Genomic DNA, 55219 nt, shown 5'->3' on the forward strand with positions numbered 1-55219 from the left:
GCGACATAGGTCTTGTCGAAGAGGTTGGTGATGTTGAGGTCGACACCCCAGTTCTCCTTCTCGTAGCCGAGCTTCAGATCGGCCAGGGTGACGGCCGGGACCTTGTACTTGTTCAGGTTGTCGGCCCATGAGGAGCCGAGATGGCGCACGCCGGCGCCGACCGAGATGCCGTCATACCAGCCGCCGCGCAAGGTGTAGTCGACAGACGCCGAGGCCATGACTTCGGGCACGATGAAAGGCGTCTTGCCGATCAGCGAGGGGTCGTCGCTCTTGGTGAAGTCGATATCGTAGGCGGTCAGCGCCGCGGTCACCCTGAGATCCTCGGTGACGTTGACCTTGCCTTCGAGCTCGACACCGCGCGAGCGGATCTCGTCGGCCTGGACCTGGGCAAAAGGATCGGTGTCGCTTGCTATGGCCACGTTCTGGCGGGTCAAGTCGAAGAGCGACAGGGTGAACAGGCCGTCGATGAAGGTCGGCTCATATTTGACGCCAACCTCGTATTGCACGCCTTCTTCCGGCTTGAACAGGTCGCCGTTCGCGTCGGTTCCGATGATCGGGTTGAAGAAGGTGGCGATGCTGGCATAGGGGGTGACACCGTTGTCGAATTCATAGGCGAGACCGGCGCGGCCGGAGAAATCGCCGCCGGTCCTGCTCTGGGTGCTGGAGGTCGGACTATAGAAGGTCGGACCGTTGTCGGCTTCGAGCCAGGCCCAATCATAGCGGCCGTTCAGCGTCACCAGCCAGCCGTCGCCAAACCGAAGCTGATCCTGCGCATAGAGGCCGAGCTGCTTTTGCGTCAGGTCCTGGTTGAGATAGCTGACGCGCGGCGTCAGTGGCGAGCCGTAGACAGGGTAGAAGGCATCGATGGGATTGTCATAGTTTGGATCGTAGAGACCGGACGACTGCACCTGGTCGATGTTGTAATATTTGAAGTCCAAGCCGGCGAGGATCGTATGTTCGATCGGGCCGGTCACCACCTTGCCCTCGATCTGGTTGTCCAGGAGGAAGGTTTGCGCCTGAGTGTCATGGTCGAAATTAATGCGGGCCAGATCTGTGGGCCCTCCGATCGTTGACCAGCCGTTCGGGTAGACGCTGACCTCCTTGATGTCGGCGGCGGTGAAGCGGGCATTGGAACGAACGGTCCAGTCATTGTTGAAGGTGTGTTCGAACTCGTAACCGAGGGATCCCTGCTCGCGCTTGTAGAGGTCGATCGACGGTTCGGTGAAATTGGCGTCGCGGTCGATGCGGCCATAATTTACGCCGCCGACAATCCTGTCGACGACGGTCCCTTCGTAGGGCAGGAAGCTGCCGCCATTGTGGTTCTCATCGATGTGGCTGAAATTGGCGAGTACGGTCAGCCGGGTCTGATCGTCGGGCTGCCAGGTGATGCTGGGCGAGATAAAGCCGCGCCAGCCATCTTGCAGGTCGCTGTAGGTATCGCCGCCGGCGACGCGGCCGTTGACGCGATAGCTGACCACGCCGTCGCTGGCGACGTCGCCAATATCGAAGCCGAGATAGACATTGCCGGCATCGTTGACGCCGGTCTCGACATAACGCTGCCTGCCGTCGGGACGCTTGCTGACATAGTTGACGATGCCGCCCGGATTGCTGCCGCCATAGAGCACCGAGGCCGGCCCCTTCAGCACTTCGATGCGCTCGAGCCCGAAGCTATCGACATAGAAGCCGCCAAAGCCGTAGCTGAACAATTGCAGGCCATCCATGTAGACGCCGGTGGCCGTCGCGTCGAAGCCGCGGATGAACAGCCAGTTGGTGTCGCTGTCTGGACCGAAGGGCTGCGCGAAAACGCCGGCCGTATATCGCAGCGCCTCGTCGATCTTCTGCGCGCCCTGATCGTCAATTTCCTGTCGGCCGACCACCGAGACGGATTGCGGGATCTCCTTGAGTGCGGTCGCGGTCTTGGAGCCGGTCGTGGTCTTCCTGGCGACGACGCCGTCGACCGGTCCGGTCGCGCTGTCGCCGGCATCGCCCTCGACCACCACGGGTTCGAGCTGGGTGGCGGTCTGCGCATCCTGCGCGAACGTGGTCATGGGCGTGATCATGGCAATGGCGGCGCCTGCCAAAAGCAGCTTCATCCGGCAGATTCTGTTCATAAGGCAACCCCCAGGTTCTCTAGACATATACCTGACTGTTTACTTCAACTTATCAGCGGATCATTGGACGGATTTGCGCGGTTTGTCGGTTTTTGTCCAAAAGGCCGACATTGCTGCGTCCTGCTGCGGGGAAATGTCATTGGCGCCGGTGGGCGGCCATCCAGGCGCCAGGCGTCAGCCCAACGATGGATTTGAATACCCGCGTCAGATGCGCCTGATCGAAAAAGCCGGTGGCTTCGGCGATATCACCGAGTGACGCCTGTTCATGCGCCATCATGGCCTGGATCTTTTTGACCCGCGCCTGCATCTGCCAACGGTGCGGCGGCACGCCGGTAGCCGCCTTGAAGGCATGGCTTGTGGCGCTTTCGGACAGCCCGGTCAGCCCGGCGAGATCGGCGAGGCGAATCTTGTCCAGGCAATGCGCGTCGATATAGTCGGTGACCAGGCGCAGCTTGCGGCGGGACAGCGGCGCGCGGCACCGTTGTCCGTCCGGTCGGCCGATCTCGAAAAGCCCGGCGAACAATGCGTTCAGCAGGCCTTCGCCATAGAGGTCGTGCATCGGCAGGCTGCTGTCGCATTCGGCCGCGATCAGGCCGGCGAGTGCTGCGATCCGGTCGTCGCAAAACTGGAAGCGCGACACATGCAGGGCTTCGCGGTCGAGGCTGCCGCCGAAACGGCGTGTCAAAGCTGCCTCGTCGAAGTGCAGATCGAGATGCTTGATGCGGCGCAGGCCCTCGACCCGACCCCTGATCGGCACGCCCGCCGGTATGTAGGCCATGGAAAATGCCCGGTCGTGACGACGCAATTCGCCCCGCATGCCCTCGACGAAAAAGGCGCCGTCGCCATCGACCTTCAGCGTCACAAAGAGCCGGGGGTCAGGAGACACATAATAGCCCTCAGCTTGCTCCCCGCACGAAACGTCCCAGAGGTCGGCGACGACGCCGTCCCAGACATGCCCCTTAAGGCCGCCAATGACGGAAAAACCCTGAATGCGACTTTCCATGCGCGGAGCGAAGGCCACGTCGTTTCCCTGTGATGGCATGATCCTCGGGCCTTGATATATTTCATGACAGAAATTATCAAGTTTTACCGAGGTCAAACAGAAACGCAGTGAGCGGCGTCGGGCGAAATCGATTCTATCGTTGTGTGTCCAGGCGCGCGCGAAATTCCTCGAACTCCGCCTCAGTAATGCCGGCGACTTCGGCTTCATTGGGATAGCTGCCGCTCGCGACGTCCTTGCGGAAGTCCGACAGCGCCTCGACCCGCGCGTCCCTGACCGCCCGGTGCAAGGCGGCCAGGTTGCCCCAGGCACGCGCGTGGCGCGGCAGCCGGGCGCTCTCGCCGCAAATGTCGGAGGTGAACAGGAAGATGACATCCGCCTCGGTGCCCGAGCCGAGCGAGACGGTGACGAGCGACGTGCGGCGGTTGATCTCGGCCATCACCTGCGCCGCGATGATCTCGCATTCGACGGCGAAGGCGCCGGCATCCTCGAGCCGCCGGAAGCGGTCCCATAGTTCAAGCGCCTCGGCCGAGGTCTTGCCGACCGCCCTGATGCCGCCGACCCAGGTGGATTTGCGGGGTACGAAGCCGAGATGACCCATGACAGGTATCTGTTCATTGGCGAGCAGCCGGACGCTGTCGTGGCCACGCCCGGTGATCACCGCATCGGCGCCTGAGGTGATGGCGCCAAAGGCGGCGCGCAGGATCTCGTCGCTGGTGACGGCGTCGGCGAAGCCGAGGGCAGCGGTGACAAAAACGCGGCGCGAACCTTCGCGTACGCGCAAAACGTTGGCGGCGCGGCAGACGACCATCTCGACGCCGGCGGCCTCGGCGGCCGCAGCCTCATCGGCTGTCTCGGCCGTCACCTGGGCGGAATGGCGCCCGGTGCCTTTTAGCGCGCGCAAATCCGCCACGGTTACGCTGCGCTCGACCTCGCGGCCGCCGAAATCGAAGATGCGCGGCATCTCAGCCTTTCATCTTTTTGGCGTAATACTCGGGCGCCACGACACCGGGCTTGGAGAACCAGGCAGGCACGTCGACGCCTGAGTAGAGCAGGATGTTGCCCCACGGATCGAAGGCGCCGGTGCGCACGATGACCTTGGCCTTCGCCGCCATCTCGCCGAGGATGGTCTCGTGCTTCGTCGTCTCGAAATCGGCGTCGGGAAACAGCCGCTTCAGCTTGGCCAGCAGCGGTGCATTGTGCACCGGCAGCGTATCGGCATAGCCGACGCGCTCGGCGATGAAACTGGCGGCGATCGGCGCCAGCACGGTCTCCAGGTCCGGCACGTCAGGCGAGATGGCGAGGTCGATGCGCCAGGCGCTCGACGGAATCGGAAAACCCGCGTCGCAGACGATCATCAGGTCGCCATGGCCCATCGAGGCGATGGCGTGCGCCAGTTCGGCATTGAGCAGCCGGTTTCGGTTCATGTCGTTTCCTTCTTTGTTGTCTTTAGGGCCATGTTGTCTTCAGGGCCTGGGCGTAGAGCGCGTCGGCCTTGGCTCGCTGGGGCAGACCGGGAATGACGCCGAGTTCGGTGCAGGCGATGGCGCCGCAGACGACGCCGAAGCGGACCGCCTCGATTATGTCGCGGCCTTCGGCGAGCGCCACCGCGAAACCCGAATTGAACGCGTCGCCGGCGCCGGTCGTGTCGACCACATTGACAGGCACTGCCGGCACCATCACATCGAGTTCGTCGGTCAGGATCAGCGCACCGTTGCGGCCGAGCGTCACCACGACGTTGCGGACACCGCGGCGGCGCAATTCGCCGGCGAGTTCGCGCGAGGAGCGCGGGTCATCGGCCGGCAGGCCGAGTAGAATGCGCAATTCGCTCTCGTTCGGGGTCAGATAGTCGACGGAGGCGAAAATCGTGTCGGGAAGCTGGCGTGCCGGGGCGGGATTGAGGATGGTGCGAGCGCCATGCTTGCGGCCGAGTTCCATGGCGCGGGCGGCGGCGGCGATCGGCACCTCCAGCACGGTCATGACGACGTCGCTCTCGGCGATGCGCTGGTCCGCCGTGTCGACGGTCGTGGCGTCCATCAACTCGTTGGCGCCCATGTCGAGGATGATGAAGTTCTCGCCCTTGTCGTTGAGGATGATGAAGCCGACGCCGGTGGCGCGCTCGGTGCGCGTCGTAACCAGGCTCGAATCCACGCCCTCGGCGGCATAGAGATCGGTGGCAATGCCGGCCAGCTTGTCGGTGCCGATGATGGCGACCAGCGACGAGGCGGCGCCCAGCCTTGCCGTGGCGACGGCCTGGTTGGAGCCTTTGCCGCCCGGCCCCATGTCGAAATCCGTGCCGAGCATCGTCTCGCCGAAAATCGGCAGCTTGGGCGCCCGCATGGTCAGCCCGACCGCGAAACTGCCGACGATTGTGATCTTTGGGGCTATCTGGGGTCTGCTGGTCATCAATGCCTCGTTCGGGCCTCGTTCAGGACGCCATGGCGCGCGCCAGGATTGCTTCCTCGTTGATGCCTGCGCCGGTCAACTCGCCCGAGATCCGGCCGTTGCGCAGCACCAGAACGCGTTCGGCGTTCATGATCAATTCCGGAATCTCCGACGAGATCATGACCACGGCCACGCCTTCGCCGGCAATGCCGCGCAGGATGGCGTAAATTTCGGCCTTGGCGCCGACATCGACGCCGCGCGTCGGCTCGTGCAGGACAAGCACGCGCGGGTTGGTGACGAGGCTGCGCCCGAGGATGATCTTCTGCTGGTTGCCGCCGGACAATGTCGCCAGTCTCTGGCCAAGATGTGAAATGCGCGCGTCGAGCCGGGCGACCTGCGCGCGGGCTTCGCGGTGCACCGCGCCACGCCGCATGAAGCCGGCAAGCGAAAAGCGCGGCAGCGAGGCCGAGACGACATTGTTGGCGACGCTCATCGCCAGCAGCGCGCCGGCGCCACGCCGGTCCGCCGGCACCAGGGCCATACCGTTGCGGATGGAGGCGTGCGGGTCGGCGGCGCGTAGTTCCTTGCCGTCGATGGTGATGCGGCCGCTGCGGCCGCACAAGCCGAACAGCGCCTCGCCAAGCGTGTCCTTGCCGGAGTCAGGCAGACCGCCGATGCCGAGGATTTCACCCGCGCGGGCGTGGAAGCTCAAATCATCGAGGGCTGGCGCGGTCAGCTTCTCGACCGAGAGCACAACCGGTGCTTCATCCGACCGTGCCTCGGGCTGCAATGACCACTGCGCCGCCGTGTCGAGATTGCGGCCGACCATGGCACGGATCAGCCGGCCTTCCGACAGGCCGTCATTGTCCAGCGTCTCGATGGTGCGGCCGTCGCGCATCACCGTTATGCGGTCGGCAAGGTCGAGCACTTCCTTCAAATGATGCGAGACATAGATGACGGTGACGCCTTCGCCGCGCAATTGCCTGACGATGTCGAACAGCCGCTCGCTCTCGCGTTTGGAAAGCGCGGAATTGGGTTCGTCTAGCACGAGCACGCGGGCGCGCTGGCGGATGGCGCGGGCAATCTCGACCAACTGCATCTCGGCGACGGAAAGCCGGCCGACCCTGGTGTCGGGGTCGAGCTTGCCCATGCCGAGGCGGGACAAGGCCGCGCGGGCCTCGCGCCGCATCTCCTCACGCGGCACCAGCGACACCGCTGAGCGCGCCGCCATGTCCGACATCATGATGTTGTCGGCGATGGTCAGTGTCGGGCAGAGCGCCAGTTCCTGATAGACCACGGTGATGCCGGCGGCCCGACTGGCCAGCGGCGAGGCGATGGTAGCCTGCTTGCCGTCGATGCGGATTTCGCCGCTGTTTGGCTGCAAGTCGCCGGCAAGGATGTTCATCAAGGTCGATTTGCCGGCGCCGTTCTCGCCGACGACGGCATGCACTTCACCGGGACGGAAGTCGACGGAAATACGGTCGAGCGCCAGCACGCCGGGAAACCGCTTGGTCAGGCCGGAGATTTCGACGATGGAGGCAGGCGTCTGTTGCTCGGTCATGAGGCTGGCTGAACGGAGAGCCGCCGACCTCAGTGGCCGGCAGCTCGCGTTACGCTGGCATGCTACTTCTTGGCGACCTCGGCGATGTTTTCCTTGGTGTAGACGCCGACGCCGGTGTCGAGATTTTCGATCGGCTGGCCTTTCAGGAACTGCACGATCAGGTCGACCGCGGCAAAACCCTGCTTTTCCGGCGCCTGGTCGATCGTCGCCTGGACATTGCCGTCCTGTACGAGCTGCACTGTCTGGTCGAGCAGGTCGAATCCGACCACCTTGACCTTGTCGGCGGCGCTGTTGCGTTCGACCCAGGTGCCGGCGGCCGGCGTCGAGCAGCATTCAAGCGACAGCACGCCGGAGATTGCCGGATTGGCCAGCATGGCATTCTCGATCGCAGCATAGATCTTCTGCGGATCGGTGCCGGTGTTGAGCGTGGAGACCACCTCGATGCCGGGTTCGGCCTTGAGCGCCTCGCGCGCGCCGTTTTCGCGGTCGAGCGACCACTGGGCGGCGGCATCGATCGTGGTGATCATCACCTTGCCCTTGCCGCCCAGCACCTTGGCCATCAGCTTGCCGGCCTCGCGGCCGGACTGGACGAGGTCCTGGCCGGCGAAGGCGAGGCGCTTGCTCTCCGGATTGTCGGTGTTGAAGGTCACGACCGGGATGCCGGCGGCGATCACGCGATCGATCAGCGGCGCCAGCGCGTCGGTCGAGACCGAGGAGATCGCCAACCCGTCCATCTTGCCCATCAGCGTCTCGATCTCGCTGATCTGGCCGTCGGCATCGGCGCCGACGGGACCGATGAACTGGGCGCTGACCTTGTCCTCCTTGGCGGCGCGCTCGACGCCGGTCTTCATGAACGGCGCGAATTCGTTGGAGACGTCATGGTAGGAGACGTAGATGTCGAGCGGCTGACCGGCGGCGATCTTGGCCTTGATGCGGTCGGCCAGCGCGAAATCGGCGAGCTTGGCGCCGGCATGGGCCGACAGCGGCAGCAGGCTGAGTGCGGCTGCGAGAATGACATGTCTGAGTTTCATGGATAGTCCTCCCTTGTTTGGCCCTTGATTTGACCTGTTGGTTGCTCTGCTTTCAGCTCGTGCGACGCGTGCTCCATTTGTCGATGCCGACCGCAATGATGATGACCAGACCGATCATCAGCTCCTGGACAAAAGGCGACACGCCCATCAGCACCAGCCCGTTGCGCATGACGCCGATAATCAGCACGCCAAGGATGGTGCCGAGGATGGTGCCTTCGCCGCCCGACAGCGAAGCGCCGCCGACGATGGTCGCCGCGATGACATCGAGCTCCAGCCCGACGCCGGTGCGTCCGGCCTGGCCGCTGGGCAGGAAGGCCATGCTCAAAATGCCGGCGAAGGCCGCCAGCACGCCCATCAGCACGAAGGCGTAGATCTTGACGGAGTTGACGGAGATGCCGGAGACGCGCGCCGCCTTGGCGCTGCCGCCGACGGCATAGACGCGGAAGCCGAAATTGGAGAAGGCCAGCACCACCCAGGCGAGTGCGGCGATAATGACGAAAAAGACGAGCTGCATCGGGACGATGCTGAACAGATAGCCCTGACCCATGAAGCCGAAAGCCTGCAAGACGTCGGGCAGGGCGCCGTTGCGGGCGTTTACCGTCACCGGCTGGCCGTTGGTCAGGATGAGGGCGGCGCCGCGCACGATGGAGAGCATGCCGAGCGTCGCGATCAGCGAGGGCAAGCGGCCATAGGTGGAAAGCACGCCGTTGATGAGGCCGATGGCGACGCCGGTGGCGAGGCCCACCCCGATCGCCGGCAGCAGCGCCCAGCCGGCGATGATCAGCATGCCGGTGGCAAGGCCCGAGAATGCATAAGTCGAGCCGACCGACAGGTCGACCTCGCCGGCGATCAGCACGAACGTCATGCCGACCGCCATGATCCCGAGCAGGGAGATCTGGCGACCGACATTGAGCAGGTTGAGCGACGTCAGGAATCCGTCGGTGGCGAAGGACAAAAACAGGCACAGCGCGAGCAGCGCGATGAACACGCCTGCCTCGCGCGCCCGCAACAGCCGCGCCAACGTCATTCGGTCCGTGGCTGGCGCGCGCGCGCCGGTCCTGACCGCATCGGCCATTCAGCATCCTCCCTGCGTGCGGCGAGATGCCGGTCGCGACCGGCCCCGCCCTCCCGTTCTTCCCTCATCGACCCAGGCAGAGCTCGCGCCCCGATCGATGCATGAGAGCCTGATCATCCCAAATAGATTCAGGATTTGGCCCTATCTCTTTGTTCGACCTGATCTTTTCCAGCCCGAAGGTTCAGGGGATCAAGGTCCGGCGCGGGCGCGATCGTCCACGCCTTGCTTTGGCCTCAGGACGCCTTGCGGAAAGAGCCGGCCGGCACCTTGCGCAACTCATCGTAGTTTCCGTATTCGCGCACCTTCTTGAACGGCGCGTTCTCGATGGCGTTGTAGGAGCAGATATAGCCCCAGCGATAGGTATTGGAGCGGTTGGCGTCGGAGCGATGCAGCAGATTGCCGTCGAAGATCAGCGCGTCGCCGGCTTCCATCTCGACATAGATATGCTCGTAGCGCTTCAGCGCGGCTTCCAGATGCTCCTGCTCGACATTGGTCTGGTCGTTCTCGCGGATATGGTTGAGACGGCCGAGCTTGTGCGAACCCTTGAGCACCTGCAGGCAGCCATTCTCGCGGGTCGCCTTGTCGAGCGCGACATAGATGCTCATCATGTCCGGCGCGAGACAGCCGTAATTATACCAATAGCCGAAATCCTGGTGCCATTCCCAGGCGCCGCCCTCGTTGGGCTGCTTCATCGTCATCTTGTGGCTGTAGAGATAGATTGGCTTGCCGACGGCGGCCTCGGCGAGATCGACCATGCGCTCGTCGCGTGCGAGCAGCCCGTATTTGTCGTCCTCGGCCTTGGTCCACATCTTCAGAAGCGTCGTCTTGCCTTCCTTGTCGCCTTTGGCCATGACGGCGCCGCTCTTGTTTTCCGCTTCCAATTGCCTGCGCGCGTGATCGCGGAAGTCGTCCACCTCCGCCGTGGTCAGCAGCCCCTGGCGAATGATGTATCCATCGCTGGTGTAGCGCTCCTTTTCAGCCTTGGTCATCGCGAGCATCGTCTTGCCTCCCTGGTCTTCGCGAACGGGGCCGTCCTTGGCGCCCTGCGCCTTGAAGCCCGGACAAGGCGAGGGCTAATGAATGCCGATCCCGCCTGCCTCTTGAGAGCGACCATAGCGGCGCCCGACGGGGAACAAAATGGACAGCAGAGCGCTGTTTTTGTATAAAACGCGCATGAGAGCAAGAACGTCCGTTGTCGAGAGTTTCCACTATGTGCCGGCCGCCGGCTGGACGCGCACGGCGTTCAGTGTGCTGCGCGCCGGCAAGGTCGCCGCGGCGCCGGATTACCGGATAGAACGCGCGGCCTATCCCGGCCAGGACATCCTCTATTGCCTGGCGGGCCGCGGCGTCGTCGAGACGCTGGGGCAGCGGCTCGAGGTTCGGCCGAGCCAACTGGTGTGGATGGCGAACGAGGCGCCGCATGTGCATGCCGCCGATGAGCACGACCCGTGGAGCCTGCTCTGGTTCAGGCTCGACGGGCCGGACCCGGCCATCCTGCGCCGCAAGCTGTTCGGCGAGGGCAGCCTGCGGACCGTCTTCACCGACGCGATGAACCCGGTGCCCTGGTTCGAGCGGCTGTTTGCGGCGCTGCGGCGGCGCGACGCCAGTCTCGACCTCAGACTCAACCAACTGGTCGCCGAATTCGTGCTTTTGGTCGACCGTGCGCTGGCCGGCACCGGCATCGACGATCTGCCGAAGGCGCTGGCCGCCGCCGTGGACGCAATGCGCGGCGAACCCGGATTCAACTGGACCGCACCCGACCTGTCCGCGGTCACGGGGCTCGGCCCTTCGCAGATCCGGCGGCTGTTCCAGAAGCATCTGCGCACGAGCCCGCATCAATGGCTGATGCGCGAGCGGCTGATGCAGGCGCAGTCGCTGCTGGTGCAGAGCGACCAGCCCCTGGGCGAGATCGCAGAGGCCTGCGGCTTCTGCGACGTCTATCATTTCGGGCGGGAGTTCAAGCGCTCGGTGGGGATCTCGCCGGCGGCCTGGCGGCGCAGCGAATTGGGCACCGGGCCGGGATATTAGCCCGGCGCCACATCCATGATCATCATCAGGCCGCCGCCGCCCTTAACCTCGACATTGTTGTTGGTCGTGTGGTGCGGGATGTGGCAATGCAACAGCCATTTCCCCGGTCTTTGCGCCCGCCACAGCACGTCATAGCGCTGTCCGGGGCCGACATTGACCGTATCGGCCATGTAGCGGGCGCTCTGTGTGACGGGCCAGTGCCTCGAATTCCGAACGGGCTTGATCGATTTCCAGCTTGGCACCCGAAGGCGCGCCCAATGTCGTGCTGGGAAATTCGTCGATGAGGGCAGGGCCAGTCCGGGCGCGGACGGTCTTGGCCGCCGCCTGGAACGCCGCTGCGTCATAGGCCCGCCTGCCGTCGAACATCCCGGCGATCGTTCTCGCGGCAGCGGCCATCTCCCTCATCGAGGACTGGCGCGTGGCGACGATCGCGTCAGGGCCGGAGCCGGCGACCGCGGAGGCGCAGGCAAGCGACAGGATCACCGCAGCCGCAGCCCGTCTCACTGCGCCATGCCTTCTCCCGCCAACTCGTCGATGATCGGACAATCCGGCCGCTCGTCGCCATGGCAGTGTTCGACCAGATGATGCAGCAGTTGCCGCAATCCAGCCAGTTCGGCGATCTTTCTGTCGATCTCCACCAACTTGGCTTGCGCGATGGTCTTCACGTCGGCGCTCTCACGGTCCTTGTCGTGATAAAGCGACAGCAATTGCCGACACTCGTCGACCGAAAATCCCAGGCTACGCGAACGCTGCAGGAACCGTAGGCGGTGGATGTCGGCAGTCGAATAATCGCGATAGCCATTGTCCGTCCGGACCGGGTGCACGAGGCCGATGTCCTCGTAATAACGTATCGTCTTCGGCGGAAGGCCGGACTTTTCGGACGCGATGCCGATGTTCATGATGGAATCTCCGTTTGCAACGGAGATACACCTTCCAGCGGCTGGAAGGTCAACACTGTAAAGTGGACGCGGCCATGAAGTGCCGCCGTTCACGGCTCGTCGATGTCTTCCTTTGAAGGGTTCCGCGAAATAGCGCGTTCCTCCTCGTCGTCCGGCAGCGCTTCGTCGCTGTTCTGGTACGGATTGTCGTCGTCTTCCTCGGGCAGTTCGGCGTCCTTTTCGACATCGTAACGGATGTCGCCGTTTGCCGGCACGCTTTCCTTTAGAATGTTGGCGCCTTTGATCGCGTCCCAATCCTGCTGTTCGATTGTCGGGCCCTCGGGCTGATCGTCGGGTTTTCTGCGCGGTGCCATCAGAGATCTCCTGTGCATCGGTCAGTCAAACGCCTAACTCTGCCGGCCGTCGCATGGTTCCAAAAACATCATGGACTGGATTTTACCGGCCTCTGGCTCGCCATTGTCCTCCACACAGAAACGGTCGTGTGGAAGCGTCCGGCACGAACTTGCGCGATCTCTAATATAAGTGCACACTGCCGAGTTGGACGGGAAGACGGCTCGTAAGCACGGCTCATAAGCAAAGCGGGAGGAAACCATGAACAGCATGAGCCTCACTACACTCGAACGCGGCAAGACGACGATCGATGTCGCGGCGCTGGAAGCGCTTTCGACGCAATTGCGCGGCACGGTGCTGAGGGAAGGCGATGGCGCCTATGACGAGGCACGCAGCATCTGGAATGCCATGATCGACCGGCGGCCAGGGCTGATCGTGCGCTGTGCCGGCGCCGCCGATGTCATTGCCGCCGTGAACTTCGCCAGGGAAAACCGGCTTCTCGTCGCTGTTCGCGGCGGCGGCCACAACATTGCCGGCAGCGCCGTCTGCGACGGTGGCCTGATGATCGATCTTTCGCCGATGAAATCGGTGCGGGTCGATCCGCCGACGCGGCGTGTATGGGTGGAGCCTGGGGCGACGCTTGCCGATGTCGACCTGGAAACGCAGGCTTTCGGACTGGCGATACCGACGGGAATCAACTCGACCACCGGCATATCCGGCCTGACGCTGGGTGGCGGCTTCGGCTGGCTGACGCGAAAATTCGGCCTGACCATCGACAATCTTCTCAGCGCCGATGTGGTGACCGCCGACGGCAAGCTGCTGCGCGTCAGCCAGACCGAGAATCCGGACCTGTTCTGGGCGCTGCGTGGCGGCGGCGGCAATTTCGGCGTCGTCACGGCTTTCGAGTTCAAGCTTCACCGTGTCGGTCCCCAGGTTCTGTCGGGACTTGTCGTTCATCCCTTCGCCGATGCCCAGGAGGTGCTGCGGCAATACCGTGATGCGCTCGAACTGGCGCCCGATGAACTGACCTGCTGGGTGGTCATGCGGCAGGCGCCGCCACTGCCCTTCCTGCCGGCTGAATGGCACGGCAAGGAGGTGCTGGTTCTGGCCATGTGCTATTGCGGCGACCTTCAGGAGGGAAAGAGAGCGACGAAAAGGCTTCGCGCCATCGGCACGCCGATTGTCGATGTCGTCGGTCCCAATCCGTTCGCGGGCTGGCAGCAGGCATTCGATCCGTTGCTTACATCAGGCGCCCGCAACTATTGGAAGAGCCATGATTTCACCGGGCTTTCCGATAGCGCAATCGAGGTCGTCACGGCAGCGATACCAAGGCTTCCGGGGCCTGAATGCGAAATATTCCTTGGCCATGTCGGCGGCGCGGCGGGCCGGGTGAAAGCGGACGCAACGGCGTTCCCGCAGCGCAGCGCGCATTTTGTCATGAATGTCCACGCCCGCTGGCGCGAACCGGGAATGGACGAGGCCTGCATCGACTGGGCGCGCGGCATCTATGAGGCGGCCAAGCCCTATGCCGCAGGCACGGCCTACGTGAATTTCATGCCCGAGGACGAGGTCGACAGGGTCGAAGCGGCCTATGGCGACAACTATCGGCGGCTTCTGGAGATCAAGCAGCGCTACGACCCGCTGAATCTGTTCCGCATGAACCAGAATCTGCGGCCGATGGAAAAACTGCAGGCGGCATAGGGCGGTTAGCCGAACGAAGCCTCCACGGTCAGAAACGTGGCTTGTCGTCGCCGCCGATCGTTTTTTGGGCCCGAACGGGTCTCCAACCGCCACGCGCCAGCAAGGTCTAGTCATTTCGTTTGCTTGACTCGACCGGCGAAAACGGGCAGCAAAGCCGCATATGGAGGGCAATTTCGCCACTTTCATAGTCATGAAGGACGAATATTTCGAAGTGACCGCCGCCAAATCGGCGACCGGTGGAGGGATTGGTTAACCAACTTTGTCCATCTTTTGAATCAATCGGCAACAGCAGCGAAGGGTGCCGGGGGGCATCAGGCGAACTGTGATCGTAACGGATGCGAGGGCGCAAGCCGGCAAGCCGATTGAGAGTGTTGTATGGCGTTTTTGTATTCGAAAAGCCGGGGTGACAATCCATCTGGATTGACTTCGATGAGGCCCAGCCTGCGTTGGGTCGCGGTTCCAGCCGTCGGCGCAGCGGTCGTTTTGTGGTCGGTGGCGACCATGGCCGGCCTCTACTCGGTGGGGGCATCGCTCACTGCCGCTTCCAACAGCCTGCCGCAGAGCCTGCGTTCACCGCGCACCATCGCGTTCGCCGATCAGCGCAGCACGTTTCCAAATTCCTGGGCCCATTCATGGGCGCCGCAGCTCTCGACCGGCCGGCAGGCGTCGCTGCTCAATCGATGCGACGCCGGCTGTGTGCACGCCGCCGGCAGCTTCTCGCACGATGACAAGGAGGCGCGCATCGAGCCTTTGGCGCGGTTGAACGAGGCCGCTGCTGCCATGCCTCGTGACCGCTTCGACAGCGTGGTTGCGAAAGCTGCGTTGTCGCCGCAAAAGCTTGCCGCGGCCTTTGCCAATGCCTCTTCTCACGTCCCCGGTGCACCATTGGCGCTTGCCGGCCCGCCGGTGGGGGCTCGCTTTGCAGGCGCCGCGCGCGTGCCGGACCTGCATGGTCCCGCATCCGAGCGCTTCGGGCCTGAGGTCGCGGAGATCGAACGATCCTCGCGCCTGGCGCTGGCGTTGGCGAACGCATTGCCGGAACAGACGATCCCTGAACAGATGATCGATGTGCTGCCGCCCGCGGCAATGGCAAATGATGCTGCCGCCGCGCAAGAGCCGCAGCAGGGCGAAATGCAAGTGGCCTCGCTGCCGCCGCAGGACGAGATGCCCGACAGCATTCCGGTGCCAAATTTCCGTCCACAGGCGAAAATCGAGCAGTCGGACGAGGCGCCGGCGGTCAAGGCACCGAGCACCCAGCCGGCCAAACCTTCCAAGGCTGCCCAGGCATCCAAGGCCAAGGCAAGCAAGGCGGTCGACGCGCCGCAAGTCGAGACGCAATCTCCAGGAGCCTTGTCGCCGCGCAATTCGTCACTCGCCGCTCTGCCAGGCGTGCAAGGCAACCCGGCCAGCCGGAACACGCGTGCCAGCCAGAGCACGCAAAGCGGCTCGGGCACGCAAAGCGGCCCGGGCACGCAAGGCGGCCAGGGCAAGCCGGCCAAGCGATCGAAAGCTCAGGGCGGCGACATGCTGGCCTATGCCAAGCCGGACAATCCTGAGCGCGGCGTCGGCGGGGCCTTCAGGAACCTTTTCACCAGGCCATCCCTGGGCAGCGGCGTCGCCGTCTACGATATCTCGGCGAAAACCGTCTATATGCCGGACGGTTCGCGACTCGAGGCGCATTCGGGAATTGGCTCGATGGCCGATCAGCCGCGCTACGCCAACCGCAAGAATGTCGGCCCGACACCGCCCGGCACCTATGACTTGAAGCTGCGCGAATCGCGCTTCTACGGCGTCGAGGCGATACGTCTCACCCCCACCGGCGGCAACAACACATATGGCCGCGACGGCCTGCTCGCCCACAGCTACCTGCTGCGCGGCGGCCGTGCGGAATCCCATGGCTGCGTGGCCTTCAAGGACTATGCGCGCTTCCTAGCCGCCTACAAGAAGGGCAAGATCAAGCGCCTCGTCGTGCGCGGCTAAGCAGCCGCTGACGCGGATCGCGAAGGAGCTCGGCGTCTAGAGCCTGTTCCATCCCGATCGAATCGGGATGGGGCTCTATCTTTTTGTTTGAGCATGATTTTTCCGAAAACCGGATTCCACTTTTCGGGATCATGCTCTAGACCCGCAGCGGCGAGAACGAATGCCGCCACGGCACCCGATTGTCAGTAGCCGCCACCGAAACCGTTTTCATTCCCGGCCGGGCAGACTATGACTGGCCGGGGCGGGTCGGCTCCGGTTCACCAAGAGGATGTCATGACAATACGCGCTGTCGTCTGGGGCGAGAATATCCATGAGCGGACCAATGAGGTGGTCGCGGGCATTTACCCCGAGGGCATGCACGCTACGATCGCCAAGGCGCTGAATTCCGACAAGGCGATCTCCGCCTCGACCGCGACGCTGGAGCAGCCGGAGCATGGCCTGCCAGCCGACCGTCTGGCCGAAACCGACGTGCTCGTCTGGTGGGGACACAAGGACCATGGCGCGGTCGCCGACGAAATCGTCGAGCGCGTGGCGCGTCGCGTCTTCGAAGGGATGGGGCTGATCGTCCTGCATTCCGGCCATTTCTCGAAGATCTTCAAGAGGCTGATGGGCACGCCGTGCACGCTGAAATGGCGCGAGGCGGGCGAGCGCGAGCGGCTCTGGGTGACCAGCCCCAGCCATCCGATCGCTGCCGGGATCGGTGAGTATTTCGAGCTCGAAAATGAGGAAATGTATGGCGAGCAGTTCGCCGTTCCGGAGCCGCTGGAGACGGTCTTCATCTCCTGGTTCCAGGGCGGCGAAGTGTTCCGGTCGGGGCTGACCTATCGCCGGGGCGCCGGAAACATCTTCTATTTCAGGCCGGGGCACGAGACCTATCCCACCTATCACGACGCCGCCGTGCAGAAGGTGCTGCGCAACGCGGTCAAATGGGCGCACAACCCGCTGGGGTCAAACCCGGCCGTCCTCGAGGCGCCGAACGTGCCGGTGGAAAAGGCGCTCGAGCCGATCGTCGAGCGCGGCGGCAAACTTCATGCCTCCGGCGAAGCCGGCTTCCGCTAGACCGTGATCCGAACCTTCGATTCGGAAAAATCAATGGTCAAACAATACGATAAAGCCCCATCCTGAGGATAAGAATCATGCGGCTTTTGATACTCGGCACCGGCTGGATGGCGCAGGAACATGCCCGGCAGTTCGGCAAGATCGATGGCGTCGAACTGGTCGGCGCCGTCGATGTCGACCGTAAACGCGTCGACGAATTTTCCGACAGCCACGGCATCCCCAATCGCTTCACCTCACTGGAGGATGCGCTGGCATGGGGTGAGTTCGACGCGGCGGCAAACGTGACGCCGGATCGCATCCACCATCCGACCACGATGATGCTGGTCGCGGCGGGCAAGCCGGTGCTGTGCGAAAAGCCGCTGGCGGAAAACTTCGAGAAGGCCAGCGAGATGGCCGACGCCGCCGAGCGGGCCGGCATCATCAACATGGTCAACCTGACCTATCGCAATGTGGCGGCGCTGCAGAAGGCGCGCGCCATGGTGCTGGCCGGCGAGATCGGCCAGGTACGGCATGTCGAGGCGTCCTATCTGCAGAGCTGGCTGGTGTCGAAATTCTGGGGCGACTGGCGCACCGACCCGAAATGGCTGTGGCGCCTGTCGCGCGGCCACGGCTCCAATGGCGTGCTGGGCGATGTCGGCATCCACATCCTCGATTTCGCCAGCTATGGCGCCGCACTCGACGTCGATCATGTGTTCTGCCGGCTGAGAACCTTCGACAAGGCGCCCGGCAACCGGATCGGCGAATACGAGCTCGACGCCAATGACAGTTTCGCCATGGCGCTGGATTTCTCCAACGGCGCGTTCGGCGTGGTGCACGCCAGCCGCTGGGCGACCGGCCATCTCAACGAACTCAGGCTGCGCATCTATGGCGACAAGGGCGGCGTCGAAGTCGTGCACAATCTGAACGGCTCGGAGCTGAAGGCGTGCATGGGCGAGGACATCGAGAACGCCAAATGGCAGGCCCTCGACCCCGGCTCGGTGCCGACCAACTACCAGCGCTTTGCCGGTGCGGTGCTGAGCGGCGTGCAGGCCGAGCCGTCGTTCCGCCATGCCGCCGAGCTGCAGAAGGTGCTGGACCTTGCCGTCGTCTCGGATGAGAAACGGGCAGAGCTCGGGGCACACGCCGACACACAGTGAGATCTTTCGAGGAGGAGCCAGCCATGGTCACGCGCCGCGCCGAATGTTCCTGCGGTCAGCTTTCCGCAACCTGTTCAGGTGAGCCGGTACGGGTTTCGGTATGCCATTGCCTGGCCTGCAAGCGGCGCACCGGCAGCGCGTTCAGCTTCAATGCCCGGTTTCCCGAGGACAAGGTGTCGATCGAGGGGCGATCGGCGGAGTTCATGCGCGTTGGCGAGGAGGGCGGCCGCGTCACCTACAATTTCTGCCCGGACTGCGGCACCAATGTCCACTACCGGATCGACACGCAGCCCGGCCTGGTCGCCATCCCGGTCGGCGCCTTCGCCGATCCGTCGTTCCCGCAGCCCTTCCAGTCCTTCTATCACGACACCCGGCGCTGCCAGTGGGTCGAGATCCGGGCTGAACCTCTGGCTACTTTCGGCTGACGTTTGGACGGTGCAGTCTGCAACCGTCCACACTCTCCACGCATTCGATGGGCTGTGAACACGATGACTTCCAACCATGATCCGGGCAACAATGATCCCGGCGGGCCACTGACGGGCTGGACGATCAAGCTCGGAGAGTCGCCCCTATCCACAGCGGCACCGACTTTGGCAGGGCTTGTCGAACGCTTATGAAGCCCAAGCTCGTCGAGGGCCGCAGGCAAGACGCGAGCCTTCGCTGGTTCGACCGGGATATCCCGCCGGCAGCCCGCCGAGATCACGGACGCCGGTCACTGATTGAAGTAGCGCGGGGCGGCGCAAGTCATCCGTCCTCGCGCTTTCCACTTGCAACCAACTGCTTCAGGCGGTGTTGACAGGTTGAGCCGCAGCGAGGGAATGTCCGGTAGATGCTGATCAATCAGGTTCTCGCCTTTGCCATCATCGCGCTCATGATGGCGGCGTTCGTCTGGGGCCGCTTCCGCTATGATCTCGTTGCATGCGGCGCGCTGATCGCCGCGCTCGCCATTGGGGTCGTCCCATATGACGAGGCGTTTTCCGGCTTCAGCGACGACATCGTCATCATCGTTGGCAGCGCGCTGCTGGTCAGCGCTGGCGTCGCGCGCTCCGGCATCATGGAATTCGCCCTCCAGCGCTGCGCACCAAACGTGACGGGTATCCGGGCCCAACTCGTCTTGCTGGTCGCGGTCGTCACCATACTGTCGGCCTTCATCAAGAATATCGGCGCGCTGGCGATCATGATCCCGATCGCCTTTCAGTTCGCGCGCAGGTCCAACACCTCGCCCTCGGTGTTCCTGATGCCGATGGCGTTCGGCTCGCTGCTCGGCGGGCTGATGACGCAGATCGGCACTTCGCCCAACATCGTCGTCTCGCGCATCCGCGAGGAAATCACCGGCACCGCCTTCACCATGTTCGACTTCACTCCGGTCGGTGCGGCACTGGCGGCGGCTGGTATCGTCTTCCTGGCGCTGTTCTACTGGCTGGTGCCGGTGCGAACCCGCGAGTCCAGTTCCATCCACGAGGCACTCGACAGCCACAGCTATGTCACCGAGGCGCGCGTCGTTGCCGACTCGGTGGTCAACGGCAAGAGCGTGGCCGACCTCCTGAAATATGCCCGAGGAGAAGTGGTGGTCACGTCGATCCTGCGGGCTCGCGCTCAGCGTATCATGCCGCTGCCCGACGCAGTCCTGCGCGAGGGTGACATCATGCTGGTCGAAGGCCGGCCGGAGGCGCTCGACCGCGTCGTCGCCCAGGCGAAGCTCAGCGTCACCGGCAGCCGCGAGGCGGCCGGGGGAGGCGGCAACGAATCCTCCACCGCCATCGAAGCCGTCGTGGGCGAACATTCCCCGCTCATCGGCTGGTCCGCGCAACAGCTGGCGCTCTACGACCGTTTCAACGTCAACCTGCTGGCCGTCAGCCGCAAAGGCGAGCGCATCAGCGAACGCCTTGGCGCAGTGACGCTGCGGATGGGCGACGTGGTCGTGCTGCAAGGCAATCCGCTACGTTTACCGGACATTTTGCGCGAACTCGGCGCGCTGCCGCTCGCCGAGCGCCCGATCCTGCTCGGCAGCGTGCGGCACGGAATCGTCCCGGTCCTCATCCTGGCGGCGGCGATGGGCTCCACTGCCGGCGACCTTCTGCCGGTGCCGATCGCCTTCTTCACCGCCGCCGTCGCCATGGTGTTGTTCCGCGTCATTCCGGCACGCGATATCTACAGCGCCATCGATGGGCCGATCCTGGTCATGCTCGCCACGCTGATCCCGGTCTCGAATTCACTTCGCCGCAGCGGTGCGACCGACGTCATCGCCATGTGGCTCGCCGATGTCGGCGCCGCGTTGCCGCCGGCCGGAGCGCTGGCGCTGATCCTGGTCGTCGCCATGGCCGTGACGCCGTTCCTCAACAACGCAGCGACGGTTCTGGTCGTCGCGCCGATCGCCGCCAGCTTCGCCGCAACGCTGGGCTATCGGCCTGAAGCTTTCCTGATGGCGGTGGCGATCGGTGCCGGCTGCGATTTCCTCACTCCGATCGGCCACCAGTGCAACACGCTGGTCATGGGCCCCGGCGGCTACCGTTTCAGCGACTATCCGCGGCTCGGCCTGCCGCTGTCGATCCTGGTCATCCTGGTCGCCGTTCCGATGCTGATGCTGGTCTGGCCATTGCGGTAGCACACGAACACGGGATTGATTTGCCCTTCGAAGCAGGGAGATTCCTCAGACACCGAAAGTCACGTCGGCATCTCGGCCTTTGGCGGCAGCCAGGTGATCGAACCTGACTCTAGTGCCGCAGGATCTTGCTCAGGAAGGCGCGGCTGCGGTCGGTCTTGGGATGCGAGAAGAACTCGTCCGGCGTGCCGCTCTCGACGATGGCGCCGGCATCCATGAACACGACGCGCTGGGCGACCTTGCGGGCAAAGCCCATTTCGTGCGTCACCACCATCATGGTCATGCCTTCCTCGGCGACCGCGACCATCACGTCGAGCACTTCCGAGATCATCTCGGGGTCGAGCGCCGAGGTCGGCTCGTCGAACAGCATGATCTTGGGGCGCATGCCGAGGCAGCGCGCGATCGCCACGCGCTGCTGCTGGCCGCCGGAGAGCTGTGCCGGATATGCATCGACCTTGTCAGCCAGCCCGACCTTGGCCAGTAACTCGCGCCCGGCTTGCTCGGCTTCAGCGCGCGGGATCTTGCGCACATGGATGGGAGCGAGCGTGACGTTCTCCAGCGCTGTCTTGTGCGGATAGAGATTGAACGACTGGAAGACGAAGCCGATCTCGGTGCGCAGCCGCGTCATGTTGGTGGCGGGGTCGCCGAGGCGCTGGCCGTCGACCACCAAGTCGCCGTCGCGGATCGTCTCCAGCCCGTTGATGCAGCGTATCAAGGTGCTCTTGCCCGAGCCGCTCGGGCCGCAGACCACGACCACCTCGCGCGGTTCGACGCTGAGCGTGATATCCCTGAGCACATTGAGCGCGCCGAACCATTTGTTGACGCCGCGAAAATCGATCATTCCGGTTTTGGTCATATTGCCGGACCCTTGGGGTTCGATGTCACAACTGCACCTCGCCATGCGCCGCGCCCATGCGCTGCTCCAGCCGTCTCGCCAGCATGATCAAGGGATAGCAGACGATGAAATAGCCGAGGCCGACGAGGAAGAAGACCAGCAGCCCGTTCGGCACACGCTGCACCACCAGCCAGCCGACGCGGGTGAGGTCGGTCAACCCGATGGCCGAAACCACCGAGGAATCCTTGATCAGCAGCACATATTGCCCGACCAGCGGCGGCAGCACGATGCGCATCGCCTGCGGCAGCACCACCTGGCGCATGCGTTGCCAGCGCGACAGGCCGGACGCAAGTGCAGCCTCGACCTGGCCGGTCGGCACCGAGCGGATGCCGGCGGCGACGATCTCGCAGATGAAGCAGGCGGCCAGATTGGTCAGCGCGATGATGCCGGCGGTGAAGGCGTCGAGCTCTATGCCGAGCTCCGGCAGGATGAAGAAAATCAGGAAGATCTGCACCAGGAACGGCGTGCCGCGGATGAGGTCGACCCAGGCGCCGATCGCCGCGCTGATCAGCCGGTTGCCGCCGGTTCGCAATATGCCAAGGCCAAAGCCGAGCAGCGTGCCCAGCATCAGGCTGATCAGCGACAGCACCACGGTCATACCAAGGCCGCGCAAGGCGAGGGGGTAGCTGCCGGCGAGGCTTTGCAGTTGCTGCCAGATCATGTGCTGCTCCTTGCCGGCTGCAAGCCGAGCCAGCGGCCGGACAGCGCCGCCAATCCCTTGAGGCAGTAGTAGAGCAGGAGATAGAAGGCCGCGATGGTGATGAAACCTTCCGCCGGCATGAAGCGGTCGGAGGCGAGCAACTGGCCGGCGCGCGTCAGTTCGGCGACCGAGATCAGCGACAAAAGGGCGGAATCCTTGACCAGCACGATCGCCTGGCCGAGCAGCGGCGGGATCGTCACCTTGAACGCCTGCGGCAGGATGACCAGCCGCATACGCTGGACATAGGTCATTCCCGAGGCGACGCCGGCCTCCACCTGGCCGCGCGGGATCGACAGGATGCCGGCGCGGATGATCTCGGCGACATAGGCGCCGCTGTTTAGCGACAGAGCGAGGATGCCGACGACGAGCTCGGGCAGGACGACGCCGAGGCGGGGCAGGCCGAAATAGAGGAAATAGAGCTGCGCCAGCAGCGGCGTGGCGCGCACCGCGTCGATATAGGCCTTGGCCGGGACGCGGAACAGCCAGCCGCGCTGCAGGTTCATGGCGGCGAGCACGATGCCGACGGCGAGTGCCCCGGCAAAGGAAATCAGGGAAAGCCACACGGTCGTGACAAGGCCCTGCCCGAACAAGGGCAGATACTCGACGATGGTGCGGAAGCTGAAGTTCTCGAGCATGGTGAGTGGACAGTAGTGAGTAGGCAGTAGGCAGTAGTGAAGGTTTCCGGAATGGCCATCAGCCATTCGATGCTCCCTACTGCCTACTTCCTACTTCCTACTTCCTATTTGTCAGTGATCCTTCTTCCAGGCGTCGGAATTGACCCAGTAGTCGAGATTCTTCTGCAAGCGGCCGTCGATGCTGACCTGGTCGAGGAACAGGTTCATCCAGATCAGCAGGTCGGGCTCGTCATAGCGGGTGGCGAAGGCCAGCGGCTCCTTCGACAGCAGGTCCGGCATGATGGTGAAGTTGCCGGCCGGATAGGCGGTCGACTGACCCTTGACCGCCGAGACGTCATTGACGCCGCAATCGGCCTGGCCGTTGTTGACGGCGTCGAGCAGCAGCGGGCCGCCACCCTTGTAGCTCTTTATGTCGGCGTCCGGGAAGGCGTTCTTGGCTTCCTTCTCGCCGGTGGCGCCGAGCAGCACGGCAATCTTGGTGCCCTTGGCCTTGCAGTCCTCGGTGGTCTTGAACTTGCCGTCAGCCTTGGTGAAGACGGTACTGCCCGTATACATATAAGGTTTGGTGAAGGCGACCTTCATGCCGCGCGCCAGCGTCGGCGTCATGTCGGCGACCAGAAGATCGGCCTTGCCCGACAACAGCGCCGGGATCAGCCCGTCCCAGTCGAAATCGAGGAAGGTGATCTTGACGCCCATTTCCTTGGCCATCAGCTCGGCGAGTTCGACCGAACTGCCGGTGCGTTCGCCGGCCGCACCGACCAGCGAGAAGGGCGGTCCTTGCGTCTGCACGGCGACGCGCAGTTCGCCGCGCTTGGTGATGTCGTCGAGCGTTCCGGCGCTGGCTGCGGCTGTGAGGCCGGCGAGCGCGAGGCCGGCGATGAAAAGCTTGGCAATCTTCATTTGGGCATTCCTCCTTGTTGTCGTTGTTGTTCCACTTTGTTGTTCACCCATTGGGGGTGCCTTCTTGAGCGGCAGCGCCGTTGCCGGCGGCGACCACCGTTCGAAAATCTGTCTCCTCAGTCCCAGCCGACGGTTTCGGATACCCGTATACCGCGCCTGGCCAGTGCGTCGAGGAAGCGGCCGTCGGGCACGTGCAGCAACGGGTTGAGCAGGCCGGGCGTGGCGATCTCGCCGCGCGCCAGCATCTGCGCGACGATGCTTGCGGGATAGCCGACGCCGAGGCTCATGCCGAACAGGCCGGACGCCAGGTCGCGTTCGATGATCAGGTCTGAGGTCACCGTCTTGCGGCGGCCGCCTTGCGTGCCTGAAAAGACATTGCGCATGACGCACAGGTCCTTCTCGTCGGCGCCATATTGCAGTTGCGGGCCGAGCAGGCGGCCGAGAAATTCGCGCGGGCTTGAGCCGGTGCCGGGCACCTTGTCCTCGGAGAGGAAGCCGAGCTCCTTGAGCGGAGCCCAGAACGCCGACCATCCCGGCCAGCGCAGCGAATAGCGGCCTGAGCGCTGCAACCCCCTGGCGGCGGCCAGCATCTCGACATAGTGCGGCGCGTCGCCATTGGGGAAGGCTTCCAATTGGCCAAGCCCGGCGACCTCGATCTGGTGGATGAAGCGGTTGTCGTGCTGGCGGCTGGCCGGCACCTCGACCCGCTTGCCGTCCTCGATCAGCACGCTGTCGCGGTTCTGGCTGACCAAGACCATGTCGAAGTTCCAGCTCACCTTGTAGCACAGCGGCTTGGCCATCGCCTTCGGCTCGGGGATGCCGCCGCAGTAGGAATCGATCGCGGTGATGGTGTCGAACTGCCGGGCGGCATGGGTGTAGAGAACAAGGTCGATGCCGGGGTCGAGCCCGCATTCGGTCATGATCGAAACGCCGGCCTTTTCCGCCGCCGGCGCCAGATCGGCGATGGCCTTGCCGTAATTGGTGGTGACCAGCGGCGTGCGCGTCGCGATCGCGGCCAACACCGCTTCGCGCATCAGCGGCTGCGGCAACAGGTCGATGACGGCGTCGACATCAGCCAGCACATTGGCCAGGGCCGGGCCGATCGCGCCTTCGGGCACGACGAAACGCACGTGGGTGAGATCGGTCAGGCCGCCAAGCCGGGCAGCCCCGTCCGGCGCGGTATCGACGCAGACGACCTCCTCGACACCGTCGCTGGCGACGAGATCGGCGATTGCCGCCCGGCCTTGCAGGCCGAGGCCGCCGAGAACCGCGATCTTCATGCCGGCTCCTTGCGCGCAACGTCTTCCGACCAGCAGCCTTCCGGCAGGCTCACCCATTTGTTGCAGGAGGCCATGACGACGAAAGTCTCACTGCGCACGACTTCGCCCGGTTCGCCGGCGCCGGGGATCAACTCGCTGGTGACGCGGTAGAGATCGGCGACATCGCCGGCCACGGTCACATCGACGATGATGTCGAAGCGCCCGGTGACCACGGCGGCCGAATTGACGAAGGGCAGTTCGGAAATGCGCTGCGCCAGCTCGCGAGCACGGCCGCGCCCCTGGGCATTGATGCCGACGATGGCCGAGATCAGCTCGGGGCGCTCGGTCAGGTTAAGCAGCCCGACGATCTTGAGCAGGTTGCGGTCGAGCAAATTGCGCAGCCGCGTGCGCACCGTCGGCACCGAGATCGCCATCGTCTCGGCGAGCCGATTGATGGCAAGCTGCGCGTCCTGCGACAGCAGCTTGACCAGTCGCCGGTCGGTCTGATCGAGATGTTCCCGCAAAGGCTCTAACTTTCATAAAAGGAAATAATTTGTAGAGTTTTCTTTCTGATATGAAAACAACCTAGGCGATATCCTTTGAAACCGCAAGAGCGTTCGGCTGCCTGTTAACAGGGCCGGATGGTGTGAATCCCTGAAGGCGGCGGGCTTTGCAGGTGGCCGACCGAGGGCATGCCGGCTAGCGGGGCTTCCCGATCCCAGGAATGCCGCCGATTCGCTCGGCGAGAAAGTCGACCAGCAGCCGGACCCGGGCGATGCCCGCGCGCTCGGGGACGATCAGCATGCTCAGCGGTATGGGAGGCGGCTCGTAGTCCGGCAGGACCACTTCCAGCCGGCCGGTCGTCAGGAGATCGCCGACCAGCCAGTGATGAGCAGGTGCGATACCGCGGCCGGCGACGAGGGCTTCGCGCGCGGCAAGCCCATGGTCGACCCGAAATCGGCCGCCAAAAGGCACTGTGTGGCGTTCGCCGTCCGGCCCCTGCAGGGCGAGCGTATCGCTTCCCGCGATGTTCGACATCCGGATGCCTTCATGGCCAGGCAGATCCTGCGGGACAGCCGGCCGGCCCCGCGCCGCCAGATAGGCCGGCGCCGCCACCAGCAGACGCCGCGACTGGCCGAGCGCCCGCAGCTTCATCGAGCTGTCGGTGAGGGGACCGAGACGAAGCGCGATATCGACGCCCTCCCGAACAAGGTCGATGCGCTCGTCGGTGAGACTGAGATCGACCCCGATGTCGGGATAGCGGTCCTGAAAGGCGAAGATCAGACGGCTGACGTGCAGGACCCCGAGCGCCGCCGTGCAGGATATCCGGATCGTGCCGGCCGTCGCGCCGCGCGTGCCCCGCGCCTCATCGCCGGCCTGCTCGACGAGGCGCAGGATCTGAACGCAGTCGGCATAGTAACGGCTGCCTTCATCGGTCATCGTGACACGCCGGGTGGTCCTGCTGAGCAAGGGCACGCCGACAGCCTCCTCGAGCTCCCGCAAATGCCGCGTGACCGTCGACTGCCCAACGCCGAACTCGCGCGCGACGGCCGACAGGCTGCCGCGCTCGGCGACGCGAACGAAGGTGCGCATGCGCTCGAGTGTAACGTCCGACCTATCCATTATTCGGCATGATCTTATGCATTGTCTACATGTAGCGGATCAGACCGGGACTGGCTAGCTTGAGCGTCTATCTTCCATGATCGGAGCTGACCCCATGAACGTCCTGCTTGTTTTCGCTCATCCTGAACCGCGGTCGCTCAACGGCGCCCTGCGTGACGTCGCCATCAGGGAACTCGAGGCCCAGGGCCATGAGGTGCGGGTGTCCGACCTCTATGCCGATGGCTGGAAATCCGAGGTGGACCGTGCCGACTTTCCGTCGTGGGCCGCCGAAGCACGCTTCCTGCCGGCCGAGGCCTCCAAAAAAGCTTTTGCGACCAACACTCTGACCGACGACGTCAAAGCCGAAATCGACAAGCTGCTGTGGGCCGACACGCTGATCCTCCAGTTTCCGCTCTGGTGGTACACCATGCCGGCGATCCTCAAGGGCTGGGTCGACCGGGTGTACGCCTACGGTTTTGCTTATGGAGTCGGCGAGCACAGCGACAAGCGATGGGGCGACCGCTTTGGTGAGGGAACGCTCGCCGGCAAGCGCGCGATGCTGATCGTGACCACCGGCGGCTGGGAGGAGCATTATTCCGCCCGCGGCGTCAACGGCCCGATCGACGACCTGCTGTTCCCGATCAATCACGGGATCCTCTATTATCCGGGCTACGACGTGCTGCCGCCCTTCGTGGTCTACAGGGTTGACCGTTTCGGGGAGGCCGATTTCGAGCCTGTCGCGGAGCGGCTGCGCGAAAGGATGCGGACGCTCGAGACGATCCAGCCCATTCCCTATCGGCAGCAGAATGGCGGGGACTATCACATCCCGAGCATGCAGCTCCGCCCCGAACTGGGCGACCCGGGCGCCACGGGCTTCGCCCTCCATCAGGACGGCGCCGGCGCCAAGGCGGGGACGTCGCGTCGTACCTTGCGTGATGTAGCCTGACGCAGGGCGAGGCAGGGAGCCCGGAGCCTTCGGGATGAATCAGCGGCCGGCCCGGAAGATCGCCACCGCCGCGGCCGTCAGCGCGGCATTGCCGGACGCCATCGTTCCGTCGGGAAGCGCCTTCCCGTCCTCCAGCCCGACACGCGTCGACCATTTGCGCTCGGCCGCCCGCTCCACGAAAGGCCACATAGTGGCGTTCTCGCCATGCAGCAGGATGCTGCGGCGGATGCCGGCGTGCTCCAGCACCTTTTCGATGCCATCCGAAACAGTGAAAGCCTCGTCCAGCGCCTGCTCGGAAATCTCGATCAGAATGCGCAGCCCCCGTCCGCCATGGTCGAGGCTGACAAGGCGCTCCGCGTCGGCGATCGATGCAAGCCCCGCCTCGACGCCGATGCCGCGCTGGCGCAGGCTTTCCATCACCAGTGGCGCCGCCGACTCGCTGAGATTGACCGAGGCGTAGTCCGGCAATTCACGCCAGCCGGCGATGGCCACAAGCGTGCGCTCATCGTCATTCTCGATCCAGGCGCCGGTGGAGACGCCGATCAGCGTTCCCGGGCAGGCGCGGCGGAGCGCGAGCACGGTCGGGTCCATCGCCGCCGGCGTCAGGCTTTCGCGGCCGTCCGGCCCGCGCGCATGGACATGCAACTCGGCCGCACCGGCGGCCACGCAGGCCGCGCCGTCGCGCGCCATGGCCTCGGCGTCAAGCGGCAACTGCGGATGGAAATCGGCGCTGCGCGCGCCATTGATGCAGGCTTGAACGATCATGGGCAGGACGGTCCGGTTGCAGTTGGGGGCCACATTAATGCAGAGCCGGGAAGACTGAAATCGGTCGCGCAATCATCCTGACAAATGGGCGGCCAAGCCTGAAGCCCATGTAACGGAATGTGCCGCCACGGCGCGCCTCGCATCGGTCTCGTTTCATTCGATCAGAAGCAGACCGCGCTTTTGGTCGCCATCGCTATCGATTGTATCCATGGCAGAGAACAGGCGCTCGCGCTCGATCAACCATGGCTTGTAGTGTTCGTTGACATCGAGAACGAAAACCATGTCCTGCGCCTCCAGATATCCGCCGATCGGCGAAAAATGGCCAACGCCGGCGCCGAAGATCTTCTCGCGGGTAAAGTTGATGATGTAGCGGCGGCCGGGATCGTTGGCGCGCTTCATGTGTTCGCGGAACTCCTCGGCGGTCAGGTTCCGCAGCACGGTGACTTTCCGCTGGGTCTTCGTTCGGGCTACCTCGGCGACCTCGTCGAGCGTGAGACCGATGATGCAGAAGCCGGTCCAGCACTTTCCCGTCCCTTCGAGGACTTCCGCCTCGGTTGTTTCCTCTTCGCCGATCGAGCGGAATGTATTGGCGACGCTGGCCGGACCGCACCGTGATCCGTTCGATTGCCATTCGACGTCGGCATTGAAGGTGGCAGCGACGGGCAGCCTCCAGGCGGTGTCGATCAATTCAGGGGTACGGGTCACGGATGACTGGATTGCTTCTGGCGAGACGGCCGCCTGACCAGCAATCAGGAATGCGGCGCCGCAGAGCAAGGCAACGCCGGCAATTGCAGCGAAAGCAAGACCGCGCTTCATGGGCAGAACCTCGAAGCAGTGTCGCAACAAGACAATGCAGAAACGGTGGCACAGCGTCAATCAGCGCTGCAGTAGGCGCGAAAGTGGCGCTGTCGCCAGTTGCGCCGATCGGCGCGGCTACCTGGAAAACTCGCTGCGCACGATGCCGTGGCGCTGCAGCTTGTCGTAAAAAGTCTTGCGCGGGATGCCCAGCGCCTCAATGGTGCGCCTGACGTCGCCCTCATTGCGGCCGAGCGTCTCGCGGATGATGTCGGCCTCGTAGCGCTCCAGCCGCTCGGGCAGCTTCATGGCGGTGTCCGGCTGGGCAAGGGAAGGGGATTGCGCCTTCGCTTCCTCTTCCAGTCCAAGCACGAAACGCTCGGCGAAATGCGCGAGCTCGCGGACATTGCCCGGCCAGTCATGCTCCCTGAGATGGCGGTGGACGGCAGCCGGGACGGCCGGCACCGGGCGCCGGAAGCGGGCGGCGGCGCGCTCGGCGAAGTAGAAGAACAGCAAGGCGATGTCGTCGCGGCGTTCGCGCAGCGGCGGGATCGAAATCGTCACCACGTTCAGCCGGTAATAGAGATCCTCGCGGAACGAGCCGCGCTGGCGCGTATCGCCAAGATCGACCTTGGCGGCCGCGACGACGCGCAGATCCACCGGCCGCACTTCGTTGGTGCCGAGCGGCGTGACCTCGCGCATTTCGAGTACGCGCAGCATCTGTACCTGCGTCGGGACCGGCATGCTTTCGATCTCGTCGAGGAACAGCGTGCCGCCGCTGGCATGCTCGATGCGGCCGATGCGCTTCTTCTGGGCGCCGGTGAAGGCGCCTGCCTCATGGCCGAACAATTCGCTCTCGATGACGGTCTCCGGCAGCGTGCCGCAATTCAGGGCGACGAAATTGCCTCTGGCGCGGCGGCTCCAGCGATGCAGCAGGCTCGCCACCACCTCCTTGCCGGAACCGGTCTCGCCGGTCACCAGCACGTCGACATCGGTGTCGGCGATCTGCCGCAGCATGCGGCGCAGCCGCTCCATGGCCGGCGTCTGGCCGATCAGCGGCAGGCCGTCCTGCGCCTCGCCGGCCGCCTCGCGCAAGGCCCGGTTCTCCATCACCAGGCGGCGCTTTTCGGCCGCCCGGCGCACGCTCTGCGCCAGCAGGTCGGCCGCAAAGGGTTTGGTGATGAAATCATAGGCGCCGTCCTTGATCGCCTTGACGGCAACCGTGATGTCGCCGTGGCCGGTGACGAGGATGACGGGAATGTCCGCATCCAGCCGCAGGATGCGGTCGAACAGCTGCAGGCCGTCGATCTCGGGCATGCGGATATCGGACACCACGACACCGGCAAAACCGGCGTCAAGCCTGCCCAGCGCCTCGGCCGCCACGGCAAAAGCCGACACCGAAAAACCGGCCAATTCCAGCGTCTGCGCGGTGGCCTTGAGAAGCTCGCTGTCGTCATCGATCAGGATGACCGGTGCTGCGTCGTGATCCGTCATGGCGTCTTACGCTGCTTTCAAGAGATGGATGGTGAAGCTTGCGCCGCCGTCGCCGCTCGCAACCTCGATGCGGCCGCCATAATCGGCGACGATGTCCTTGGAGATGACGAGGCCGAGGCCAAGGCCTTTTTCCTTCGAGGTGTTGAACGGCGTGAACAGCGACTTCAGCATCGCGGGCGGGATGCCGGGTCCGTTGTCGGACACGATAATGGTCACGCCGTTTGGCGCCTCCTCGACCGAAATCTGCACGCGAGCGTCGTCGCGTCCATCCAGCGCTTCCAGCGCGTTCTGGAAGAGGTTGATCAGCACCTGTTCGAGCCGGATCCGGTTGCCCATAACCCTAAGGCTCGGTGGCGGCAGGTCGATGGATAGCGCATCGAGCCGGCCGGCAAAGCGGCTTTTCAGGAGCATGACGGCGCCCTCGATGACGGCGCTGAGTTCGACCGGTTCGGCAGCGGTGCGGCCCTTGCGGGCAAAAGCCTTCAGTTCCTCGGTGATGGCGCCGATGCGTTCCGTGAGTGCTGCGATGGCGCCGAGGTTCTCCTCGGCGGGCGCCGTCTGCTTGCGGTCGAGGAAGGTGCGGGCATTGTCGGCATAGGCGCGTATGGTGGCGACCGGCTGGTTGATCTCATGGGCGACGCCGGCGGCGACCTGGCCGAGTATGGCGAGACGGTTGGCCTGAACCAGCTCCTGCTGCACCACCTGGAGTTTTGCCTCGGTGCCGCGGTGGTCAGTAATTTCGGCCTGCAACCGGTCGCGAGCCTGGCTCAGATCCTCGGTGCGTTCGACGACGCGACGTTCGAGCTCGCCGCGCGCCGCCTGTTCGGCGGCGATGCGCATCTGCGCCGACTGGCGGCGCCACAGGAGATAGGCGGCGAAACCAAGCAGCGGGATGACGACGCCTAGCGCCAGAAGCCGCATTTCACGGATCGCGGCAGCGACCGGCGCTTCTGCCGGGACGAGATAGTCGAGCCGCCAAGGGGTCGAAGGGACCGGCGTGGAGAGGCGCAGATATTCCGCATCGCTGCCGCCCGGCGTCACGGCATGGACGATCGACACGTCAGGGCTCAGCGACTCAGGGCGGGTGATCGGCAACGGCACCAGCGGCGCGTCGCCGAACTGCTTGGTATCGCGGATGGCGGCAAGCGTCGGTTCGGCCAGCGGCGCCGATGTCATGAAACGCCAGGATGGCACGCTGGTGATCAGCACGACGCCATGCTCGTCGCTGACATAGGCGGGACGGTTCGCCTCATGCCAGTCAGCCTCGAGCTGGTCGAACTCCATCTTGACGACGACGACGCCGAGCGGTGCGGCGGCACCGCCGACGCGGCGCGAGATGTAGAGGCCCGGACGCTTGCTGACGCTGCCGAGCGCGAAATATTCGGCGGTTCCGGCCTGCATCGCGCCTGAGAAATAATCGCGGAATCGGTAGTCGTTGCCGACGAAGCTGATCGGCTCGCGCCAGTTGCTGGAGGCGATCGCGAAGCCGTCGGTGCCGATGACATAGAGCACCGCTGCCTTGGTGCCGGAGACCAGCCCTTCGAGCTTGCGGTTGAGCACATCGCTGGCAACGGCGTTTTTCTGCGACAGCGCGTCACGCACCTGCTGGTCTTCGGACAAGAGCAGTGGGAGCGCGCGCGGGCTTTCCAGCACGGCGCGCAGCAGCGCGACCTTCAGATTGGCGTCGGTGCGCCCCTGCGCCGACAATGTGCCGATCTCGGCGGTCCGGCCGTAAAGGCCGGCGCCGTACAACGCTGCTCCGGCGATCGCAAGGGCGACGGCCGCAAACAGCAGCCAGGCGCGGCGCGCCCGCCGGCGGAGTTCTCCGGGCGTCGACGACCCAGGTGTTGAAAATGGGGCAGCGGCGGGGCGTTGCAGCATGGCCTATCTGTGCATGATTTCGCACAAAACACAATTCGCGCTATGCGGATGGCCGCACAGGCTGCGTGTGAAACGGCCTCGCCAGCTCCAAAATATGCAATAAAATCAAAGGCTTGGTCCTCCTCCGCACATTTGGCACGGCAGTTGCAAACACGAATTCAGCAGTCGCGAGGCTGCTGGAGGTCAAAGCAACTGCCCCGGGGAGTCGAGCTTTTCGATCGGGGCGCCATGGAGGACGTCATGCAGCCAGCATTCGCTGCCGCCGAGCCGCGCGGCAAACTTCCCTTCTATCGGCATCTCTATGTGCAGGTGCTGGCGGCGATCGCCGCCGGCGTGCTGCTCGGTCACTTCTATCCCGAGACAGGCGAGGCGCTGAAGCCGCTCGGCGACGCCTTCATCAAGCTGGTCAAGATGGTGATCGCGCCGGTTATCTTCCTGACGGTGGCGACCGGCATTGCCGGCGTTTCCGACCTGCAGAAGGTCGGCCGCGTCGCCGGCAAGGCGATGATCTACTTCCTGGTGTTCTCGACACTGGCGCTGGTCGTCGGCCTCGTCGTCTCGAACGTTGTCCAGCCGGGCGCCGGCATGCACATCAACCCGGCGACGCTCGATCCCAGCAAGGTGGCGACCTTTGCCCAGAAGGCGCATGACAGCACCATCGTCGGCTTCCTGATGAACATCATCCCCGACACCATCACCGGCGCATTCGCCAAGGGCGATATCCTGCAGGTGCTGTTCTTCTCGGTGCTGTTCGGCGTTGCCTTGGCCATGGTCGGCGATCGCGGCCGTCCGGTCGTCGATTTCCTGCAGGCGCTGACGACGCCGATCTTCCGCCTCGTCGCCATCCTGATGAAGGCCGCCCCCATCGGCGCCTTCGGCGCCATGGCCTTCACCATCGGCAAGTACGGCATCGGCTCGATCGCCAACCTGGCCATGCTGATCGGCACGTTCTACCTGACCGCGCTCTTGTTCGTGCTTGTCGTGCTGGGTGCGGTCGCCCGCTACAATGGCTTCTCGATCCTGGCGCTGATCCGCTACATCAAGGAAGAGCTGCTGCTGGTGCTCGGCACCTCGTCCTCGGAAGCGGCACTGCCCGGCCTTATGGCCAAGATGGAGCGCGCCGGCTGCAACCGCTCGGTGGTCGGGCTGGTCATCCCGACCGGCTACTCCTTCAACCTCGACGGCACCAATATCTACATGACGCTGGCCGCCCTGTTCATCGCCCAGGCGACCGATACGCCGCTGACCTTCGGCGACCAGATTCTGCTGCTCGCTGTCGCCATGCTGAGTTCCAAGGGTGCCGCGGGCATCACCGGCGCGGGCTTCATCACGCTCGCCGCGACGCTCTCGGTGGTCCCCACCGTGCCGGTCGCCGGCATGGCGCTGATCCTCGGCGTCGACCGCTTCATGTCGGAGTGCCGGGCGCTGACCAACTTCATCGGCAACGCCGTCGCGACCGTGGTCGTGGCGCGCTGGGAAGGGGAACTCGACCAGGCCCAGTTCGCCGCCGCGATGGCCGGCGACCTGATCGAGGACGTCGACCTGTCGCTGCCCGGACTGCAGCCCGCCTGACCATTCAGGCTGCATAGTCATAGCCCGGAGCCGGCTTGCCGCCGGCTTCGGGACAGAGCTAGTCTTCTAAGCCGATTTGCGTCTTCGGGCAGTAGGCCCGCATGCGCTCCGCGATATGGAATACGATCGTCCCGACTCGAATAGGGCGAGATCGTTTGGGCCAACTTGGTCGATCACCGTCGCCAGAAGTTCGAGTACCAATTCCATTCCCAGGTTCGGCCCGCATCAGCGGAGAACGCCCGGCTATAAATCGGGGCTTCCGGGTCGCGCTTATCCCAATGGAATTTCACGATAACGTCTTTGTCGGCGACAACCTCACGGCCAAAGAACTCTCCTTCGTCGCCGTCGAACGAGCCAACCTTTCCGCCATCGAGTTTCACTGCGTTGCTGTCAGCCCAGTAAATCGTCCACAGGCGCGTCTGCGGATTGAACAATCGCACGGTGAGGCCTTCGAATGGCTTTCCGTCAAATTCCGTATGGAAAATGTCGAAATTGCCCAGCCCCAGCAATACGGGGCGGAGTTCCTGGGTCGCGTCAAATTCCTCCCATTCGTCGCTGCCGGTCAGCTGTTCCTTCAATGTACGATTCCTGATGTTCCACTTACCTATCAAATAGTCGAAATCATTTTCCGACGAAGTCTCGCTCGCCGTAATTGCAAGCCCATCCGATGAAATAGAGAATGCGCGCATGCATGTATCTCTTTTGGGACGACTTCATGCCAGCGCATCTCCTCGGCCACGCCGACTTCTCCATGCCCCGCAAACGCGCAAAGCGAAGATCCGTTCCGCGACCGCGTCGCCGCCGCCTTGGCAAGGTGTTCGGCGACGGCGCCGCGATCTGGCTCCGGATGCAGGCCGCTTATGATGCCTGGCATGCGGAGCGGGAAGTGGATGTCAGCGCCATTCCAACGCTGCATGCCGCCTGAGACGTAACGGGTTTGTGAGTCTTATGTCGGCTCGGCTTTCATCTATTCGAGCCGAGCGATCGGCGAGTGGCTGTGGAAGCGGGTCAATGAGCACGCCGGACCTGCTTCCAAGGGCATGAAGCGGCCGGCGACGCAATGGGCCAAGCCGGGCTGATCGGCCGCGTCAAGCACCTGCGCGGCGAGGAAGATCTGCGGCATGCATCATTGCAGGACGTCAAAGAGGATTGAGCTTGTCCACCAAAGAATTGTTCGTCCGATTTGAAGGCCGCAACTGAGCTTTAGTGGCAATGCCCGCTGACGCCGGCTGGCGACCTTTTGAACCCAGGCTAAGCTATGATAGCGGGTGATTAGTAGGGGCGAGTTGATTGCAAGAAGAGGGGAAACGTTTGAGCCGCATTTTGGTAACTGTCATCGCAGGAATCTGCTTCACAACATCGACTGCTTCGGCCGGGCAGGGAGAGCAGCAAAACATCAACTACTTGGCACGTATGGCAGATGGCAAATTGCATCGTGCTGCAGCAATTTCAGGTAACATCTATGGCGTATTGAAAAGGTGCCCGGCGCTAAAACCAAGCGAAAGTGGAAAAGCCATGATGGCTGTTTCCATCCTCTTGTACGACGGGGTAGATAAACACTTGGCACCTAATCCGGCTAAATTCAAGAGGGCTATCCGCGTGCTTGAAAGCGCTTACCGTAAGGCTGTTCTGAGTAAGGTTAGTTGCCAGGCCGAGAGGCCAAGGACCCAGATAGTTACCGGTAGATGTCCGCCTTGCCAGGCGGGTGTTCGGATGAATTCTCATGCCGGCTGCCGCAATAGCGATTGACAGCGGACTATTCCGTAAATCACTTGCTTACATCCGATTGACTTACGTAAGCAATATGCTTACATGTTGCATGATCAAATCGTTCAAGCACAAGGCGCTTGCGGGCCTCTTCCAGACCGGAAAGACCGCAAAGATTGACGCCAAGATGCACAAGCGCATCCTTGTGCGGCTTGACCGTCTGGAAGTCTCGGAAAAGCCTGATGACATGAACATGCCGGGCTTCGACTTCCATTCTTTGAAGGGCTTTAGCCCGACCCGCTATACGGTGCATGTCAACGGGCCGTGGTGCATCACTTTCGAGTTCGACGGCAATGATGCCGCCCACGTCGATTTCGAACAATATCATTGAGGCGGCAGATTGGAGCAGTTGATTTATGAGCGTGTATGAGCCGACGCGTCCGATGGAGCGCTGCCCGTCCCACCCTGGAGCGCTGCTTGACGACATCATCCCGGCAACCGGAAAGACCAAGGTGGAAATCGCCAATCTGCTCGGAATTTCGCGCCAGCAGCTCTATGACATCATCCGCGAGAAGAAGCCGGTGTCGCCAGCCGTCGCCGCCCGCCTTGGGAAGATGTTCGGCGACGGGGCCGCGATCTGGCTCCGGATGCAGGCCGCTTATGATGCCTGGCACGCGGAGCGTGAAGTGGATGTCAGCGCCATTCCAACGCTGCATGCCGCCTGAGACGTAACAGGCCTGAGACATAACAGGCTTGTGAGCCTTGTTCTGCGAAGGGCTTGCTCCGGCCGCATTTGGGGGTCAGTATCCGTCATGCCTTCAAGGTGCCCGTCCGCTTCGATCCCGACCTGATCGCGACCGAAGCTTTGCCGTCGGGTCGGTTGTCGTGTCATCCCAGCCGGACCTTCGGAGCCGTTGCTGCCGTCGACCCCTGATCCGGGCGGCAGTTCTCGAAGGCAATGGCGGCCTCGGTATGAAGTCGCAAAGCAAGAGACGTGACCCGTCCCTGGCCGAAGGCGACAAACTTTCTACCAGGGAATTCGTGGGACGCGCTTGAAGAGGGAGCAGGCCCGTGAGCGGGTTTGCTGAAACCAAGGCAAGATGCGAGGTCAAACGCGATGCAGCCTGTCCAAAACAGCATCCCGGTATCCATCATCATCCCGAACTACAACTATGCGCGTTTCCTCAAGCGCAGCATCGACAGCGCTTTGGAGCAGGACTACGACGATGTCGAAGTCATCGTCGTCGACGACGCCTCGCAGGACAATTCCACGACAATCATGAAATCCTATGGCGACAGGATCCTTGCCTGCCCGCGGGAGAAGAATGGTGGACATGCCGCCGCCTTCAACACCGGCTTTGCCGCAAGCTCGGGCAAGATCGTGCTCTTCCTCGATGCCGACGACTATCTCTATCCGACCGCCGTCTCGACGATCGTGGACATCTGGGATGCGGCAACCGCGCAGGTGCAATCAAGGCTGCATATCGTCGACGAGCGACAAGGCATGGAGCAAGGGGGCATCAAGCAAGAAGGCGTCAAGGATGTCTTTCCGCCGCCCGAACTGCCCTTCGACAGTGGCGACGTCATGCCGAAGCTCCTGCACAAGGGGCGTTACCAGACGACCGTGACCAGCGGGCTGGCCTTCGACCGGACGACGCTCGAAACAATCATGCCGATACCGGAGCCGGAGTTCCGCCAGGGCGCCGATGGCTATCTTGCGACGCTGGCGCCGCTTTACGGGCACGTGCAGTCGCTCGAAGAATGCGTCGGCGCCTACCGGATCCACGGCGCCAACCATTCGGTGTTCGGCGAGAAGCTCGCCGAGCGGGCGCGCTGGCGGGTAAGTCACGATTTTCGTCGGGTGGAGGCGCTGTCGGGGCAGGCGTCCGAAGTCGGCGTGACCATCGTGCCGTCGGATACGGTCCGCCACGATCCCGTGCATCTTGAAGAGCGGCTGGCATCGCTCTGCGCGGACCAGCGCCAGCACCCGGTGGCCGGCGATTCCCGGCTGGCGCTGGGCGCCGCGGGCGCAGTGGCCAGCCTTGAAATGACGGCGTCGCTGCGCCGGCGCGCCGTGCTTGCCGCCTGGTTCCTGTCGGTCGGTGTGCTGCCACGGAGAATGGCCACGGCGGTGCTGTCGTGGAAGCTCGACGCCTCATCGAGGCCGGCATTCCTGACCCGCCTGTCGAAGACCATCCGCCACGCGATGGGATAGCTTGCCCCAAGTGGTTGTCGCCTCCGCCTGGCGGCGCCGCCGATGATGGAACATGGCCCGCGTTCAGATGTTTATCGGTGATGACACGGAAAATTGTTTATCGGTGACGACACTGGAAGCTGTTCATCGATGATGACACCGAAAACTCCAACCATCGCCCGCATCTGGCGTGGCAGAACCCTGCCCGAGAAGGCCGACGCTTACGAGAGCTACAATTACGAAGCCGGCATCAAGCCGCTGATCGTCAAGGCGCTCGGGGTCCAGACATTTCGCGAGGACACGTCCACTTATTCGGAATTCATGACGATCTCCTATTGGGAGAGCGTCGAGGCGATGGCCGCGTTCACCGGCGGCGATCCGGAGAGCATCCACCATCTGGACCGGGACAAGGAGTTCCTGATCGAACTGCCTACGAGTGTGCAAGTGCTCCGTATCCGCTCCAGCCACGGCACGCTGGAGCCGCGGGACGCAGGCGATAGCTGAGACGCGTGATGTTTTCGGGCTTCGAGGCGAGCAGCGTGAAGGTGGAGGACACGTCGATCTTCGTCAGGGTCGGTGGAGCCGGCCCGCCAGTGCTGCTTCTCCATGGCTTTCCCGAAACCCATCTGATGTGGCGGGATATCGCCACGGCGCTGGCGTCGCGCTTCACCGTGGTCGCGGCCGATCTCAGGGGCTACGGGCAAAGCGGCTGTCCGGCATCCGCCGCCGATCATACGCCTTATTCCAAACGAACCATGGCTAGGGACATGGTGCAAGTCGTGAACCGACTGGGCTTCGAGCGCTTCTTGATTGCCGGGCATGATCGCGGCGGCCGTGTCGCCTACCGGCTGGCGCTCGATCATCCCGATCAGGTGTCGAAGATCGCCGTTCTCGATGTCATCCCTACCGCCGCCGCCTGGGATCGCGCCGATGCCAGGCTGGCACTCGGCTTCTGGCCGTGGAGCCTGCTCGCGCAGCCGGAGCCGTTGCCGGAACGCATGATGGCGGCCGCGCCCGATGCGATCGTCGACAATGCGATTGCGCAATGGGGTTCGGCAGTGGACGCTTTTCCCGCTGAAGTCAGGGCGGCTTATATCGAAGCGTTGAGCGATCCCGACCATGTCCACGCCATTTGCGAGGAGTATCGCGCGGCCGCGACTATCGACCGCGAGCATGACGCGCTGGATCAGGCTGAGAGCCGGCGCATCGCTTGCCCGCTGCTTGCACTGTGGAGCAGCGAGGGCGGACTGGAGAACTGGTATGCGGGTGAGGGCGGGCCGCTGGCGATCTGGCGGCAATGGGCCGACAAGGTCGAAGGCCATCCGGTCAAGGGTGGGCACTTTTTCCCGGAGGAAAACCCCACTGAGACGGCAGTCGCCCTCCTAGAGTTCTTCACGGCGTGAAGCCATACCGACTGCCAGTCGGATTCTGACAGCCTTGCGGCACTTTGCGGGATACCTCAGAGATGGCCGAGAGATTGCAGGATCAGGACGCTTGAAAGGCCAAGCAGCGTGATACCGTAGAGCCGGTCGATCCACATGGCGTTGGGGCCAGCCAGAAGTGCCGCGGCCCGCGAACCAAGAGTAGCGTAAAGCATCAGAACAGAGACATCCGCCACTGCGGCAATGATGGCCAGAACCGCGTATTGAATCGCGATCGGCTCATTGGTGTCGATAAAAGATGGGAGGATGGCGGGGAAGAACAGCCAGGCCCCTGGATTTGTGACCGCGACCATGAAACAGCGCAGAATGACTCCCTTGGTCGAGTGCCCTTTGTCGGGCAGGCTTAGGTCGAATCCATGTCGGGGCGCTTCGGAAGCGCGAAGCACGCCAACGGCGATGAAGATCAGATAGAAGGCGCCGATCATCCTCACGGCGGAAAGATAGAATTCGGAAGCCACGAGAAGTGCTGCGAAGCCGAGCCCCACCATGCAGATGAGGACGAAGTCCGAGAGCACTACGCCGGCCATGCCGAAGAAGGCATGTCTGACGCCATAGCGCGAGCCATTGGTGATGGCGAGAACGACATCTGGTCCTGGAACCGCCATACCCAGCATGGCTACGAAGGCGAATGTCACGAGCGGCAGGTTTCCCATGACGCTGGGTAATGTAGGCGGCGCCGGTCTTCCGTGACGCCTTTCACACGGCTGTCGGGATTATCGTGGATTGTCCTTAACATCGAATGCGTTACGAAGGCGGCCTTCGCCATCGGTCTGGTGCCTGCCACGCGCAGTCGGAAAGCAACCCATGTTCCGCCGTTCAACCGTAGATCGGGCTTGCTGTAGCCATTGTCGCCAGACGCCTGTTGATCCATGCCAAATCGCAAGATCGGTCGAGCGCGACATATCCGGAATGGCCTAGCTGGTGTCGCCACGGGGAAGACGAAGAGACGATGAAGGCGGCACTTGAAAACTACCATGCCCGAATGCAGCGGGTGCTGGACCACATAGACCAGCATCTGGACGACGATCTGGGCTTGGAAGCGTTGAGCGGCGTCGCGGCGTTCTCGAAATACCATTTCCACCGACAGTTCATGTCCACCTTCGGGTTGTCCGTGCATCGCTATGTCCAGCTTGCCCGCATGAAGCGCGCTTCGTACCGGCTGGCCTACATGGACGCCCAAAGCGTCACTGATATAGCGATGGATGCCGGTTACGATGCACCGGACGCCTTCGCCCGCGCCTTTCGGCAACGGTTCGGGCAATCGCCTTCGTCGTTCCGGAAGTCTCCCGACTGGGAGCCGTGGCTTGCGGCCTTCGGGCCTTTCGACAATGCGAGGAGCCTGCTGATGCAGAAGACTTTTACCGCTGACGACGTGATGATTCGCGACGTGCCCCCGACGCCGGTGGCGATCCTGGAGCACCGGGGCGACCCGGCGACGATCGGCGCCACCATCCAGCGGTTCATCGCCTGGCGCAAGGCCGCAGGCTTGCACCCCAGGACAAGTCCGACCTTCAATGTCTGGCGTTCCGAGCGGCGTCCTGCGTCGGCTGCCGATTATAGCATGGACCTTTGTGTGGGGACCGACCAACCGATCGAAGCGAACGGCGAGCAGGTCAAAGCCGGCGAAATCCCTGGCGGACGCTGCGCGGTGCTGCGTGTCGTCGGCAACACCCACAATCTGGAACCCGCCGCGCTCTACCTTTATCGCGACTGGCTTCCGGCCAGCGGCGAGGAAGCACGCGACTTCCCGATCTATTGCCAGCGGCTGAGCTTCTTCCCGGAGGTGCCGGAGCATGAGGCGGTCGCGGAACTTTTTCTGCCGTTGAAGTAGCGCCCTCTGACGGCGGCCTGTCCCTTTCGAGCACAAGAAACGGGCAGGCCGTCGTCCACCCAATCTCGGCCATCCGCATTATATGAGTTCACGGCCTAGTTCGCCCCACGCAGCCTGACCACGACGCTGCGCACCGCCAGCACCAGAACGGTGATGATGATAAGGATCACCGAGAGCGCGGCGATCGCCGGGTCGATGTTGTCGCGCAGGCCCATCCACATCAGCCGGGGCAGGGTGATGGCGTTGACCGAGGTGATAAACAGGGTGACGCCGATCTCTTCCCAGGACAGCACGAAGGACAACAAGGCCGCGGTGATGATGCCGAATTTGATGTTGGGCATGATGATGCGCGTGGCGCGCTCCCACACCGTGGCTCCCAGGCCACGCGCGGCGAGGTCGATGCGGCGGTCTAGCTGGCTGAGCGAGACCAGGATCAGCACGGTGGCGAAGGGCACCGTCATCACCGCATGCGCCATGGCGACGCCGAGCCAGGTGTCGTAGCCGAAGAACGAGCTGAAGCCCGAAATCGAGGTGAGCAGGAAGTAGAGCGTGATCGCCGAAACCACCGGCGGCACCACCATCGGCAGCAGCACGAAGCCGACAAGCGTGGCGGTGAAGCGCGGCTGGAACATCCAGACGCCGAGGCTGAAGCAGAGCGCCAGCACGGTCGAAAAGGCGCTGCTGACGATGCCGATCCGGATCGAGAGCAGGATCGACTGGATCCAGCGCGGATCCTCGATCAATGCCCGGTAGTGGCGCAGCGACAGTTCGCCCGACGGCATCGCCAGCATGCGGCTCGGCGTCAGCGACACCGGGATGACGGCAAGCAGCGGCAGCAGCAGGAACAGCGCCACCAGGGCGGCGAGGACCAGCGAGACGGGACCGGGGCGATAGGTGGGCATCAGATCAACTGCTTTGGTCTGACATAGCGGAACAGCAGCGCCATCAGCGCGCCGACGAACAGCACCAGCACCACGCTGATCGCCGCACCCAGGCCCCAGTCCGGGCTCTGGAAGATGCGCAGATAGATCAGCTCGGCGATCATCACGCTGCGGCCGCCGCCGAGGATCGCCGGCGTGACGAAGAAGCCCAGTGAGAAGACGAAGACGATCATCGCCGAGCCGATGATGCCGGAGCGCGTCATCGGCACGAAGACCGACCAGAAGGTGCGCATGCGGCTGGAGCCCAGCCCGCGCGCCGCGAGCAGCACGCGGTCGTCGAGGCTGCGCATGGACGAGGCCAGCGGGAAGACGGCGAAGGGAATGAGGAAATGCGTCATGCCGACGATGACGCCGAACTCGTTGCGCACCAGCGCCAGCGGTTCGGAGATGAAGCCTATTCCCTGCAGCGAGGTGTTGATCAGGCCGCGATTGGACAGAAGCGCCACCCAGCCGAAGGCGCGGGTCAGCACCGAAATCCAGAACGGGACGAGAATGCAGAATTCGGCGATCACGCGCTGCGCCGGCGTGCCGCGCACCCAGACTACGGTGATGGCATAGGCCGCAGTGACTGAAACGACGGTGACGATGGCGGCGATGCGCAGCGTGCGAATGAACACCGACTGCACCAAATCGTCGGTGAGCAGCGCGTTGTATTGCCCGAGCCCCGGCGTCGGCAGGGTAAAACTCCATTTGACGACACCGAGGAACGGCCAGGCATAGGCAATCACGAGAAACAGGAGCAGCGGCGCCATCAGCACCGCCGCGCCCATCCTGTCGGAGAGATACGCTCTCATCTTGGTCCGGTGATCCGCCCCGATCAGGCGGAGATGATCTTGGTGTACTCGTCGAGCGCCGGACCGTAGTTCTTGGCGTACCACTCCATGTCGAGCGCGATCTGCTTCTTCATGTTTTCGGGATCGACCGGGTTGATGCGCTTTTTGTCGGCGGGGATCAGCGCATCCGCCGCCGGGTTGGCCGGGCCCTGGCCGAGCTTGTCGAACATGATGAGCTGCTTTTCCGGATCCTGGGCGCTGGCGATGAACTTCATCGCCGCGTCCTTGCCGCCGGGATTGTTCTTGAGCACGGCCAGCGCACCGGGCGAGATCAGGCCCTGGTCCCAGATGAACTTGATCTTGCCGCCGGAATCCTGCTCGATCAGCGAAGCGCGGGTCGACCAGACGATAGCCATCGAGGCCTCGCCATTGAGCAGCACGCTCTGGCTCTCGGCGCCGCCGCCCCAATAGGCCACGACATTCTCCTTGAAGGCGGCAATCTTGTCATGCGCGCGCTTGAGATCGAGCGGGTAGAGCGAGGCAGGCGCAATGCCGTCGGCGAGCAGGGCTGCTTCCCAGCTCGACACGCCCCATTTGTAGAGCGAGCGCTTGCCGGGGAATTTCGCGACGTCGAAGAAATCGGCCATGCCGGTCGGCGCGTTGCTGCCGTATTTCTCGGCGTCGTAGGCGATGACATAGGAGAAGAAATAGGTCGAGGCGGCGTATTCCCAGCCAAAGCCCTCGCGCATCTTCTTCTTGTCGACGACCGCGTAGTCGATCGGCTCCAGCGCGCCCTGGGCGCCGAGCGTGATCGCCGAGAACGGGTCGACGTCGACGAGGTCCCAGGTCGGCGCGCCGCTCTTGAACTGCGCCGCGATGGCGCCCTCGGTCGGCCCGGAACCATCCATCTTGACGGTGATGCCGGTCTCCTTGGTGAAGGCCTGGCCGTAGGCGGCGTCGTAAGCCGTGATGGCGTCGCCGCCCCAGTTGACCAGCACCAGCTCCTTGGCTTGCGCGAAGGCGCCGGTCGAGCGCAGCAGCATCGGCGTGCCGGCAAGAACCAGTGCCGCGAGCTGCGTGAACTGGCGGCGCGAGATCTCGCCGCGCGCTGCCCTGGCGGACAGCATCTCGATGGAGTGTTTCTTGGTTTCGTTCGTCATGTCAGTTCCCCTTTTTGTCGTTGGTTGTTCCGGTAGTTAGCGCGAATCCCGGTTTCATCACCTGAAGATTCGCAAATCGTCATTGTCCTCCGTCCGGAAGGAGGAAACCTTTTTCCGCCGGCCAGGTCAGCCAGACCGAATTGCCCTTGCTGAGCGCCGCCGCGGCGACCTCGTTCGGCACCGATACGGTCACCTTGGCGCCATGGCGCGTCGTCAAATCGAGCCGCGTCGCTGCACCCAGATAAGTGGAGGCGATCGCCGTGGCGGCGATGCCGTTCTCGCCCGCCGCCGCTTCGCGCGCGATCGACATATGCTCGGGCCGGATCGCCAGGATGGCGTTGCCGCCGACAGCGCCGGCATTGCCGCGCAGGCTGACCGCGCGGTCTTCGCAGAGGCCGGTCGTGCCGTTATCGGCGCTGCGCACGCCTTTCAGCGGCAGCATGTTGATCTCGCCGAGGAACTCGGCGACGAAGCGGTTGGCCGGCCGATCATAAACCTCGTCGGGCCTGCCTACCTGCAGCAATTTGCCGTGGTTGAAGATGGCGACGCGCGACGACAGCGCCAGCGCTTCGCTCTGGTCGTGGGTGACGAAGACGAAGGTCGTGCCGGTCTCCTGGTGCAGCCGCTTCATCTCGGCCTGCATCTGGCCGCGCAGGCTCTTGTCCAGCGCCGAGAACGGCTCGTCGAGCAACAGCACGCCCGGCTCGAACACCAGCGCACGCGCCAGCGCCACGCGCTGCTGCTGGCCGCCGGAAAGCTGGGCCGGCAGTTTCTTCTCATGGCCCCTCAGCCCGACGCGCTCGATCATCTCGCCGACGCGCCGCTTGATATCGGCGGCCGATTTCTTGCGCACCTTGAGCGGGAAGGCGATGTTGGCCTCGACCGACATATGCGGGAACAGCGCATAGCCCTGGAACACCATGCCGGCGGCGCGCTGCTCGGCCGGCCGTTCGGTGATGTCGACGCCGTCGCTGAACAGGCGGCCGTCGCTCGGCTGTACGAAGCCGGCCAGGATCATCAGGAAGGTGGTCTTGCCCGAACCGGACGGCCCAAGCAGCGTCAGGAACTCGCCGCGGCCGATATCGAGCGTCAGATCGTCCAGCGCACGGAACGAGCCGAAGCTCTTGCCGATCCCGATTGCCTTGATCTCTGCGGCCCGGCCGGGTTGCTGCATCCTGCCTTTGTCCTCACGCTGGGGTAAATCGTAGGGCAGGCCGGCGGCTCACCGCAACCGAATAGTTTTCGCCGCATCGGCAAATTTGATTCATCTATGGCGAGGTGGCGCTGCTGATCTCCCCCCTCGAGGGGGAGATGTCGCCGAAGGCGACAGAGGGGGTCGCCTCGCGTGAAGCGCGACTTCCTCTTTCTTTGAAAGCCAGACCGGGCCGAGCCCGGTCGGACCGACCCCCTCTGGCCTGCCGGCCATCTCCCCCTCGAGGGGGGAGATTAGCTATTCTCCGAGAGCTTCGACCTCAACCACCCGCTGAACGCATCCAGCACGGGATGCGCCGCCTTCGCATGCTCTGACACCAGGAAATACGAGCGCGGCGATTTGATCGCGGTGTCGAAGGGGCGAACCAGCCGGCCTTCGCTCAGCGCCCGGCGGCTGGTCAATTCGTCGCCCATGGCGATGCCCTGGCCGGCGATCGCCGCCGAAAAGACCAGGTTCATGTCGGAAAAGAAGATGCCGCTTTCCGGGTCCGGGTTCTCGACCTTGGACAGCGCCAGCCAGCGCGCCCAGTCCTCGGTGTCGCCGAGATGCAGGAGATTGGCGCGCAGCACGTCGGCCGGCTTGGAAAAGCCGCCGACCTTGTTGAGCAGCGTCGGGCTGCAGAGCGGCGTGAAGGAGATTTCGCACAACAGCTCGGCCGCCCGGTTCGGCCAGTTGCCGACGCCGAAAGCAATGAAGGCGTCGGCATCGGCATTGCTGACATCGTCAAGGCGCCTGGGCGTCAGGATGCGCAGCGCGACATCGGGGTACATTTGCCGGAACTCGCCGATATGGGTGCACAAAAACAGCGAGGCGAAGCCCGGCGTGCAACTGACGCTGAACGAGCCGCCGACACCGGTGCCGGCATGGCGGCTGACTGCGTCGCCCAGCACGGTGAGGGCCTTGCGCACGTCGCTGGCATAGCGCTGGCCGCGCGGCGTCAGCGCGACGCCCTTGCCGACGCGCTCGAGCAAATCGAAGCCGAGGTCGCGTTCGAGCAGGCGAAGCTGATGGGAGACGGCGCTGCGGGTGAGGTGCAGTTCGTCCGCCGCGCGCCATACACTGCCGTGGCGGGCAAAGCTGTCGAGGGCACGCAATGCCTGGGTCGAGGGTATTCGCAAGGGGCCTCAGGTGAACCGAATTTGCATAAGCCGGAAAAACATATCACTTTCTTGCGAGGCGCTTCACTGCTTTCTTCCGATCATGGAGAAACCGATGACCCCGGCGCAAGCGACCGCACTTGCCTGTCTGGACGACATCCAGCCGCTGCTGTCGGCATGGACGCGGATCATCTTCGACTTCGGCGAGACCGCATGGCGCGAATACCAGTCCGCCGCCTGGTATGTCGAGCGGCTGAAATACGAGGGCTTTTCCGTCGAGGAGGCGTCGGGCGGCATGCCGACCGCCTTCTGCGCCCACTGGACCAACGGCGCCGGTCCGACCATCGGCATGTACGCCGAATATGACGCGGTGCCGGGCAATTGCCAGGATGCGACGACGGTGAAACGGCCGCGGCCCGGCCTGGGCTGCGAGGCCGGCGGCCACACCGACCCGCATTCGGGCCTCGGCATTGCCAGTCTTGGCGGTCTGCTGGCGGTGAAGGCAGCAATGCAGCGCCACGATATATCGGGCACGCTGCGCTTCACCGGCGAGCCGGCCGAGAAGGTGCGGGGATCGAAACCGATCCATGCGGCGAAGGGCTATTATAACGGCCTTGCCGGCATGATCTCCTTCCACCCCTTCTACATGCTGCCGCTCTGCAACACGGCGCGCTGGGACACGCATTGCGGCGCCGCCTATGCGATGATCTATCGCTTCATCTGCGACGAACCCGAAAATTGGGTTCGCGCAAGCGATGGCGCGCCGATCCCGCAGGCGCATTCGGCGGTGCGGGCGCCTGGCGCCAATGATGCGCTTTTCACGATGTACATGGCCTCGAAAACGCTGCGCGACTCCATGCTGCCGCATCAGGGCGGCTGGTCGATCAGCGAGGCGATCCTGACGGCCGGGCAGGCGACGGCCGACAATCTGCCGGCGGGACTCGCCGAGATCCAGTACATGATCCGCGTGCCAACGCTTGCCATGGCCGAGCAGGTGACCGCCGTGCTCGACCGCAACGCCGAGGCGGCAGCGAAAATGAGCGGCTGCCGCCACGAGCGGCACTGGGTGTCGAAGTCGCGGCCGGGGCTCGCCAACCATGCCATGGCAACGATCGCCTATGAGGCGCTGTCGGCAGTCGGGCCGCCGCACTGGGACGAGACCGCGAAGACAATTGCCCGCGAAATCCAGATCAATGCCGGTGGGGTGGCGAGCGAGGAGCCCTTCATCGAGGAACTGGAGCGGCTGATCGAACCGCGCGAGGCGGAAGCGATCCTGCGCCGCGACCTGGCGCCGTCGCAGGTGAATTCGACGTCCGACGATTACACCGACATGTCGTGGCACACACCGACAGCCCGCTTCTATGTCGCCCGCCCGGCGCTGCGCTCGGAGAACGGTCACGCCTATCCTGCCTGGGCGATGAATGCGCTGGGCGGCATTCCCGAGACCATCGATCCGATGGTCTCTTGCGCGGCGAAGACCGTCGCGCTCGCGGCACTGCGCCTGCTGGAAGACGAAGCCGCCCGCGAGGCGGCGATGGGTGAATTCGTCAGCCGCACCGGCGGCGGCGTCGGCGGGTCGAACTGGATCGCGCCGCTCTGCGACTACCAACCGCCGATCGGCTTTCGCTGGCCGGAATATGTCACCACCGCGCGCGGGCGCGACTGGTGGATCCCAAGCAACCAATCACCCCATGCTGCCTCACGAGGAGAAACCCATGACCGTCCATGACCGCATCGTCGCAGAACCGTTTTCGCTGCAGCGCCGCAACCCGGCCGGCGGCACCACGCCGCTGACCAGCTGGGGCTTCGCCAACGAGACCGACGTGCTTACCGACGTCCTGCTCGGCTCGCCCAATTTCCTGCGTCATCTTTCGACCAGTTCGCTGTCGCGAAAACATCTGCGCGAGGCGCCCTGCAATGTCCAGATCGCGCAGGCGCAGCACAAGGACCTGGTCGCCGCCTATGAGCATTTTGGCGTCAACATCCACTGGCACGAGCCGACGCCGGAACTGCCGATGCAGGTCTACTCGCGCGATTCCAGCGTCATGACGCCCTACGGCGCCATCATCACCGCGATGTCCCAGTGGTGGCGGCGCGGCGAGAACTACGCGGCGATCCGCACCTATGAAAAACTCGGTATCCCGATCTACGACATGGTCACCGCCGGCACCTTCGAGGGCGGCGACTTCAACGTCATCGAGGAGGGCGTGGTGTTGATCGGCTGCGGCGGCGCCCGTACGCAGGAGGAGGGCGCGCGCCAGGTGCAGGCCTGGTTCGACAAGGAGGGGTGGGAAACCCGCATCGCCTTCATCGATGAATATTACGTCCATATCGACCTGATGGTGGTGCCGATCGCCGAAAAGCTGACCGCCGTCTGCCTTGCCTGCACCGAGCCCGGCATCGTCGACTGGCTGAAGGGCAAGGGTCACGAGATCATCGACGTGCCGTTCCAGGATACGATGGCGCTCGGCTGCAACTTCATGTCGCTCGGCAAGGATCGGGTGATCGCGCCGACCTCGAGCCAGACGCTGATCGGCCAGCTCAAGGCGCGCGGCTTCGAGGTGGCGGCCGTCGACATGAGCGAAATCTCCAAGACCGGCGGCGGCATCCACTGCATGGCGCAGGCGCTGAAGCGCGAACCGGCGTAGGAGGCATTCCTGAGGAGGATTAGCCTTGCGCGGTCAAGAGGTTCGCATCGCGGGCCAGCCGCCATTGGCCATCCGCCTCCTTGCGCAGGAGCGTCAGCGTATATCCTGATCGACGCACCGGCTCGCCGTTCGGCGGCGTCGCGGTCATAACGATGCGACCGCGCATGAAGGCCCAATCGCCGAGAAGCTGCAACTCCACGATCTCGTTTGTCCCGTCGAGCTGAACGCCGGCCATCTCCTGCGCGGCCGCCGCGAAGATCTCCTTGTCGAAGGGCTCCCGGCCGGGAACCATGAAGATCGCGTCGTCCGTCATCAAGCTCAGCACGGTCGCTGTGTCTCCACGCTTGCTCGCATTCATCCACGTCTCGACCAGCTTTCGGATTGCCTTTTCATCGTCCGTCATCGTTACCTCTTCGGGTTTGAATTCTCCTCGTCACCTTGTCGTCAGAAGGTGATCTTCACCGAAGCGGCGCTGCGCGCTGCCGGCCCGTGGAAGACGGCCTCGATGTTGTTGCCGTCGGGATCGAGCAGGAAGGCGGCATAATAGCCGGGGTGGTAGGACCGCTCGCCCGGCGCGCCATTGTCCGTGCCGCCGGCCTCGAGCCCGGCCTTGTGGAAGGCGTCGACCATCGCGCGGTCCGTGGCTTGGAAGGCCAGGTGATGACGCCCGGTCAGCTTGCCCAGGGCCGCCCGGCTGGCGGGGCTCGAGACGAACAGTTCGTCGGCCCAGAAATAATCCTCGGCGCTGCCGCCGATCGGAATATCGAGCACCTTGAGAACCCCCTCGTAGAAGCGGCGGCTGGCCTTGAGATCCCTGACCACAAGTTGGAGGTGGTCGATGAGACGGCCGCGATGAAGTTCCATGACTGATGCCTCCTGATCGCAAAGGTTGGAAATCTAGCTTTGAACAGTGCATCGTCAATGCAAGGGGGAGCAATTGAATCGCGCCTTCGCCGACTGGATAAAAAATGCAACCGGATTGTCGGATTTCATGCAGCGACATCGTCCTTCGGACGCAAGCGGCGCGACGAAGCTCAAAAAAAGTCGCGCCGTGTCCAAACGATCTCGGGAGAAAAGCATGAGCCTTTCCTATCGTTGGGTCATCGTCGCGGCAGGCGCCGTGATGACCTGTGTCGCGCTCGGCGCGATGTTCTCGCTGGCGATCTTCCTCGAACCGATGGCGCTCGACACGGGCTGGTCGCGCGCCGGCATATCGAGCGCGATGACGCTGAACTTCCTGGTGATGGGTCTCGGCGGCTTCGCCTGGGGCGCCATCTATGACCGCTTCGGCGCCCGCCCCGTGGTGCTGGCCGGCGCGGTGCTGCTCGGCCTGGCGCTGGTGGTGGCGAGCCGCGCCAGCTCGCTTCTCGTCTTCCAGCTGAGCTACGGCGTCATCGTCGGCCTCGCGGCAAGCGCCTTCTTCACGCCGATGATCGCGCTGACCGCCGCCTGGTTCGACACCAACCGCAGCCTGGCCGTTTCCCTGGTCTCGGCCGGCATGGGCGTGGCGCCGATGACGATCTCGCCCTTCGCGCAATGGCTGATCACGGCCTATGACTGGCGTGCCGCCATGTTCGACATCGGCGTGATGGCGTGGGTGCTGCTTTTGCCGGCGGTGCTTCTGGTGCGCCAGCCGCCGGTGCCAGCAGCTGTCGCCGACGCCTCAGGGCCGGTTGCGGAGGGCGCCGGCATGTCGGTGCGCCAGGCGCTGCTGTCGCCGCAATTCATCGTTCTTGGGCTGACTTTCTTTGCCTGCTGTGCCGCACATTCAGGGCCGATCTTCCACATGGTGAGCTATGCCATGCTGTGCGGCGTGGCACCGATGGCGGCAGTCTCGATCTACAGCGTCGAGGGTCTGGCCGGCCTGGGCGGCAGGTTGTTGTACGGCGTGCTTGCCGACCGGCTGGGCGTCAAGCCGGTGCTGATCGCGGGGCTGGCGATTCAGGCCGTGGTGATCGCGGCCTATCTGGCGGTCAGTGAACTTGGTCAGTTCTATACGCTCGCCGTCATCTTCGGCGCCACCTATGGCGGCGTGATGCCGCTCTATGCGGTGCTGGCGCGCGAGTATTTCGGCCAACGCATCCTCGGTACGGTGTTTGGCGCGGCGACCATGCTGTCCAGCCTCGGCATGGCCTTCGGGCCCCTGGCCGGAGGCATGGTGTTCGACGCCTACGCCAACTATTCCTGGCTGTTCATCGGCTCGGCCCTTGTCGGGCTGGGCGCCGCGGGGATCGCGATCGCCTTCCCGCCGCTGCCACGCAGGCAGCTGCAACCGGCGTAGAGTGAGAGAGCGGGATGCGTTGAATTGGGCGTCCCGCTCTCTCCATCTGCTTTGCAGGGCCTCCGTTTCGTCCTGATCGGCAACCGGTGTGCTGCACTGCAGCACGCTCGCATCTATAGCGAGCAGGCGAAGTCTGGGCGTAAAACTGTCGAAATCCGCGCAAATCAGGCGTTTTCATGCATTTCGCCGACCGCCTCACGCGACTGTTTCAACATCGTTAACATTTTGTGTTGCGGTGCACCATTGTTCTCCTATTCTCCCCTTTTGAGGGGCATGACTTTCGGGAAGAGGGATTTCCTCTCGCCTGGAGGTCTGGTCGCCTGGAGGTCTGGTGAAGCGTTGTGTTGACGCAGTCCGCAATTTGGCCCGCCGTTTGGCAGGGGACGGTGGAGAACCGTTTGAGCGCACCGCGCTAGCCTCCAATCGGCGATTTCATCGGGGACATCCTTCTGGCGGGCGCGGCTGATGCGACGCGATTTGCAACTGGACGCGCTGCGGGCCATCGCCGTGACGATGGTGATGTATTCGCATTTCTTCGCGGCGGGCGGGTCTTCGTTCTGGGGCCATATCGGCGTACGACTGTTCTTCGTGCTGAGCGGCTTTCTGATCACGCGCCTGCTTCTGGAAGCGCGCGCGGCCGCTGAATTCGAAGCCTTGCCCGCTCTGAAGTCCTTCTATGTCAGGCGGGCGCTGCGGATATTCCCTCCTTATTTCGCCGTGCTGGGTTTCGTCTGGCTGGTGGACCTGGAGCAATCCAGGGGGTCGCTGGCCTGGCACGCGCTTTATCTGTCGAATTTCTGGTTCGCATTGCGCAATGAATGGACGCCCTGGGTGCTTGCCCATCTCTGGAGCCTGAGCATCGAGGAGCAGTTCTATATCGTCTGGCCGTTGATTGTCCTGCTGGCGCCGCGCCGGCGCCTCGGGGCGATCTGCATTGGCGTCATCCTGTTGTCGCTGTCCTATCGCTTCTACTGGCCGATCACTGGCGCTCCCAACCTTGCGCGCGACCTGTTGCCGCCCGCGTCGATGGACGCGCTGGCTGTGGGTGCGCTGCTTGCCGTCCACCGAACCGGAACGGCTCTGTTGCCGCAGTGGCTGCGACTTGGCTGGCCGGCGTTCGCGGCCGCGTTTTTTGTCCTGCAATGGTTTATCCCGACGCCGGCAGAATCCGTGCAGGAATGGGGCCGCTGGCTGTTGTTGGAAGTCCTCCCGCTCGCGCCGCTCGTGGCGGTCGTCGCCAGCTGTTCGCCGGGTCTCGGCGGTTATCGCGGGAAGCTTCTCGACCTGCCGCCGCTGCTGGCGCTTGGCCGCATCAGCTACGGCCTTTATCTCTACCATCCCATCGTCCTGTCGCTTGCCGTCAAGTCCCAGCCCTGGATCCCCGTCAACGTCTCGGAGCAAGGGCCGGGGCGGCTTCTGGTGGCAGGAACGGCGACCGTCATCGTCGCTTCAGTCTCATGGCTGCTTTTCGAAAGGCCGCTCAACAGTCTCAAACGCCACTTTCCCTATGTCGCTCCGGGAGCCGGCCCCGCCATCCGGGTCAGCGGCGGCAGCAGCACTGCCGGATGGATCGCAGCAGGAGCGTATCCCCCGATATCGCCCGGTATATCGCTTGACGGCCGCAAACCGTCCCTGGCACGCGATCTCCGACGAACGGATCGGAGCTGACCATGGCTGCTCCCTTGGTGTCCGTTCTGCTGCCGATCTACAATGCCGGACCGTATCTGGCCGCCGCGCTCGGCAGCATCCTGCGGCAGGACTATGAGCGCCTGGAGATCATCGCGATCGATGACGGCTCCACGGACAATTCACTGCAGGTCCTGCAGACATGCCGGCAAGCCGACAATCGTATCTCCATCATCTCACGTGAAAACCGTGGCCTCATCGCCACCTTGAATGAAGGATTGGCTGCGGCGCGGGGCGAACTGGTCGCCCGGATGGACGCCGACGATGTCGCCTATCCCTGGCGCCTGTCGCGCCAGGTGGATGTCTTCAAGCAGCAGCCCGACCTCGCCCTGTGTGGCGCGGGCGTCGATTTCCTGCTTGGCAACCGCATCGTCAAGGGCCTGCCTGACCCTGTGTTCAAGGATAATCAGCTGCGTATATTGTCGATGTTCTTTACAATATTCATGCATCCGACGGTCGTATTCAATCGGAATGTCATAAAGGACGATACTCTATATTACGACGGAAACTACAAGTATGCCGAAGATTTCGATCTCTTCAGGCGGCTCGCCGACCGGTATCCGGCGGCCATGATCCCCGAAAACCTGATCGCCTATCGCATCCATGGCGACAGCGTGACCAACCGGCACAAGCGGGAAATGCGAATGACACATTTGAAGATCGTGGCCGAGAATCTAGAGCGAGAAGGCCTCACGCCAAACACGCGGGACCTCCGCGACGTTGGCGATGCTGTCTCGACGGAAACGGTACGCCGCGCCGCCGGATGGATCCTCGCTCTGGAAGAGAGGATTTCCGGACTGCCGGCGGAAACGAGGTCGAGCCATGCGGCCGGCGCGTTGAATCTTTTCTATTTTCTCTACCAACTCATATCGGATGAGATGCAACCGCCGTTGACGCATGAATTCCTGACGCGGACCGCCAAATGGAACCTCATTCGGCGCCGCGAGCGGTACGCATTGCGTGCCGGCGCCTACGCGCCGCGGTTCAGCCTCGTCTCGATGTCGGCGACCAGGCAGGTGGACGCCTTGTCGCGGTATCTGCAGTCCGTGCCGGCCGCGGCGGTTCTGCCTTCCTATCGGTTCAGCTAGAATGACCGGCAAATCACACGAACTTCTGCAGCACAGTCGCTCGACGACATTTGCGCCGCTTTCAGCCGATCCCCGGGCGAAGCATGGACCCGTGCCCGAGGTCAGCTTCATCGTCTCCACGCGCAACCGCGTCGCCGTGCTCGAGCCTTGCATCAAGTCGATCCAGTCCGCGTGCCGCGCCCATCCCGCCTTCGCGGCCGAGCTGGTGGTTGTCGATAATGGCTCGACCGACCGCACGGCGGAACGCCTGGCCAGCATCGCCGACATGTCCGACATCCCATTCACTGCTGTTTGCGAGCCAAAACGCGGATTGGCGGCCGCCCGCAACGCCGGCCTGGGTCGCGCGCGCGGCCGTGTGCTGGTCTTCGTCGATGATGATTGCGCAGTCCACAAGGATTATCTGCGCGATTTGCAGCGATACTATGCGGCTGGGGAACGGGTCATCCGGGGAGGGCGCGTCGAGATCGGCGATGCCAGGGATCTGCCGTTCACGATCAAGCGATCGCCGGTCCGCGAGCGACTGACCCCCGATGTCCATCCCGGCGGCTTCGTGCTGGGCTGCAACATGACGATGCATCACGATGTCGCGGCCCGTATCGGACTTTTCGACGAGCGGTTCGGCGCGGGCGGTCCGCTGCGCTCGGCGGAGGATACGGATTACCTTGTGCGTGCGGTCCTGCTCGGTATCCCGGTCGAATATGTGCCCGACATGACGGTGTTCCATCATCACGGCCGGCGCGATCGCAAAGCCATCGAAAAGCTCCACCGGGACTATAGCCTGGGCAATGGCGGGCTGTGCCTGAAACATGTTCGCCG

The 55219-nt window shown here is 63.8% G+C and carries 54 protein-coding genes and 2 pseudogenes (2 of these 56 cut by a window edge); 22 read left to right on the top strand and 34 right to left on the bottom strand.

Annotation, left to right across the window (positions count from 1 at the left end):
• The 9 genes from AC0L2H_RS10640 to AC0L2H_RS10680 form a co-directional block, all read right to left on the bottom strand.
• On the bottom strand, positions 1–2111 hold the 5' portion of the coding sequence (locus AC0L2H_RS10640) for a TonB-dependent siderophore receptor (protein ID WP_473590153.1). Its footprint begins 76 nt before the window's first position; the window shows 2111 of its 2187 coding nt (coding positions 1–2111); it begins with the start codon at positions 2109–2111; the stop codon falls past the left edge of the window.
• Positions 2112–2247: 136 nt separating this feature from the next.
• Positions 2248–3132, bottom strand: a complete 885-nt coding sequence (locus tag AC0L2H_RS10645; protein WP_473590154.1) for a helix-turn-helix domain-containing protein — start codon at positions 3130–3132, stop codon at positions 2248–2250.
• A 115-nt stretch (positions 3133–3247) separates the two neighbouring features.
• The gene (locus tag AC0L2H_RS10650; protein ID WP_473590155.1) at positions 3248–4075 is read right to left on the bottom strand and encodes a 3-methyl-2-oxobutanoate hydroxymethyltransferase; all 828 of its coding nucleotides are present in this window, start codon (positions 4073–4075) and stop codon (positions 3248–3250) included.
• A 1-nt stretch (position 4076) separates the two neighbouring features.
• Positions 4077–4538, bottom strand: a complete 462-nt coding sequence (gene rbsD / locus AC0L2H_RS10655; RefSeq protein WP_473590156.1) for a D-ribose pyranase — start codon at positions 4536–4538, stop codon at positions 4077–4079.
• 22 nt (positions 4539–4560) lie between these two features.
• Positions 4561–5517, bottom strand: coding sequence for a ribokinase (gene rbsK / locus AC0L2H_RS10660; protein WP_473590157.1), 957 nt, complete (start codon positions 5515–5517; stop codon positions 4561–4563).
• Positions 5518–5539: 22 nt separating this feature from the next.
• A complete protein-coding gene (locus tag AC0L2H_RS10665; RefSeq protein WP_473590158.1) occupies positions 5540–7057 on the bottom strand; it encodes a sugar ABC transporter ATP-binding protein in 1518 nt (505 codons plus the stop codon).
• Positions 7058–7119: 62 nt separating this feature from the next.
• The gene (locus AC0L2H_RS10670; RefSeq protein ID WP_473590159.1) at positions 7120–8088 is read right to left on the bottom strand and encodes a sugar ABC transporter substrate-binding protein; all 969 of its coding nucleotides are present in this window, start codon (positions 8086–8088) and stop codon (positions 7120–7122) included.
• A gap of 52 nt (positions 8089–8140) precedes the next feature.
• Positions 8141–9163, bottom strand: coding sequence for an ABC transporter permease (locus tag AC0L2H_RS10675; protein ID WP_473590160.1), 1023 nt, complete (start codon positions 9161–9163; stop codon positions 8141–8143).
• Positions 9164–9396: 233 nt separating this feature from the next.
• Positions 9397–10161 (bottom strand): phytanoyl-CoA dioxygenase family protein, encoded by a 765-nt coding sequence (locus AC0L2H_RS10680; RefSeq protein ID WP_473590161.1) that lies wholly within the window; start codon positions 10159–10161, stop codon positions 9397–9399.
• A gap of 175 nt (positions 10162–10336) precedes the next feature.
• Here AC0L2H_RS10680 and AC0L2H_RS10685 point away from each other — a divergent pair, with 175 nt between their 5' ends.
• Positions 10337–11191: an AraC family transcriptional regulator gene (locus tag AC0L2H_RS10685; RefSeq protein ID WP_473590162.1), complete on the top strand. Its 855-nt coding sequence runs from the start codon at positions 10337–10339 to the stop codon at positions 11189–11191.
• On the opposite strand, the pseudogene AC0L2H_RS10690 reads toward AC0L2H_RS10685, so the two are convergent.
• The 4 genes and pseudogenes from AC0L2H_RS10690 to AC0L2H_RS10705 all read right to left on the bottom strand — a co-directional run.
• Positions 11188–11373, bottom strand: a pseudogene (locus AC0L2H_RS10690) (multicopper oxidase domain-containing protein); the annotation flags it as partial. The gene AC0L2H_RS10685 and the pseudogene AC0L2H_RS10690 sit on opposite strands and share 4 nt — an antisense overlap.
• Positions 11321–11596 carry a cytochrome c gene (locus AC0L2H_RS10695; protein ID WP_473590371.1) on the bottom strand — a complete coding sequence of 92 codons (276 nt, stop codon included), beginning with the start codon at positions 11594–11596 and terminating at the stop codon, positions 11321–11323. The gene AC0L2H_RS10695 and the pseudogene AC0L2H_RS10690, both read right to left, overlap by 53 nt.
• Before the next feature lie 95 nt (positions 11597–11691).
• Positions 11692–12090, bottom strand: a complete 399-nt coding sequence (gene cueR / locus AC0L2H_RS10700) for a Cu(I)-responsive transcriptional regulator (protein WP_473590163.1) — start codon at positions 12088–12090, stop codon at positions 11692–11694.
• A gap of 89 nt (positions 12091–12179) precedes the next feature.
• The gene (locus AC0L2H_RS10705; protein WP_473590164.1) at positions 12180–12443 is read right to left on the bottom strand and encodes a hypothetical protein; all 264 of its coding nucleotides are present in this window, start codon (positions 12441–12443) and stop codon (positions 12180–12182) included.
• Between the two features lie 238 nt (positions 12444–12681).
• Between AC0L2H_RS10705 and AC0L2H_RS10710 the strand changes: the two genes are divergently transcribed.
• The 6 genes from AC0L2H_RS10710 (at position 12682) to AC0L2H_RS10735 (ending at position 20901) form a co-directional block, all read left to right on the top strand.
• Positions 12682–14121 (top strand): FAD-binding oxidoreductase, encoded by a 1440-nt coding sequence (locus AC0L2H_RS10710; RefSeq protein WP_473590165.1) that lies wholly within the window; start codon positions 12682–12684, stop codon positions 14119–14121.
• A 429-nt stretch (positions 14122–14550) separates the two neighbouring features.
• Positions 14551–16101 carry a DUF2778 domain-containing protein gene (locus tag AC0L2H_RS10715; RefSeq protein WP_473590166.1) on the top strand — a complete coding sequence of 517 codons (1551 nt, stop codon included), beginning with the start codon at positions 14551–14553 and terminating at the stop codon, positions 16099–16101.
• 273 nt (positions 16102–16374) lie between these two features.
• Entirely contained in the window at positions 16375–17160 is a 786-nt protein-coding gene (locus AC0L2H_RS10720) for a ThuA domain-containing protein (RefSeq protein ID WP_473590167.1), read from the top strand.
• 77 nt (positions 17161–17237) lie between these two features.
• Positions 17238–18296 (top strand): Gfo/Idh/MocA family protein, encoded by a 1059-nt coding sequence (locus tag AC0L2H_RS10725; protein WP_473590168.1) that lies wholly within the window; start codon positions 17238–17240, stop codon positions 18294–18296.
• 23 nt (positions 18297–18319) lie between these two features.
• Complete coding sequence (locus tag AC0L2H_RS10730; RefSeq protein ID WP_473590169.1) at positions 18320–18721, top strand: GFA family protein; 402 nt, start codon at positions 18320–18322, stop codon at positions 18719–18721.
• Between the two features lie 404 nt (positions 18722–19125).
• A complete protein-coding gene (locus AC0L2H_RS10735) occupies positions 19126–20901 on the top strand; it encodes an SLC13 family permease (RefSeq protein ID WP_473590170.1) in 1776 nt (591 codons plus the stop codon).
• A gap of 109 nt (positions 20902–21010) precedes the next feature.
• On the opposite strand, the gene AC0L2H_RS10740 is transcribed toward AC0L2H_RS10735, so the two are convergent.
• The 7 genes from AC0L2H_RS10740 to AC0L2H_RS10770 form a co-directional block, all read right to left on the bottom strand.
• Entirely contained in the window at positions 21011–21754 is a 744-nt protein-coding gene (locus tag AC0L2H_RS10740) for an amino acid ABC transporter ATP-binding protein (protein ID WP_107650929.1), read from the bottom strand.
• Positions 21755–21779: 25 nt separating this feature from the next.
• A complete protein-coding gene (locus AC0L2H_RS10745) occupies positions 21780–22454 on the bottom strand; it encodes an amino acid ABC transporter permease (RefSeq protein ID WP_473590171.1) in 675 nt (224 codons plus the stop codon).
• On the bottom strand, positions 22451–23128 hold the full coding sequence (locus tag AC0L2H_RS10750) for an amino acid ABC transporter permease (RefSeq protein ID WP_473590372.1): 678 nt from the start codon (positions 23126–23128) through the stop codon (positions 22451–22453). The genes AC0L2H_RS10745 and AC0L2H_RS10750 overlap by 4 nt, the downstream gene beginning before the upstream one ends.
• Before the next feature lie 111 nt (positions 23129–23239).
• Positions 23240–24028 carry an ABC transporter substrate-binding protein gene (locus AC0L2H_RS10755; RefSeq protein ID WP_473590172.1) on the bottom strand — a complete coding sequence of 263 codons (789 nt, stop codon included), beginning with the start codon at positions 24026–24028 and terminating at the stop codon, positions 23240–23242.
• Positions 24029–24144: 116 nt separating this feature from the next.
• Entirely contained in the window at positions 24145–25308 is a 1164-nt protein-coding gene (locus AC0L2H_RS10760; RefSeq protein ID WP_473590173.1) for a saccharopine dehydrogenase family protein, read from the bottom strand.
• Entirely contained in the window at positions 25305–25811 is a 507-nt protein-coding gene (locus AC0L2H_RS10765) for an Lrp/AsnC family transcriptional regulator (RefSeq protein WP_473590174.1), read from the bottom strand. The genes AC0L2H_RS10760 and AC0L2H_RS10765 overlap by 4 nt, the downstream gene beginning before the upstream one ends.
• Before the next feature lie 175 nt (positions 25812–25986).
• On the bottom strand, positions 25987–26910 hold the full coding sequence (locus AC0L2H_RS10770) for a LysR family transcriptional regulator (RefSeq protein WP_473590175.1): 924 nt from the start codon (positions 26908–26910) through the stop codon (positions 25987–25989).
• Between the two features lie 94 nt (positions 26911–27004).
• Here AC0L2H_RS10770 and AC0L2H_RS10775 point away from each other — a divergent pair, with 94 nt between their 5' ends.
• Complete coding sequence (locus AC0L2H_RS10775; RefSeq protein WP_473590176.1) at positions 27005–27835, top strand: NAD(P)H-dependent oxidoreductase; 831 nt, start codon at positions 27005–27007, stop codon at positions 27833–27835.
• A gap of 39 nt (positions 27836–27874) precedes the next feature.
• Here AC0L2H_RS10775 and AC0L2H_RS10780 read toward each other — a convergent pair whose 3' ends face one another.
• The 4 genes from AC0L2H_RS10780 to AC0L2H_RS10795 form a co-directional block, all read right to left on the bottom strand.
• Entirely contained in the window at positions 27875–28600 is a 726-nt protein-coding gene (locus tag AC0L2H_RS10780; RefSeq protein ID WP_473590177.1) for a 3-keto-5-aminohexanoate cleavage protein, read from the bottom strand.
• 153 nt (positions 28601–28753) lie between these two features.
• On the bottom strand, positions 28754–29416 hold the full coding sequence (locus AC0L2H_RS10785; protein WP_473590178.1) for a phytochelatin synthase family protein: 663 nt from the start codon (positions 29414–29416) through the stop codon (positions 28754–28756).
• A gap of 117 nt (positions 29417–29533) precedes the next feature.
• On the bottom strand, positions 29534–30889 hold the full coding sequence (locus AC0L2H_RS10790; RefSeq protein ID WP_473590179.1) for a sigma-54-dependent transcriptional regulator: 1356 nt from the start codon (positions 30887–30889) through the stop codon (positions 29534–29536).
• A gap of 6 nt (positions 30890–30895) precedes the next feature.
• Positions 30896–32770: a sensor histidine kinase gene (locus AC0L2H_RS10795; protein ID WP_473590180.1), complete on the bottom strand. Its 1875-nt coding sequence runs from the start codon at positions 32768–32770 to the stop codon at positions 30896–30898.
• Positions 32771–33010: 240 nt separating this feature from the next.
• On the opposite strand from AC0L2H_RS10795, the gene AC0L2H_RS10800 reads away from it, so the two are divergent.
• Complete coding sequence (locus AC0L2H_RS10800; protein ID WP_473590181.1) at positions 33011–34342, top strand: dicarboxylate/amino acid:cation symporter; 1332 nt, start codon at positions 33011–33013, stop codon at positions 34340–34342.
• Between the two features lie 173 nt (positions 34343–34515).
• On the opposite strand, the gene AC0L2H_RS10805 is transcribed toward AC0L2H_RS10800, so the two are convergent.
• Positions 34516–35031: a hypothetical protein gene (locus AC0L2H_RS10805; RefSeq protein WP_473590182.1), complete on the bottom strand. Its 516-nt coding sequence runs from the start codon at positions 35029–35031 to the stop codon at positions 34516–34518.
• 110 nt (positions 35032–35141) lie between these two features.
• On the opposite strand from AC0L2H_RS10805, the pseudogene AC0L2H_RS10810 reads away from it, so the two are divergent.
• Positions 35142–35267, top strand: a pseudogene (locus AC0L2H_RS10810) (helix-turn-helix transcriptional regulator); the annotation flags it as partial.
• Positions 35268–35309: 42 nt separating this feature from the next.
• Here AC0L2H_RS10810 and AC0L2H_RS10815 read toward each other — a convergent pair.
• Complete coding sequence (locus AC0L2H_RS10815; RefSeq protein WP_473590183.1) at positions 35310–35465, bottom strand: hypothetical protein; 156 nt, start codon at positions 35463–35465, stop codon at positions 35310–35312.
• 696 nt (positions 35466–36161) lie between these two features.
• Here AC0L2H_RS10815 and AC0L2H_RS10820 point away from each other — a divergent pair.
• The 5 genes from AC0L2H_RS10820 to AC0L2H_RS10840 all read left to right on the top strand — a co-directional run bounded on the left by AC0L2H_RS10820 (position 36162) and on the right by AC0L2H_RS10840 (position 39646).
• Positions 36162–36440 (top strand): type II toxin-antitoxin system RelE/ParE family toxin, encoded by a 279-nt coding sequence (locus AC0L2H_RS10820; RefSeq protein ID WP_473590373.1) that lies wholly within the window; start codon positions 36162–36164, stop codon positions 36438–36440.
• Positions 36441–36465: 25 nt separating this feature from the next.
• On the top strand, positions 36466–36774 hold the full coding sequence (locus AC0L2H_RS10825; protein WP_008877107.1) for a HigA family addiction module antitoxin: 309 nt from the start codon (positions 36466–36468) through the stop codon (positions 36772–36774).
• Between the two features lie 392 nt (positions 36775–37166).
• Positions 37167–38264 (top strand): glycosyltransferase family 2 protein, encoded by a 1098-nt coding sequence (locus tag AC0L2H_RS10830; RefSeq protein WP_473590184.1) that lies wholly within the window; start codon positions 37167–37169, stop codon positions 38262–38264.
• 132 nt (positions 38265–38396) lie between these two features.
• A complete protein-coding gene (locus AC0L2H_RS10835; protein ID WP_473590374.1) occupies positions 38397–38747 on the top strand; it encodes an antibiotic biosynthesis monooxygenase family protein in 351 nt (116 codons plus the stop codon).
• An 8-nt stretch (positions 38748–38755) separates the two neighbouring features.
• Complete coding sequence (locus tag AC0L2H_RS10840; protein WP_473590185.1) at positions 38756–39646, top strand: alpha/beta fold hydrolase; 891 nt, start codon at positions 38756–38758, stop codon at positions 39644–39646.
• A 56-nt stretch (positions 39647–39702) separates the two neighbouring features.
• Here the strand turns inward: AC0L2H_RS10840 and AC0L2H_RS10845 are convergent, their stop codons facing one another.
• Entirely contained in the window at positions 39703–40320 is a 618-nt protein-coding gene (locus AC0L2H_RS10845) for a LysE family translocator (RefSeq protein WP_473590186.1), read from the bottom strand.
• Positions 40321–40634: 314 nt separating this feature from the next.
• On the opposite strand from AC0L2H_RS10845, the gene AC0L2H_RS10850 reads away from it, so the two are divergent.
• Complete coding sequence (locus AC0L2H_RS10850) at positions 40635–41516, top strand: AraC family transcriptional regulator (protein WP_473590187.1); 882 nt, start codon at positions 40635–40637, stop codon at positions 41514–41516.
• 95 nt (positions 41517–41611) lie between these two features.
• Here AC0L2H_RS10850 and AC0L2H_RS10855 read toward each other — a convergent pair whose 3' ends face one another.
• The 5 genes from AC0L2H_RS10855 to AC0L2H_RS10875 form a co-directional block, all read right to left on the bottom strand.
• Positions 41612–42418 (bottom strand): ABC transporter permease, encoded by an 807-nt coding sequence (locus AC0L2H_RS10855; protein ID WP_473590188.1) that lies wholly within the window; start codon positions 42416–42418, stop codon positions 41612–41614.
• A complete protein-coding gene (locus tag AC0L2H_RS10860) occupies positions 42418–43251 on the bottom strand; it encodes an ABC transporter permease (protein WP_473590189.1) in 834 nt (277 codons plus the stop codon). Before AC0L2H_RS10860 ends, AC0L2H_RS10855 begins: the two co-directional genes overlap by 1 nt.
• A gap of 23 nt (positions 43252–43274) precedes the next feature.
• Positions 43275–44390 carry an ABC transporter substrate-binding protein gene (locus AC0L2H_RS10865; protein WP_473590190.1) on the bottom strand — a complete coding sequence of 372 codons (1116 nt, stop codon included), beginning with the start codon at positions 44388–44390 and terminating at the stop codon, positions 43275–43277.
• A 79-nt stretch (positions 44391–44469) separates the two neighbouring features.
• Entirely contained in the window at positions 44470–45564 is a 1095-nt protein-coding gene (locus tag AC0L2H_RS10870) for an ABC transporter ATP-binding protein (RefSeq protein WP_473590191.1), read from the bottom strand.
• 272 nt (positions 45565–45836) lie between these two features.
• Positions 45837–46721 (bottom strand): LysR substrate-binding domain-containing protein, encoded by an 885-nt coding sequence (locus tag AC0L2H_RS10875; protein ID WP_473590192.1) that lies wholly within the window; start codon positions 46719–46721, stop codon positions 45837–45839.
• A 94-nt stretch (positions 46722–46815) separates the two neighbouring features.
• Here AC0L2H_RS10875 and AC0L2H_RS10880 point away from each other — a divergent pair, with 94 nt between their 5' ends.
• Together AC0L2H_RS10880 and AC0L2H_RS10885 are read left to right on the top strand one after the other, a co-directional pair.
• Positions 46816–48429 (top strand): zinc-binding metallopeptidase family protein, encoded by a 1614-nt coding sequence (locus AC0L2H_RS10880; RefSeq protein ID WP_473590193.1) that lies wholly within the window; start codon positions 46816–46818, stop codon positions 48427–48429.
• Complete coding sequence (locus AC0L2H_RS10885; RefSeq protein WP_107650971.1) at positions 48416–49348, top strand: dimethylarginine dimethylaminohydrolase family protein; 933 nt, start codon at positions 48416–48418, stop codon at positions 49346–49348. Before AC0L2H_RS10880 ends, AC0L2H_RS10885 begins: the two co-directional genes overlap by 14 nt.
• Before the next feature lie 19 nt (positions 49349–49367).
• On the opposite strand, the gene AC0L2H_RS10890 is transcribed toward AC0L2H_RS10885, so the two are convergent.
• Both AC0L2H_RS10890 and AC0L2H_RS10895 read right to left on the bottom strand, forming a co-directional pair.
• The gene (locus AC0L2H_RS10890; protein WP_473590194.1) at positions 49368–49751 is read right to left on the bottom strand and encodes a YybH family protein; all 384 of its coding nucleotides are present in this window, start codon (positions 49749–49751) and stop codon (positions 49368–49370) included.
• A gap of 41 nt (positions 49752–49792) precedes the next feature.
• Positions 49793–50212 carry a VOC family protein gene (locus AC0L2H_RS10895; protein ID WP_473590195.1) on the bottom strand — a complete coding sequence of 140 codons (420 nt, stop codon included), beginning with the start codon at positions 50210–50212 and terminating at the stop codon, positions 49793–49795.
• A gap of 214 nt (positions 50213–50426) precedes the next feature.
• Between AC0L2H_RS10895 and AC0L2H_RS10900 the strand changes: the two genes are divergently transcribed.
• The 4 genes from AC0L2H_RS10900 to AC0L2H_RS10915 all read left to right on the top strand — a co-directional run.
• A complete protein-coding gene (locus AC0L2H_RS10900) occupies positions 50427–51629 on the top strand; it encodes an MFS transporter (protein WP_473590196.1) in 1203 nt (400 codons plus the stop codon).
• A 465-nt stretch (positions 51630–52094) separates the two neighbouring features.
• Complete coding sequence (locus tag AC0L2H_RS10905; RefSeq protein ID WP_473590197.1) at positions 52095–53297, top strand: acyltransferase family protein; 1203 nt, start codon at positions 52095–52097, stop codon at positions 53295–53297.
• 2 nt (positions 53298–53299) lie between these two features.
• The gene (locus tag AC0L2H_RS10910) at positions 53300–54403 is read left to right on the top strand and encodes a glycosyltransferase family 2 protein (protein ID WP_473590198.1); all 1104 of its coding nucleotides are present in this window, start codon (positions 53300–53302) and stop codon (positions 54401–54403) included.
• A 1-nt stretch (position 54404) separates the two neighbouring features.
• Positions 54405–55219, top strand: partial view of a glycosyltransferase family 2 protein gene (locus AC0L2H_RS10915; protein WP_473590199.1) — the 5' portion only. Its footprint extends 232 nt past the window's final position; 815 of the gene's 1047 nt are visible here — the first part of the coding sequence; its start codon is at positions 54405–54407; the stop codon falls past the right edge of the window.

The organism is Mesorhizobium sp. WSM4871 (assembly GCF_055811295.1).

Coding starts and splice junctions, on each gene's coding strand:
- AC0L2H_RS10860 (WP_473590189.1), bottom strand. CDS start 43,251: ATGAGAGCGTATCTCTCCGACAGGATGGGCGCGGCGGTGCTGATGGCG.
- AC0L2H_RS10695 (WP_473590371.1), bottom strand. CDS start 11,596: ATGAGGGAGATGGCCGCTGCCGCGAGAACGATCGCCGGGATGTTCGAC.
- AC0L2H_RS10885 (WP_107650971.1), top strand. CDS start 48,416: ATGACCGTCCATGACCGCATCGTCGCAGAACCGTTTTCGCTGCAGCGC.
- AC0L2H_RS10710 (WP_473590165.1), top strand. CDS start 12,682: ATGAACAGCATGAGCCTCACTACACTCGAACGCGGCAAGACGACGATC.
- AC0L2H_RS10870 (WP_473590191.1), bottom strand. CDS start 45,564: ATGCAGCAACCCGGCCGGGCCGCAGAGATCAAGGCAATCGGGATCGGC.
- AC0L2H_RS10830 (WP_473590184.1), top strand. CDS start 37,167: ATGCAGCCTGTCCAAAACAGCATCCCGGTATCCATCATCATCCCGAAC.
- AC0L2H_RS10800 (WP_473590181.1), top strand. CDS start 33,011: ATGCAGCCAGCATTCGCTGCCGCCGAGCCGCGCGGCAAACTTCCCTTC.
- AC0L2H_RS10670 (WP_473590159.1), bottom strand. CDS start 8,088: ATGAAACTCAGACATGTCATTCTCGCAGCCGCACTCAGCCTGCTGCCG.
- rbsK (WP_473590157.1), bottom strand. CDS start 5,517: ATGACCAGCAGACCCCAGATAGCCCCAAAGATCACAATCGTCGGCAGT.
- AC0L2H_RS10760 (WP_473590173.1), bottom strand. CDS start 25,308: ATGAAGATCGCGGTTCTCGGCGGCCTCGGCCTGCAAGGCCGGGCGGCA.
- AC0L2H_RS10900 (WP_473590196.1), top strand. CDS start 50,427: ATGAGCCTTTCCTATCGTTGGGTCATCGTCGCGGCAGGCGCCGTGATG.
- AC0L2H_RS10745 (WP_473590171.1), bottom strand. CDS start 22,454: ATGATCTGGCAGCAACTGCAAAGCCTCGCCGGCAGCTACCCCCTCGCC.
- AC0L2H_RS10880 (WP_473590193.1), top strand. CDS start 46,816: ATGACCCCGGCGCAAGCGACCGCACTTGCCTGTCTGGACGACATCCAG.
- AC0L2H_RS10650 (WP_473590155.1), bottom strand. CDS start 4,075: ATGCCGCGCATCTTCGATTTCGGCGGCCGCGAGGTCGAGCGCAGCGTA.
- AC0L2H_RS10785 (WP_473590178.1), bottom strand. CDS start 29,416: ATGAAGCGCGGTCTTGCTTTCGCTGCAATTGCCGGCGTTGCCTTGCTC.
- AC0L2H_RS10755 (WP_473590172.1), bottom strand. CDS start 24,028: ATGAAGATTGCCAAGCTTTTCATCGCCGGCCTCGCGCTCGCCGGCCTC.
- AC0L2H_RS10905 (WP_473590197.1), top strand. CDS start 52,095: ATGCGACGCGATTTGCAACTGGACGCGCTGCGGGCCATCGCCGTGACG.
- AC0L2H_RS10795 (WP_473590180.1), bottom strand. CDS start 32,770: ATGCTGCAACGCCCCGCCGCTGCCCCATTTTCAACACCTGGGTCGTCG.
- AC0L2H_RS10825 (WP_008877107.1), top strand. CDS start 36,466: ATGAGCGTGTATGAGCCGACGCGTCCGATGGAGCGCTGCCCGTCCCAC.
- cueR (WP_473590163.1), bottom strand. CDS start 12,090: ATGAACATCGGCATCGCGTCCGAAAAGTCCGGCCTTCCGCCGAAGACG.
- AC0L2H_RS10775 (WP_473590176.1), top strand. CDS start 27,005: ATGAACGTCCTGCTTGTTTTCGCTCATCCTGAACCGCGGTCGCTCAAC.
- AC0L2H_RS10725 (WP_473590168.1), top strand. CDS start 17,238: ATGCGGCTTTTGATACTCGGCACCGGCTGGATGGCGCAGGAACATGCC.
- AC0L2H_RS10720 (WP_473590167.1), top strand. CDS start 16,375: ATGACAATACGCGCTGTCGTCTGGGGCGAGAATATCCATGAGCGGACC.
- AC0L2H_RS10735 (WP_473590170.1), top strand. CDS start 19,126: ATGCTGATCAATCAGGTTCTCGCCTTTGCCATCATCGCGCTCATGATG.
- AC0L2H_RS10750 (WP_473590372.1), bottom strand. CDS start 23,128: ATGCTCGAGAACTTCAGCTTCCGCACCATCGTCGAGTATCTGCCCTTG.
- AC0L2H_RS10705 (WP_473590164.1), bottom strand. CDS start 12,443: ATGGCACCGCGCAGAAAACCCGACGATCAGCCCGAGGGCCCGACAATC.
- AC0L2H_RS10840 (WP_473590185.1), top strand. CDS start 38,756: ATGTTTTCGGGCTTCGAGGCGAGCAGCGTGAAGGTGGAGGACACGTCG.
- AC0L2H_RS10740 (WP_107650929.1), bottom strand. CDS start 21,754: ATGACCAAAACCGGAATGATCGATTTTCGCGGCGTCAACAAATGGTTC.
- AC0L2H_RS10850 (WP_473590187.1), top strand. CDS start 40,635: ATGAAGGCGGCACTTGAAAACTACCATGCCCGAATGCAGCGGGTGCTG.
- AC0L2H_RS10895 (WP_473590195.1), bottom strand. CDS start 50,212: ATGGAACTTCATCGCGGCCGTCTCATCGACCACCTCCAACTTGTGGTC.
- AC0L2H_RS10730 (WP_473590169.1), top strand. CDS start 18,320: ATGGTCACGCGCCGCGCCGAATGTTCCTGCGGTCAGCTTTCCGCAACC.
- AC0L2H_RS10865 (WP_473590190.1), bottom strand. CDS start 44,390: ATGACGAACGAAACCAAGAAACACTCCATCGAGATGCTGTCCGCCAGG.
- AC0L2H_RS10790 (WP_473590179.1), bottom strand. CDS start 30,889: ATGACGGATCACGACGCAGCACCGGTCATCCTGATCGATGACGACAGC.
- rbsD (WP_473590156.1), bottom strand. CDS start 4,538: ATGAACCGAAACCGGCTGCTCAATGCCGAACTGGCGCACGCCATCGCC.
- AC0L2H_RS10675 (WP_473590160.1), bottom strand. CDS start 9,163: ATGGCCGATGCGGTCAGGACCGGCGCGCGCGCGCCAGCCACGGACCGA.
- AC0L2H_RS10820 (WP_473590373.1), top strand. CDS start 36,162: ATGATCAAATCGTTCAAGCACAAGGCGCTTGCGGGCCTCTTCCAGACC.
- AC0L2H_RS10715 (WP_473590166.1), top strand. CDS start 14,551: ATGAGGCCCAGCCTGCGTTGGGTCGCGGTTCCAGCCGTCGGCGCAGCG.
- AC0L2H_RS10855 (WP_473590188.1), bottom strand. CDS start 42,418: ATGCCCACCTATCGCCCCGGTCCCGTCTCGCTGGTCCTCGCCGCCCTG.
- AC0L2H_RS10805 (WP_473590182.1), bottom strand. CDS start 35,031: ATGCGCGCATTCTCTATTTCATCGGATGGGCTTGCAATTACGGCGAGC.
- AC0L2H_RS10680 (WP_473590161.1), bottom strand. CDS start 10,161: ATGCTCGCGATGACCAAGGCTGAAAAGGAGCGCTACACCAGCGATGGA.
- AC0L2H_RS10770 (WP_473590175.1), bottom strand. CDS start 26,910: ATGGATAGGTCGGACGTTACACTCGAGCGCATGCGCACCTTCGTTCGC.
- AC0L2H_RS10835 (WP_473590374.1), top strand. CDS start 38,397: ATGACACCGAAAACTCCAACCATCGCCCGCATCTGGCGTGGCAGAACC.
- AC0L2H_RS10685 (WP_473590162.1), top strand. CDS start 10,337: ATGAGAGCAAGAACGTCCGTTGTCGAGAGTTTCCACTATGTGCCGGCC.
- AC0L2H_RS10665 (WP_473590158.1), bottom strand. CDS start 7,057: ATGACCGAGCAACAGACGCCTGCCTCCATCGTCGAAATCTCCGGCCTG.
- AC0L2H_RS10910 (WP_473590198.1), top strand. CDS start 53,300: ATGGCTGCTCCCTTGGTGTCCGTTCTGCTGCCGATCTACAATGCCGGA.
- AC0L2H_RS10780 (WP_473590177.1), bottom strand. CDS start 28,600: ATGATCGTTCAAGCCTGCATCAATGGCGCGCGCAGCGCCGATTTCCAT.
- AC0L2H_RS10815 (WP_473590183.1), bottom strand. CDS start 35,465: ATGCCGCAGATCTTCCTCGCCGCGCAGGTGCTTGACGCGGCCGATCAG.
- AC0L2H_RS10890 (WP_473590194.1), bottom strand. CDS start 49,751: ATGACGGACGATGAAAAGGCAATCCGAAAGCTGGTCGAGACGTGGATG.